52 protein-coding genes and 2 pseudogenes (2 of these 54 cut by a window edge) are annotated in these 55,876 nt (G+C 69.2%); 30 read left to right on the top strand and 24 right to left on the bottom strand.

Going from position 1 to position 55,876, the window contains the following annotated elements:
• From HWX58_RS02850 to HWX58_RS02875, 6 genes are all read left to right on the top strand, one after another.
• On the top strand, positions 1-940 hold the 3' portion of the coding sequence (locus tag HWX58_RS02850; protein ID WP_175985537.1) for an ABC transporter permease. 335 nt of this gene lie to the left of the window's left edge; the window shows 940 of its 1,275 coding nt (coding positions 336-1,275); its start codon lies beyond the left edge, outside the window; the stop codon is at positions 938-940.
• Positions 937-2,214, top strand: coding sequence for an ABC transporter permease (locus HWX58_RS02855; RefSeq protein WP_175985538.1), 1,278 nt, complete (start codon positions 937-939; stop codon positions 2,212-2,214). The genes HWX58_RS02850 and HWX58_RS02855 overlap by 4 nt, the downstream gene beginning before the upstream one ends.
• Before the next feature lie 14 nt (positions 2,215-2,228).
• Complete coding sequence (locus HWX58_RS02860; protein ID WP_175985539.1) at positions 2,229-2,627, top strand: cytidine deaminase; 399 nt, start codon at positions 2,229-2,231, stop codon at positions 2,625-2,627.
• Positions 2,624-3,919, top strand: coding sequence for a thymidine phosphorylase (locus HWX58_RS02865; protein WP_175985540.1), 1,296 nt, complete (start codon positions 2,624-2,626; stop codon positions 3,917-3,919). The genes HWX58_RS02860 and HWX58_RS02865 overlap by 4 nt, the downstream gene beginning before the upstream one ends.
• 117 nt (positions 3,920-4,036) lie before the next feature.
• Positions 4,037-5,173 (top strand): adenosine deaminase, encoded by a 1,137-nt coding sequence (locus HWX58_RS02870; protein ID WP_175985541.1) that lies wholly within the window; start codon positions 4,037-4,039, stop codon positions 5,171-5,173.
• A gap of 10 nt (positions 5,174-5,183) precedes the next feature.
• On the top strand, positions 5,184-6,038 hold the full coding sequence (locus HWX58_RS02875) for a carbohydrate kinase family protein (RefSeq protein ID WP_175985542.1): 855 nt from the start codon (positions 5,184-5,186) through the stop codon (positions 6,036-6,038).
• A 40-nt stretch (positions 6,039-6,078) separates the two neighbouring features.
• Here HWX58_RS02875 and HWX58_RS02880 read toward each other — a convergent pair whose 3' ends face one another.
• From HWX58_RS02880 to HWX58_RS02905, 6 genes and pseudogenes are all read right to left on the bottom strand, one after another.
• The gene (locus tag HWX58_RS02880; protein WP_175985543.1) at positions 6,079-7,224 is read right to left on the bottom strand and encodes a mannitol-1-phosphate 5-dehydrogenase; all 1,146 of its coding nucleotides are present in this window, start codon (positions 7,222-7,224) and stop codon (positions 6,079-6,081) included.
• Positions 7,221-7,655 (bottom strand): PTS mannitol transporter subunit IIA, encoded by a 435-nt coding sequence (locus HWX58_RS02885; RefSeq protein WP_175985544.1) that lies wholly within the window; start codon positions 7,653-7,655, stop codon positions 7,221-7,223. Before HWX58_RS02885 ends, HWX58_RS02880 begins: the two co-directional genes overlap by 4 nt.
• Positions 7,652-9,229, bottom strand: a complete 1,578-nt coding sequence (locus HWX58_RS02890; protein ID WP_175985545.1) for a PTS mannitol transporter subunit IIBC — start codon at positions 9,227-9,229, stop codon at positions 7,652-7,654. The genes HWX58_RS02885 and HWX58_RS02890 overlap by 4 nt, the downstream gene beginning before the upstream one ends.
• Positions 9,226-10,909: pseudogene (gene ptsP, locus HWX58_RS02895) on the bottom strand (phosphoenolpyruvate--protein phosphotransferase). Before ptsP ends, HWX58_RS02890 begins: the two are co-directional and overlap by 4 nt.
• Positions 10,909-11,190, bottom strand: a complete 282-nt coding sequence (locus HWX58_RS02900) for an HPr family phosphocarrier protein (protein ID WP_175985546.1) — start codon at positions 11,188-11,190, stop codon at positions 10,909-10,911. Before HWX58_RS02900 ends, ptsP begins: the two are co-directional and overlap by 1 nt.
• Positions 11,187-11,507 (bottom strand): PTS sugar transporter subunit IIB, encoded by a 321-nt coding sequence (locus HWX58_RS02905; RefSeq protein ID WP_175985547.1) that lies wholly within the window; start codon positions 11,505-11,507, stop codon positions 11,187-11,189. The genes HWX58_RS02900 and HWX58_RS02905 overlap by 4 nt, the downstream gene beginning before the upstream one ends.
• 144 nt (positions 11,508-11,651) lie before the next feature.
• On the opposite strand from HWX58_RS02905, the gene HWX58_RS02910 reads away from it, so the two are divergent.
• The gene (locus HWX58_RS02910; RefSeq protein WP_175985548.1) at positions 11,652-13,574 is read left to right on the top strand and encodes a BglG family transcription antiterminator; all 1,923 of its coding nucleotides are present in this window, start codon (positions 11,652-11,654) and stop codon (positions 13,572-13,574) included.
• A gap of 24 nt (positions 13,575-13,598) precedes the next feature.
• On the opposite strand, the gene HWX58_RS02915 is transcribed toward HWX58_RS02910, so the two are convergent.
• The 3 genes from HWX58_RS02915 to HWX58_RS02925 are packed head-to-tail and all read right to left on the bottom strand — an operon-like array spanning position 13,599 to position 16,387.
• The gene (locus HWX58_RS02915) at positions 13,599-13,862 is read right to left on the bottom strand and encodes an HPr family phosphocarrier protein (RefSeq protein ID WP_217702932.1); all 264 of its coding nucleotides are present in this window, start codon (positions 13,860-13,862) and stop codon (positions 13,599-13,601) included.
• A 12-nt stretch (positions 13,863-13,874) separates the two neighbouring features.
• Positions 13,875-15,557 carry a phospho-sugar mutase gene (locus HWX58_RS02920; RefSeq protein WP_175985550.1) on the bottom strand — a complete coding sequence of 561 codons (1,683 nt, stop codon included), beginning with the start codon at positions 15,555-15,557 and terminating at the stop codon, positions 13,875-13,877.
• Positions 15,554-16,387, bottom strand: a complete 834-nt coding sequence (locus tag HWX58_RS02925) for a purine-nucleoside phosphorylase (RefSeq protein WP_175985551.1) — start codon at positions 16,385-16,387, stop codon at positions 15,554-15,556. The genes HWX58_RS02920 and HWX58_RS02925 overlap by 4 nt, the downstream gene beginning before the upstream one ends.
• A gap of 49 nt (positions 16,388-16,436) precedes the next feature.
• Here HWX58_RS02925 and HWX58_RS02930 point away from each other — a divergent pair, with 49 nt between their 5' ends.
• The gene (locus HWX58_RS02930) at positions 16,437-17,885 is read left to right on the top strand and encodes an NAD(P)H-quinone dehydrogenase (protein WP_175985552.1); all 1,449 of its coding nucleotides are present in this window, start codon (positions 16,437-16,439) and stop codon (positions 17,883-17,885) included.
• A gap of 109 nt (positions 17,886-17,994) precedes the next feature.
• On the opposite strand, the pseudogene HWX58_RS02935 reads toward HWX58_RS02930, so the two are convergent.
• A pseudogene (locus HWX58_RS02935) lies at positions 17,995-19,756 on the bottom strand (acetyl/propionyl/methylcrotonyl-CoA carboxylase subunit alpha).
• Positions 19,757-19,834: 78 nt separating this feature from the next.
• Positions 19,835-20,476 carry a Maf family protein gene (locus HWX58_RS02940; protein WP_175985553.1) on the bottom strand — a complete coding sequence of 214 codons (642 nt, stop codon included), beginning with the start codon at positions 20,474-20,476 and terminating at the stop codon, positions 19,835-19,837.
• 23 nt (positions 20,477-20,499) lie between these two features.
• Between HWX58_RS02940 and HWX58_RS02945 the strand changes: the two genes are divergently transcribed.
• From HWX58_RS02945 to HWX58_RS02960, 4 genes are read left to right on the top strand one after another with little or no spacing between them, the layout of a single operon-like run.
• Positions 20,500-21,699, top strand: a complete 1,200-nt coding sequence (locus HWX58_RS02945) for a class I SAM-dependent RNA methyltransferase (RefSeq protein ID WP_175985554.1) — start codon at positions 20,500-20,502, stop codon at positions 21,697-21,699.
• Between the two features lie 28 nt (positions 21,700-21,727).
• On the top strand, positions 21,728-22,390 hold the full coding sequence (locus tag HWX58_RS02950; RefSeq protein ID WP_175985555.1) for a response regulator transcription factor: 663 nt from the start codon (positions 21,728-21,730) through the stop codon (positions 22,388-22,390).
• Entirely contained in the window at positions 22,380-23,612 is a 1,233-nt protein-coding gene (locus HWX58_RS02955; RefSeq protein ID WP_175985556.1) for a sensor histidine kinase, read from the top strand. Before HWX58_RS02950 ends, HWX58_RS02955 begins: the two co-directional genes overlap by 11 nt.
• Positions 23,609-24,628: a hypothetical protein gene (locus HWX58_RS02960; RefSeq protein ID WP_175985557.1), complete on the top strand. Its 1,020-nt coding sequence runs from the start codon at positions 23,609-23,611 to the stop codon at positions 24,626-24,628. Before HWX58_RS02955 ends, HWX58_RS02960 begins: the two co-directional genes overlap by 4 nt.
• A gap of 226 nt (positions 24,629-24,854) precedes the next feature.
• Here HWX58_RS02960 and HWX58_RS02965 read toward each other — a convergent pair whose 3' ends face one another.
• The 5 genes from HWX58_RS02965 to HWX58_RS02985 form a co-directional block, all read right to left on the bottom strand.
• Positions 24,855-25,073: an acyl-CoA carboxylase subunit epsilon gene (locus HWX58_RS02965; protein ID WP_175985558.1), complete on the bottom strand. Its 219-nt coding sequence runs from the start codon at positions 25,071-25,073 to the stop codon at positions 24,855-24,857.
• Positions 25,070-26,665: an acyl-CoA carboxylase subunit beta gene (locus tag HWX58_RS02970; protein ID WP_175985559.1), complete on the bottom strand. Its 1,596-nt coding sequence runs from the start codon at positions 26,663-26,665 to the stop codon at positions 25,070-25,072. The genes HWX58_RS02965 and HWX58_RS02970 overlap by 4 nt, the downstream gene beginning before the upstream one ends.
• Before the next feature lie 94 nt (positions 26,666-26,759).
• The gene (locus HWX58_RS02975) at positions 26,760-29,882 is read right to left on the bottom strand and encodes a type I restriction endonuclease subunit R (protein ID WP_175985560.1); all 3,123 of its coding nucleotides are present in this window, start codon (positions 29,880-29,882) and stop codon (positions 26,760-26,762) included.
• Positions 29,883-29,966: 84 nt separating this feature from the next.
• Positions 29,967-30,275, bottom strand: a complete 309-nt coding sequence (locus HWX58_RS02980) for a HigA family addiction module antitoxin (RefSeq protein ID WP_227531085.1) — start codon at positions 30,273-30,275, stop codon at positions 29,967-29,969.
• On the bottom strand, positions 30,275-30,553 hold the full coding sequence (locus HWX58_RS02985) for a type II toxin-antitoxin system RelE/ParE family toxin (RefSeq protein ID WP_175985561.1): 279 nt from the start codon (positions 30,551-30,553) through the stop codon (positions 30,275-30,277). Before HWX58_RS02985 ends, HWX58_RS02980 begins: the two co-directional genes overlap by 1 nt.
• A 112-nt stretch (positions 30,554-30,665) precedes the next feature.
• On the opposite strand from HWX58_RS02985, the gene HWX58_RS02990 reads away from it, so the two are divergent.
• A complete protein-coding gene (locus HWX58_RS02990) occupies positions 30,666-30,956 on the top strand; it encodes a type II toxin-antitoxin system Phd/YefM family antitoxin (RefSeq protein ID WP_175985562.1) in 291 nt (96 codons plus the stop codon).
• 2 nt (positions 30,957-30,958) lie between these two features.
• Positions 30,959-31,390: a type II toxin-antitoxin system VapC family toxin gene (locus HWX58_RS02995; protein ID WP_175985563.1), complete on the top strand. Its 432-nt coding sequence runs from the start codon at positions 30,959-30,961 to the stop codon at positions 31,388-31,390.
• Here HWX58_RS02995 and HWX58_RS03000 read toward each other — a convergent pair.
• Both HWX58_RS03000 and HWX58_RS03005 read right to left on the bottom strand, forming a co-directional pair.
• Entirely contained in the window at positions 31,359-32,618 is a 1,260-nt protein-coding gene (locus tag HWX58_RS03000) for a restriction endonuclease subunit S (RefSeq protein ID WP_175985564.1), read from the bottom strand. The genes HWX58_RS02995 and HWX58_RS03000 overlap by 32 nt on opposite strands.
• A complete protein-coding gene (locus tag HWX58_RS03005; RefSeq protein ID WP_175985565.1) occupies positions 32,615-34,354 on the bottom strand; it encodes a type I restriction-modification system subunit M in 1,740 nt (579 codons plus the stop codon). The genes HWX58_RS03000 and HWX58_RS03005 overlap by 4 nt, the downstream gene beginning before the upstream one ends.
• Before the next feature lie 112 nt (positions 34,355-34,466).
• Here HWX58_RS03005 and HWX58_RS03010 point away from each other — a divergent pair, with 112 nt between their 5' ends.
• Complete coding sequence (locus tag HWX58_RS03010) at positions 34,467-34,733, top strand: helix-turn-helix domain-containing protein (RefSeq protein WP_175985566.1); 267 nt, start codon at positions 34,467-34,469, stop codon at positions 34,731-34,733.
• A 66-nt stretch (positions 34,734-34,799) separates the two neighbouring features.
• Here HWX58_RS03010 and HWX58_RS03015 read toward each other — a convergent pair whose 3' ends face one another.
• From HWX58_RS03015 to HWX58_RS03025, 3 genes are all read right to left on the bottom strand, one after another.
• Entirely contained in the window at positions 34,800-35,102 is a 303-nt protein-coding gene (locus HWX58_RS03015; RefSeq protein WP_175985567.1) for a hypothetical protein, read from the bottom strand.
• Between the two features lie 74 nt (positions 35,103-35,176).
• Complete coding sequence (locus HWX58_RS03020; protein ID WP_250646056.1) at positions 35,177-36,160, bottom strand: hypothetical protein; 984 nt, start codon at positions 36,158-36,160, stop codon at positions 35,177-35,179.
• 77 nt (positions 36,161-36,237) lie between these two features.
• Positions 36,238-36,930, bottom strand: a complete 693-nt coding sequence (locus HWX58_RS03025) for a phosphocholine cytidylyltransferase family protein (RefSeq protein WP_175985568.1) — start codon at positions 36,928-36,930, stop codon at positions 36,238-36,240.
• A gap of 231 nt (positions 36,931-37,161) precedes the next feature.
• Between HWX58_RS03025 and HWX58_RS03030 the strand changes: the two genes are divergently transcribed.
• From HWX58_RS03030 to HWX58_RS03040, 3 genes are read left to right on the top strand one after another with little or no spacing between them, the layout of a single operon-like run.
• Positions 37,162-38,574, top strand: coding sequence for an ABC transporter ATP-binding protein (locus HWX58_RS03030; protein WP_250646057.1), 1,413 nt, complete (start codon positions 37,162-37,164; stop codon positions 38,572-38,574).
• The gene (locus tag HWX58_RS03035) at positions 38,550-40,115 is read left to right on the top strand and encodes a hypothetical protein (RefSeq protein ID WP_175985569.1); all 1,566 of its coding nucleotides are present in this window, start codon (positions 38,550-38,552) and stop codon (positions 40,113-40,115) included. The genes HWX58_RS03030 and HWX58_RS03035 overlap by 25 nt, the downstream gene beginning before the upstream one ends.
• Positions 40,116-40,154: 39 nt before the next feature.
• Positions 40,155-40,421 (top strand): DUF3039 domain-containing protein, encoded by a 267-nt coding sequence (locus HWX58_RS03040; protein ID WP_175985570.1) that lies wholly within the window; start codon positions 40,155-40,157, stop codon positions 40,419-40,421.
• A gap of 50 nt (positions 40,422-40,471) precedes the next feature.
• Here the strand turns inward: HWX58_RS03040 and HWX58_RS03045 are convergent, their stop codons facing one another.
• Positions 40,472-41,797, bottom strand: a complete 1,326-nt coding sequence (locus tag HWX58_RS03045; protein WP_175985571.1) for a nicotinate phosphoribosyltransferase — start codon at positions 41,795-41,797, stop codon at positions 40,472-40,474.
• 73 nt (positions 41,798-41,870) lie between these two features.
• On the opposite strand from HWX58_RS03045, the gene murI reads away from it, so the two are divergent.
• The 4 genes from murI to HWX58_RS03065 all read left to right on the top strand — a co-directional run bounded on the left by murI (position 41,871) and on the right by HWX58_RS03065 (position 45,084).
• The gene (gene murI, locus HWX58_RS03050; RefSeq protein ID WP_175985572.1) at positions 41,871-42,740 is read left to right on the top strand and encodes a glutamate racemase; all 870 of its coding nucleotides are present in this window, start codon (positions 41,871-41,873) and stop codon (positions 42,738-42,740) included.
• Entirely contained in the window at positions 42,733-43,470 is a 738-nt protein-coding gene (rph, locus tag HWX58_RS03055; RefSeq protein WP_175985573.1) for a ribonuclease PH, read from the top strand. The genes murI and rph overlap by 8 nt, the downstream gene beginning before the upstream one ends.
• Positions 43,471-43,472: 2 nt before the next feature.
• Positions 43,473-44,066, top strand: a complete 594-nt coding sequence (rdgB, locus tag HWX58_RS03060; RefSeq protein WP_250646058.1) for an RdgB/HAM1 family non-canonical purine NTP pyrophosphatase — start codon at positions 43,473-43,475, stop codon at positions 44,064-44,066.
• 106 nt (positions 44,067-44,172) lie between these two features.
• The gene (locus tag HWX58_RS03065) at positions 44,173-45,084 is read left to right on the top strand and encodes a cation diffusion facilitator family transporter (RefSeq protein WP_175985575.1); all 912 of its coding nucleotides are present in this window, start codon (positions 44,173-44,175) and stop codon (positions 45,082-45,084) included.
• Between the two features lie 13 nt (positions 45,085-45,097).
• On the opposite strand, the gene HWX58_RS03070 is transcribed toward HWX58_RS03065, so the two are convergent.
• Positions 45,098-47,443: an ATP-dependent DNA ligase gene (locus HWX58_RS03070; protein WP_175985576.1), complete on the bottom strand. Its 2,346-nt coding sequence runs from the start codon at positions 47,441-47,443 to the stop codon at positions 45,098-45,100.
• Between the two features lie 54 nt (positions 47,444-47,497).
• Between HWX58_RS03070 and ku the strand changes: the two genes are divergently transcribed.
• Entirely contained in the window at positions 47,498-48,307 is an 810-nt protein-coding gene (gene ku / locus HWX58_RS03075) for a non-homologous end joining protein Ku (protein WP_175985577.1), read from the top strand.
• Here ku and HWX58_RS03080 read toward each other — a convergent pair.
• A complete protein-coding gene (locus tag HWX58_RS03080; RefSeq protein WP_175985578.1) occupies positions 48,304-49,062 on the bottom strand; it encodes a DedA family protein in 759 nt (252 codons plus the stop codon). The two genes, ku and HWX58_RS03080, sit on opposite strands and share 4 nt — an antisense overlap.
• Positions 49,063-49,367: 305 nt before the next feature.
• Here HWX58_RS03080 and HWX58_RS03085 point away from each other — a divergent pair, with 305 nt between their 5' ends.
• The 7 genes from HWX58_RS03085 to HWX58_RS03115 all read left to right on the top strand — a co-directional run.
• Positions 49,368-50,186: an IclR family transcriptional regulator gene (locus HWX58_RS03085; RefSeq protein WP_175985579.1), complete on the top strand. Its 819-nt coding sequence runs from the start codon at positions 49,368-49,370 to the stop codon at positions 50,184-50,186.
• Complete coding sequence (locus HWX58_RS03090; RefSeq protein ID WP_175985580.1) at positions 50,183-51,037, top strand: amidohydrolase family protein; 855 nt, start codon at positions 50,183-50,185, stop codon at positions 51,035-51,037. Before HWX58_RS03085 ends, HWX58_RS03090 begins: the two co-directional genes overlap by 4 nt.
• 137 nt (positions 51,038-51,174) lie before the next feature.
• The gene (locus HWX58_RS03095) at positions 51,175-52,482 is read left to right on the top strand and encodes an aspartate aminotransferase family protein (protein ID WP_217702934.1); all 1,308 of its coding nucleotides are present in this window, start codon (positions 51,175-51,177) and stop codon (positions 52,480-52,482) included.
• Positions 52,479-53,417, top strand: coding sequence for a Gfo/Idh/MocA family protein (locus HWX58_RS03100; protein ID WP_175985582.1), 939 nt, complete (start codon positions 52,479-52,481; stop codon positions 53,415-53,417). The genes HWX58_RS03095 and HWX58_RS03100 overlap by 4 nt, the downstream gene beginning before the upstream one ends.
• Positions 53,410-54,630: a hypothetical protein gene (locus HWX58_RS03105; RefSeq protein WP_175985583.1), complete on the top strand. Its 1,221-nt coding sequence runs from the start codon at positions 53,410-53,412 to the stop codon at positions 54,628-54,630. Before HWX58_RS03100 ends, HWX58_RS03105 begins: the two co-directional genes overlap by 8 nt.
• Positions 54,627-55,718 carry an alanine racemase gene (locus HWX58_RS03110; RefSeq protein ID WP_175985584.1) on the top strand — a complete coding sequence of 364 codons (1,092 nt, stop codon included), beginning with the start codon at positions 54,627-54,629 and terminating at the stop codon, positions 55,716-55,718. The genes HWX58_RS03105 and HWX58_RS03110 overlap by 4 nt, the downstream gene beginning before the upstream one ends.
• Before the next feature lie 53 nt (positions 55,719-55,771).
• On the top strand, positions 55,772-55,876 hold the beginning of the coding sequence (locus HWX58_RS03115) for an ABC transporter substrate-binding protein (protein ID WP_175985585.1). 1,404 nt of this gene lie beyond the right edge of the window; 105 of the gene's 1,509 nt are visible here — the first part of the coding sequence; its start codon is at positions 55,772-55,774; its stop codon lies beyond the right edge, outside the window.

Below are 55,876 nucleotides of genomic sequence, written 5' to 3' on the forward strand. Positions count from 1 at the left end.
GAAGTTCGCCACGCCCCTGATCGCGGCCGGCCTCGGCGTCGGTCTGGCCTTCCGCGCCGGCTTGTTCAACATCGGTGGTCAGGGGCAGATGCTCATGGCCGCCGCGGCCGGCGGCTACGTCGCCACCCAGTGGGACCTGCCCATGGGGCTGCACCTGATCGCCGCGATCGTCGCCGGTATGATCGCCGGTGCGATCTGGGCCGGCATCGCCGGTCTCCTCAAGGCGCGCACCGGAGCCCACGAGGTGATCACGACGATCATGCTCAATCACATCGCGTTCTACCTCCTGGCGTGGATGCTGGCGACGCAGGGCATCCTGCAGGCGCCGGGCTCCAGCAACCCGAAGACAGCCCCGATGCCCGACACCGCGGTGCTGCCGCAGCTGCTCGGGCCGCAGTACAAGCTGCACGCCGGCTTCCTGCTCGCCCTCGTCGCTGTCGCGTTCACGTGGTGGCTGCTGGAGCGCTCGTCGCTCGGCTTCCGGTTCCGCGCCGTCGGTGAGAACCCGGCCGCGGCGCGCGTCGCCGGCATCGACGTCGGACGCATGTACCTGGTGGTCATGCTCATCGCCGGCGCCCTGGTCGGCATCGCCGGCATCAGCCAGATCCTCGGCACCGAGACGAGCGGCTTCGGCGGCGCGATCGACGCCGGCATCGGCTTCGACGCGATCACCGTGGCACTGCTCGGCCGTTCCTCTCCGCTGGGCATCCTCGCCGCCGGCCTCCTGTTCGGTGCGTTCAAGACCGGCGGGTTCACGATGCAGTCGTCGCAGGGCATCCCGATCGAGATCGTGCTGGTCGTCCAGTCGCTCATCGTGCTGTTCATCGCCGCCCCGCCGCTGGTGCGGGCGATGTTCGGCCTGCCGCAGCCCGGAGCCCGCAAGAAGCCCAAGAAGCCGAAGAAGAATGCGGCGCAGATCGCCGAGGAGGTGTCCGCATGACCGTCACGGCCGAACCCGTCGTCAGCGACGAGCAGCGTCGAGTGACCGTCGTCTCCTGGAAGGCACCGGTGATCTTCGCGATCTTCACCGTGCTGTTCGCCCTGCTGCCGCTGCTGGCCCCGCGCGAAGGCGCGACGACCTTCCGACTGTCCGCAGGTGAGGCGTTCTTCACCGTCCCCGACGTCGTGCTGCCGGCCACGGCGACCGCCTGGATCGCCGTGGTCCTGCTCGCCGCAGCCACGGTGTTCGCGTTCCTCCTCGTATCCGGGAGGCGCAAGATCCCGCTGTGGCTGGTCATCGTCTACGTCGCGGTGCTCATGATCGGGTTCCTCGCGTGGGCTGCCGCCGGCAGCACGTTGCCGATGATCGGACTGCTCGGTGGCGCTCTGGCGCTTGCGACACCGCTCATCTTCGGCGCGCTCGGCGGCGTGATCGGCGAGCGCGCCGGTGTTGTGAACATCGCCATCGAGGCGCAGCTGCTCGCCGGCGCCTTCTCGGCCGCCGTCGCGGCCTCGCTCGCGGGTTCGCCGTGGGCGGGCCTGGTGGCCGCCATGGTCGCCGGCATGCTCGTGGCCCTCGTGCTCGGTGTGTTCACGATCACGTACTTCGTCGACCAGGTCATCGTCGGCGTCGTCCTGAACGTGCTCGTCATCGGCCTCACGACGTTCCTGTTCCGGCAGGTGCTGGCGCCGAACACCGAGACGCTGAACAGCCCCGAGACGTTCAACGCGGTCGCGATCCCCGTCCTCAGCGAGATCCCGGTGATCGGGCCGATCCTGTTCCGCCAGTCGTTCATCGTCTACCTGATGTACGTGGTGGTCGCCCTCGTGTGGTTCGGCCTGTACCGCACCCGCTGGGGACTGCGGCTGCGCTCGGTCGGCGAGCACCCGCAGGCGGCCGACACCGTGGGCATCAAGGTGCTCGCGACCCGCTACCGAGCCGTGCTGCTCGCCGGTGCTGTGGCCGGTCTCGGCGGGGCGTTCTACACGCTCGTGTCGGTTCCGCGCTTCAACCAGGAGATGACCGCCGGTGCCGGCTTCATCGCCCTGGCCGCGGTGATCTTCGGAAAGTGGGACCCGATCCGGGCGACGTTCGCGGCGCTGCTGTTCGGGTTCGCGACGAACCTGCAGGGCGTTCTGTCGGTGATCGGATCGCCCGTGCCGAGCCAGTTCATGCTCATGCTGCCGTACATCGTCACGATCTTCGCGGTCGCCGGACTCGTCGGCCGCTCCCGGGCACCCGCCGCAGACGGCGAACCGTACATCAAGAGCTGAGTCGAGAAGGAGCCATGACAGACATCGATTGGGACGAGCTTCGTCACGTCGCCACCGAGGCCATGCAGAAGGCGTACGCCCCGTATTCGCGGTACAAGGTGGGTGCGGCGGCTCTCGTCTCCGACGGCCGCATCGTCGCCGGATGCAACGTCGAGAACGCGTCGTACGGCGTCGGACTGTGCGCGGAGTGCGCCCTGGTCGGCGATCTGCACATGTCCGGCGGCGGTCAGCTCGTCGCGTTCGTGTGCGTGAACGGCGAGGGACAGACCATCATGCCGTGCGGGCGCTGCCGCCAGCTGCTGTTCGAGCACGCCATGCCCGAGATGCTGCTGGAGACCGTGTCCGGCATCCGGACGATCGATGAAGTCCTGCCCGACGCGTTCGGGCCGCGCGACCTGGAGGACGTGCGATGACGACTCCGGAGCCGTTCGACGCGATCGATGTCATCAGGGCCAAGCGCGACGGCGGCGCCGTCCCCGAGCCGGCCCTGCGCTGGATGGTTGACGCCTATACCCGCGGCTACGTCTCGGACGCGCAGATGGCGTCGTTCGCGATGGCGGTCTTCCAGCGGGGGATGGAGCGCGACGAGATCCGCGTGCTCACCGACGCGATGATCGCGTCGGGGGAGCGGATGAGCTTCGGCGAGCTCGGCAAGCGCACCGTCGACAAGCACTCCACGGGCGGTGTCGGAGACAAGATCACGCTTCCACTGGCTCCGCTGGTGGCATCCTTCGGCGTCGCCGTCCCGCAGCTGAGCGGTCGGGGTCTCGGCCACACCGGCGGGACGCTCGACAAGCTCGAGTCCATCCCCGGGTGGCGCGCGGCGCTGTCGAACGAGGAGATGTTCGCGCAGATGCAGGGCGACGTCGGCGCGGTGATCTGCGCTGCGGGTTCCGGTCTCGCCCCCGCAGACAAGAAGCTGTACGCGCTGCGCGACGTGACAGGAACGGTCGAGGCCATCCCGCTCATCGCATCGAGCATCATGTCGAAGAAGATCGCCGAGGGCACCGACGCGCTCGTGCTCGACGTGAAGTTCGGCTCCGGGGCGTTCATGCAGGACATCGACCGTGCCCGCGAGCTCGCACAGACCATGGTGGCACTCGGAACCGATTCCGGTGTGGCCACGACGGCGCTTCTGACCGACATGAACGTGCCGCTCGGCCTCGCGATCGGTAACGCCAACGAGGTCCGCGAGTCCGTCGAGATCCTCGCCGGCGGTGGGCCCGCAGACGTTCGCGAGCTGACGATCGCCCTGGCTCGCGAGATGCTCGCTCTCGCGGGTCTCCCGGATGCCGACGTCGAGCGCGCGCTGGACGGCGGAGCCGCGATGGACGTATGGAAGGCCATGATCCGGGCGCAGGACGGCGACCCGGATGCCGCGTTGCCGACGGCTCGCGAGACGCACGTCGTCACGGCAGAAGCCGACGGTGTCGTCGCCCGCATGGATGCCCTGCCGTTCGGCATCGCGGCCTGGCGCCTGGGAGCGGGTCGCGCTCGTGCCGAGGATCAGGTCGTCCACGCCGCCGGCATCGACCTGCACGCCAAGCCCGGAGACCGGGTGAGCGCAGGGCAGCCCCTGTTCACGCTGTCCGCCGAGGACGAGGCGCGATTCGCCAGGGCGCTGGAGGCCGTCGAGGGAGCCTGGGAGATCGGCGACGCCGCACCCGAGATCGGCCCCCTCGTCCGCGAGCGCATCACCGCGTAGGCTGGGGCGGCTGGCGGTCGGGGCGCACGTTTCGACTCCCTCGCTCAGCACACCGCTGTCTTCGCTCGCTCAACGACCCGCTCGCTCAACGACCCGCAATCGGGAGGACACCCCATCATGTCGATCGCATCCGACGGTGACGTCAAGGTCCAGGGCGCGTCGCTGCGCTCCCTGCCGAAGATCTCGCTGCACGACCACCTCGACGGCGCCGTACGCCCGGCGACCGTCGTCGAGCTCGCACAGGAGATCGGGCTCGAGCTGCCGCACACTTCGACGGGCTCAGTGAGCGACGGGCGCGCGCTCGGCGACTGGTTCGGTTCTCAGGCCGACTCCGGGTCGCTGGTGAACTACCTCAAGACGTTCGACCTGACCGTGGGCGTCATGCAGTCGGCCGAGGCGCTCACGCGCGTCGCGCGTGAGTTCGTCGAAGACCTCGCCGAGGACGGCGTCATCTACGGCGAGGTGCGCTGGGCGCCCGAACAGCACTTGTCGGGCGGACTCTCGCTGGATGACGCCGTCGACGCCGTGCAGCAGGGGATCGAAGAGGGGGAGGATGCGGCGGACCGCGATGGTCGGAGCATCCGCGTCGGCCAGATCCTCAGCGCGATGCGTCAGAACGACCGGGCTCTCGAGATCGCCGAGCTCGCCCTCGACCACCGCGAGGACGGCGTGGTCGGCTTCGACATCGCGGGCCCCGAGGACGGGTTCCCGGCATCCGATCATCGCGAGGCGTTCGACCTGCTCGCGGCGAACTTCATGCCCGTGACCGTGCACGCCGGAGAGGCGGCGGGTCTCGCGTCGATCCGCAGCGCGCTGCTCGACGGCCGGGCACTGCGTCTGGGGCACGGTGTGCGCATCGTGTCGGATCTCGAGGTCATGGGCCGCGACGGAGAAGAGGTGCAGGTCCGCTTCGGCGACCTCGCCCGCTGGGTACGCGACCGCGAGATCCCGCTCGAGCTCTCGCCGTCCTCGAACGTGCACACAGGCGCGATCGAGGCGTGGGGCGCCGAACTCGCCGACCACCCGTTCGACCTGCTCTACCAGCTCGGGTTCGCCGTCACGGTGAACGTCGACAACCGCACGATGAGCCGCACCTCGCTCACGCGCGAGCTCGCCCTGCTCGTCGACGCGTTCGGGTACGACCTCGACGACCTGGAGACCTTCCAGTTCAACGCCGCGGCGGCGACGTTCCTGCCCGTCGAGGAGCGCGAGGAGCTCGTCGAGATGATCGCCGAGGGTTTCCGGCGGGCGTGAGGCGTCTGTCATGAGTTCGGCCGTCTTCATCGCGGGCCCCGCGTCGTGGAACTCGATCATCGTGCTGGATCGGCTGCCGGAGCCCGAGCCGCACATGCAGTTCGCCCAGGCGAGCTGGGACACGCTCGGGGGAACCAGCGCCGGGAAGGCCCTGAGCCTCACCGCTCTCGGCGTGCCCGCGACGCTGTACGCCCTCGCGGCCGACGATGACCACGGTTCGCGGGTGCGCTCGGCGCTCGCTTCTGCGGGTGTCGAGACGGTCTGGGGGCAGACCGAGGCGACCGAGCGCCACGTGAACCTCATGACGGCGGCCGGTGGCCGGGTGTCGCTGTACCTCTCGGCGCCGTCGGCATCGGCCCTTCCGCCTCCGCGCGAGGTGCGCTCCGCCATGGCGCAAGCCGAGATCGTGGTGCTCGACCTGGCGGAGGAGCCCCGCCGCCTCCTGCCGCTCGCGGAGGCGGCCGGCCGGCCGGTCTGGGTGGACGTGCACGACTACGACGGCGCCGCCGCGTACCACCGACCGTTCCTCGCCGCCGCGGACGCGGTGTTCTGCAACGCCGACCGCCTCGCCGACCCCGTGGAGTTCCTGCGCTCGCGCGTCGCCGCCGGCGCATCGCTGGCCGTGTGCACGCTGGGCGCAGAGGGAGCCGTGGCCGTCGACGAGGCAGAGGAGGTGCACCGCGTGGATGCCGTCCCCGCCGATGTCGTCGACACGAACGGCGCCGGAGACGGGTTCTTCGCCGGCGTGCTCGCCGCCCGGCTCGCGGGTGCGCCACTCGATCGCGCGCTGCGGGCCGGTGCCGAAGCCGCAGCGGTCGTGCTCGGCAGCAGGCACCTGCATCCGCTGCTCGACGCCGTCCTCTGAGCGGCGGGCCGGCCGGCCCACCCCCTCCGCACGGGGCGGATCAGAGCGCGCGCAACTCCCGCTGACGTGCGGCGAACACCGCGTGCACGGCGGAGAAGAGCGGATGCCCCGGCTCGAGGCCGGTCACGTCCGCGGTGAGCGCGACGGGGTCGTCCGCACCCAGCCTCCGCTGCAGCTCGACGGACTGCTCGTCGGCGGGGTCGTCGAAGGCCGTCGTCGCCGCGATCGCGGCGACGACGGCCGATGTCGGCAGGCCGCGCTCCGCCGCCTGCGCCGCCGGCCCGATGAAGCGCTCGTGCCGCGACAGCTTGCGCAGCGGCTGGCGGCCGACGCGCTGCACGGTGTCGACGAGCTCGGGATTGCGGAACCGGTCGAGGATCTTCGCCCGATAGGCGGCGAGCTCCTCGGGATCAAGCCCGTGGACGGCCGAGAGCATCGCGCTGGTCTCTTCGAGGGCGGCGCTGACACGCGCGGCGATCGACGGGTCGGCGAGAGCGTCGGAGATCCGCTCGATGCCCGCCTGCGCGCCGAAGTACGCCGTCGCGGCGTGACCGGTGTTGACCGTGAACAGCTTGCGCTCGATGTACGGGCCGAGGTCGTCGACGAAGTGCGCGCCGGGGATGCTCGGCAGGTCGCCCTCGAACGGCCCGGACTCGATCGCCCACTCGTAGTACGGCTCGACGGTGACGTCGATGCCGGCCCCCGCCGGCTGCGCGGGCACGATCCGGTCGACGGCCGTGTTGGCGTAGACGGCGCGTCCCGCCGCCGCGGGGTCGATCTTCTCGATCTCGGCGCGCAGCTGATCGGTGGCCCCGATCGCGTTCTCGCACGCCATGACCTTCAGAGGCGGCAGATCGGGGGAGCGGCGGGCGAGGCCCGCTACGATCGCCGGGGCGATGAAGCGCAGGACCGTCGGCCCCACGGCGCACGTGACGACATCGGCTGTCGCGACCTCGTCGGCCACGGCATCCGGGTTCTCGGCGCTGTTGACGGCACGGTACCCGGTGACCACGCGGTCGACCCCGCCGGGCCCCGCCTCGTGGACCGTATACGAGTCCGTGGCGTTGATGGCGTCCACCAGCGGGCCGGCGACGTCGGAGAAGACGAGCTCGTACCCGCCCTCGTGGAGCAGGAGCCCCACGAAGCCGCGCCCGATGTTGCCGGCGCCGAAGTGGACGGCCTTCATGCCTCGTTCACCGCCGACAGGAGGGCGAACAGTTCGTCCGGCGTCTGCGCGGCGTTGAGCTTCGCGACGTCGTCCTCGTCCGAGAACAGGATCGCGATCTGCGAGAGGATCTCGAGATGCTCGTCTCCGCGACCGGCGATGCCGATCACGAACGTGGCCTGCTCACCCGCCCAGTCCACGCCGCCGTCGTAGCGGACGACCGAGAGCCCGGAGGCGAGGATCGCCTCCTTCGTCTCGTTCGTGCCGTGCGGGATGGCGAGGCCGTTGCCCATGAACGTCGACACGGTCTCCTCGCGCTGACGCATGGCGTCGACGTACGCGGGGGTCACGGCGCCGGCGGCGACGAGGATGTCGGTCGCCTCCTGCAGCGCTTCCTCCTGCGTCGCAGACCCTGAGTGGATGCGGACCTGTCCGATCTCGAGAACGCTCATTCCGTCTGCTCCTTCTGGGACTTGACCATTTCGACGACCTCTTCATACTGCGGTGCATTCATGAAGTTGTCGACCGAGACATGGATCGAGTTCGGGGACTTGCCCTTCGCCCGGTCGGTGAGCTGCTGCTGCGTGATCACCAGGTCGGCCGCGCCGTCGAGGTTCGCGATGGCGGCATTGGTGACCGTGACGTCCTCGATGCCGGCCTTCTTGAGCTTGTTGCGCAGCACGCTCGCGCCCATCGCGGACGACCCCATGCCGGCATCGCAGGCGAACACGATGTTCTGGATCGGTGTGGTGGCGACAGCCGTCGCGGCCGGCGCCGACGCACCCGCAGTGGAGCCCGTGCGTGCGGCGAGGTTCGACAGGTGCTCGGACTTCTTGCCCTTGTTCGCCTCGGTCTGCGCGATCGCGGCAGCGAGCTTGTCGCCGCCGGCTGCCTCGGCCTCGAGGTCGCGTCGACGCGTGGCGAGCAGGAACGGCATGCAGACCACGAACGTGACGGCAGCGGCCAGGATGACCGACAGGATGACGCCCAGGTGGCTTCCCGGTGCGGTCTGGAACAGCACGGCGAAGATCGACCCCGGAGCCGCAGGAGCGACGAGACCGGACTGGAAGATCACGTTGGTGAGCACTCCGGTGGCACCGCCGGCGATGAGGCCGAGGATCAGTACGGGCTTGGCGAGGACGTACGGGAAGTACACCTCGTGGATGCCGCCGAGGAACTGGATGACCGCAGCGCCGGGAGCCGTGGCGCGCGCCGCGCCGACACCGAACACGGTGATCGCCATGAGCAGGCCCAGGCCCGGGCCGGGGTTGGCCTCGATGAGGAACAGCAGGCTCTTGCCCGTCTGTGCCGACTGATCCGTTCCGAGCGGAGTGAACACACCGTGGTTGATGGCGTTGTTCAGGAACAGCACCTTCGCCGGCTCGACGATGATGCTCGCCAGGGGGATGAGTCCGGTCTCGACCAGCCATCCCACGGCGCCGCCGAGGATGTCGGTGAGCCACTTCATCACAGGAGCGAGCCAGAAGAACGCGGCCAGCGATGCGAAGAACGCCACGAAGCCGGCCGAGAAGTTGTCGACGAGCATCTCGAAGCCGGGCTTGATCTTGCCCTGCCAAGGCTTTTCGACGTACTTCAGGATGAGTGCGGTGAGCGGACCGGCGATCATCGCGCCGAGGAACATGACCGTGCCCTCCGCGCCGATGATGACGCCGAACGCGGCGACGGCGCCGACCACGCCGCCGCGGTGACCGTGCACCATCCGGCCGCCGGTGAAGGCGATCAGAAGCGGGAGCAGGTAGTTGATGATCGGGCCGACCAGACCCGTGTACTGCGTGTCGCCGATCACGCCGCCGCCGAGGATCGCGGAGTCGGCCCACCGCCATGCCTCGATCGGGCCGTCGTTGCCGACCCAGCCTTTGTCGATGAACAGGGCGGTGATGATGCCCCAGGCGATGAACGCTGCGATGTTCGGCATGATCATGCCGGACAGGAACGTGCCGAATCTCTGCACGCGAACGCGGATACCGCCACCGCTGGCGGGGGCGGTCGTTGACGTCGTCGTCATGATGTCGTCTCTTTCTGGTGTGAGGGTAGGTCCGTGACGGCTTCTGCCACGGCATTGCGTGCACCGGCTGCATCATCTGCACCCAGGGCGATCTCGGCGAGGCGACGCGCCTCGTCGAGCGTGCGCTCGGAGAGCGCGAGTCTGACGTCCGCCAGGGCGGCGGGGGCCATCGAGAGGCTCGTGACGCCGAGCCCCACGAGCACCAGCGCGAGCAGCGGGTCGGCAGCGGCCTCGCCGCAGACGCCGACCGGTTTGCTCGTGCGTGCACCGGCTGCACCCACCTCGCCGACCAGCCGCAGCACCGCAGGGTGCCACGGGTTCTGGAACGAGGCGACGGAGCCGAGCATGCGGTCGGCGGCCATCGTGTACTGGGTGAGGTCGTTCGTGCCGATCGACGCGAAGTCCGCGTGGGCGAGGACGCGGTCGGCCAGCAGGGCGCTCGCCGGAACCTCGACCATGACACCGGCGGTCTTCAGGCCGTACTCGCGGGCGAGGCCGGTGAAGTACTTCGTCTCCTCGACCGTCGTCACCATCGGAGCCATGACCCACAGGTCCGCCTCGGTCTCGGCATCCGCCTCGGCGAGCGCGGTGAGCTGCTCGCGGAGGATGTCCTCGCTGGCGCGCAGGGATCGGAGCCCCCGAAGGCCGAGCGCGGGGTTCTCCTCGTGCGCGTCGTTGAGGAACGCCAGGGGCTTGTCGGCGCCGGCGTCCAGCATCCGGACGACCACCTTCTTGCCGGGGAACGCGCTGAGCAGGTCGCGGTAGGACGTACGCTGCTCGGCGACGGTCGGGGCCTGCGATGCGGAGAGGAACAGGAACTCCGTGCGGAACAGGCCGACGCCCTCCGCGCCGCGCGCGACAGCCTCCGCGGCATCCGCGGGCTTGCCGAGGTTCGCCAGCAGCGCGATCTTTGTGCCGTCCGCGAGCGCGCCGGGGGAAGGCGGAGCGTCGACGGCCGCGGCTCTGGCGTCGGCACGCGCCTGCGCGCGCTCGAGCTCCTCGGCCGAGGGATCGGTCGTGACGGTGCCGGCGGCGGCATCGACGATGACCTGCTGTCCGTTCTCCAGCGAGGCCGCGTCCGCAGCGCCGACGACCGCGACGATGCCCTTCTCGCGGGCGAGGATCGCCGTGTGCGAGGTGGGGCCGCCGTCGGTCGTGATGAGCGCGAGGACCTGGTCGAGCTTCAGCAGGGCCGTGTCGGCCGGCGCGAGGTCGCGGGCGACGAGGACGAACGGATGCCCGGGATCGGGGACGCCCGGTGCGTCGACGCCGCGCAGGTGGGCGAGCACGCGCTGGGCGATGTCATCGAGGTCGGCCGCGCGCTCGCCGAGGTAGCCCCCGACCGCCTCGAGGGTCGCCTTGAACCCGGCGAAGGCGTCGTGCACGGCCCATTCGGCGGTGCCGCCGTCGTTGATGCGCGCGTCGACCTCGTCCTGCAGGGTCGGGTCCTCGGCGATCATCGCCTGCGCCTCGAGGACCTCCTGCGCCGCGCCGCCGGCGGTCTCGGCGCGGCTGCAGTTCGGCGGCGACCGCCGCGACGGCCTCGCGTGCCCTGGTGCGCTCGGCGTCGGCGCCCGCCGTACTCGCGGTATTCTCCGGCGCTGGCAGCGCCTCGGCCATGCGGACCACCGGGCCCTGGGCGACGCCCTGGCCGATGCCGACGCCGCGGATCTCGGTCATCAGGCGGGCTCCTGGTCGTGGTCGGTCGTCAGGAGCTCCGTCAGCGTGTCGATGACGCCCTCGGCGCCGTCGCCGTCAGCCGTGAGCGTGACGTAGTCGCCGTGCTCGACGGCCAGCGCGATCACGCCGAGGATGCTGGCGGCATTGACCGGCTTGCCGTCGCCCTTGGCGATCGTGACGGGGATGCCGGAATCCTTCGCAGCCTGCGCGAACAGCTTCGCGGGGCGGGCGTGCAGCCCGTGGGAGGAGCCGATGCGAACGGTGCGGGAGATCTCGGTCATGATTTTCCTTTCGCGGTGGACGGTGGGGAATCAGCGAGTGCGGCTTCGACGATCGCGAGCGTTCGGGTGCCGTCGCGGTCGGCGAAGACGTCGTCGGGGAGCACGATCACGGGGCCACGGGTCGCGGCGCGGATGCGGTCGACGCGGTCGGCGAGGTGGGGGCCGATGAGCACGAGATCGGCGAATGCCGTGGCGATCGTGCTCTCTGTTCCGGCGGCGGTGTCCCAGTCGCGACCGGCCGCGGAGGCGGCCTGCCGCAGCCGCTGGGCGACGAAGGTGCTCGACGCGCCCGCGCCGCACACCACCAGGATCCTCATCGATGCCACCTCACCCTTCGCACTTCACCGAGGCTTCTCCCATTCTGGGAACGCGCTGAGAGCGCCGCCACCACGTTCCTTTCCGCCCCTGCGGAACGATCGCTTCCGCCCGGAGCCCGGCGCGGTGCTGGCATCATGGGAGGCATGTCGCGACAGCGCCAGGACCGGCTCCTGCAGACCCTGCTCCGGCAGGACCAATGGGCGACCGCCGCGAGCCTGGCCGACCTGCTCGGGGTGACTCCGCGCAGCGTCCGCTCCTACGTGTCGGCGCTGAACGCCCGGACTCCGCAGGGCGACGCCGTCGAGTCCGGACCGGCGGGATACCGCGCCGGCCAGGGCGCGCACGAGGCGCTGCGGGTGCGTGGGGACGGCGAGACGGCACCGCGCGATCGCCTGCACGCCCTGGTGCGGCTTCTGCTGGATGCCTCGGACGGCATCGACGTCTACGAGACGGCCGAGCGCGTGCACGTGAGCGAGGCGACCCTCGAGTCCGACCTCAGCCGCGTCCGCGGGCTGCTGGACGGCATGGACCTGCGCCTCGAGCGCGACCGAGAGATCGTGCGCCTGCGCGGCGCCGAGGTCGCGCAGCGCCGGCTGCTGAGCCGGCTCGCGCACGACGAGATGGATGCCGGATCGTTCCACCCCGAGAGCATCAGGCGCGCTCTGACCGGCACGGCCGTCGCGGCGCATGGAGCCCGGCCGTTCAAAACCGCGCTGGTGCGCGAGCTGGGGGCGCTCGGCTACTACGTGAACGAACTGGCGATCTCGGACGTCCTGCTGCACATCGCGATCGCAGCCGACCGGGTGGCCGCAGGCCGCGCGCTGGAGACGCCGGCCAGCGGAGCATGGCAGGAGATCCCGAAGCTGGGTGCCGTCATCCGCGATCTCGCAGCAGAGCACTTCGACGTCGCCCTGGGCGACGGCGACAGCGCGCACCTGGCGACGCTCGTGCTCACACGGGCGATCGCGCCGGGTCAGGACGCCGCGTCGGATGCCGTGCGCAGCGGCGTGGACCCCACGATCGAGGCGGCGGTGCGCGCCGAGATCGTCCAGGCCGCCGCGGACTACCAGGTCGACCTCGTCGATGAGAAGTTCATCCTGCGGCTCGCGCTGCACGTGCAGAACCTGCTGCGCAGAGCGCAGGAGCAGGCATGGACGCGCAACCCGCTCACCCGTTCGCTGAAGTCGTCGTACCCGATGATCTTCGAGGTCGCCGTCTCGATCGCGAGCGGCCTGCACGACCGGCTGGGCGCCCCGATCCACGACGACGAGATCGCGTACATCGCCATGCACATCGGCGGTCGCCTCGAGCGCAGCCGCAAGGCCGAGTCGATCCTCACCGCCACGATCGTCTGCCCCGGCTACTACGAGCTGCACGAGCTGCTGCGCTCGAGCGTCGACCGGTCGCTGGGGACATCCGTCGAGGTCACCGGCGTCGTCACGACGGTCGACCCGGACTGGGCGAGCATCGACACCGACCTCGTGCTCACGACGATCGACCCGGGGGAGAGCGGAGACCGCTACGTTCGGATCCAGCCGTTCCTCACCGATGCCGACGTGGACCGCGTGACGCAGACCGCCGCCCGCATCCGCCGTGGGCGCCGGCTGAACCGGCTGCGCGAAGAGCTGTCGCGGTACTTCTCGCCCGAGGCGTATCTGCATCCGCTCCCCGATGAGGGCGAGGAAGCGGTGATCCGGCACCTCGGCGGGATGCTCGTGGCATCCGGCCTCATCGGCGACGACTACGTCGAGAACACGATCCTCCGGGAGCGCATGTCGTCGACGGCCTTCACCGACGCGCTCGCCGTGCCCCATGCGCTGCAGATGACCGCCGAGCGCACCGCGATCGCCATCGGCGTCGCCGACGGCTCCGTGGCCTGGGGCGACGGCCGTGTGCAGGTGGTGGCGCTCGCCGCGTTCAGCGAGACAGATCGCGCGGCGTTCCAGACCGTGTTCGAGCAGCTGGTCGAGGTGTTCAGCGAGCGCGACAGCGTGCAGCGGATCGTCCGCCGGGGCACGACGTTCGAGGCGTTCCTCGACGAGCTCGTCGCCGTCATCGACGGCTGAGGCCGTCGTTTTCCCCGCGACGGCTCAACCGCGCGGGGCGAGCACGCCCGCCATGGCATCGAGGACGCTTTCGGCATCGGGCGAGGAGGCCGTGCCGAGGACGACCTCGTCGCCCTCGGCGAGCCCGAGCTCCATCACGGACAGGACGCTGGACAGATCGACGACCGATCCATCCGGCGTGGTCAGGTACACAGGAGCCGGATGCTCCAGCGCGAGCCGCACGAGCTCAGCGACGGGCCGCGCGTGCGCCCCGTGCGCGGCGGTGATCGTCACGCGTCTGGTGGGCATCCGGCACCAGCGCTAGGAGCGCTCCTCCAGCAGCGTCCGAACACCGGCCTCGAGTGCGCTGACGACATCCCGCGCCTCCGCGGCGGAGTCGGCCTGAGCGTCGAGGTAGACCTTGAGCTTGGGCTCGGTGCCGCTCGGGCGCACGATGACGCGCGAGCCGTCCGCGAGCCGGTAGCGGAGCACATCGCCGGAGGGCTGCCCCGGTGCGGCCTCGAGCAGGTCCTCCGTCGACGCGATCGCCGTGTCGCCGATCCTGGTCGGGGGGAGCGTGCGCAGCGCCAGCATGACCTTCCCGATGATCGACAGGTCGTCGACGCGGATCGAGACCTGACCGCTCGCGAAGTGCCCGTACGTCTCGCCGAGGTCGGCGAGGAGGTCCGCGATGGTCTTGCCGCGCTCGTTCGCCTCGGCGGCGAGGCCCAGCACGGCGACGGCCGCCGAGATGCCGTCCTTGTCGCGCACGGTCTCGGGGTTGACGAGGTACCCCAGCGCCTCTTCGAACCCGAAGACGATGCCGGGTGCCCGCGAGATCCACTTGAAGCCGGTCAGCGTCTCGTGGAAGTCGAGGCCGTGGTGCGCGGCGATCGCCGCGAGACCGGGGGAGGACACGAGCGAGCAGGCCAGGGATGCTCCGGGCGTGCCCGCGTGGGCGCGCGCAGCGCGGGCGCCCAGCAGCAGTCCGATCTCGTTGCCGCTCAGCCGGCGCCAGCCGCCATCCGCGGACTCGTCGGGGATGGCGACCGCGAGGCGGTCGGCATCCGGGTCGTTGGCGAGGATGAAGTCCGCCCGCGTGCGGCGTGCGGCCGCGAACGCGAGATCCATGGCGCCGGGCTCCTCCGGATTGGGGAACGCGACGGTGCGGAACGTCGCATCCGGGCTCAGCTGCTCGCCGACCGTCTTCGGGCGGGGGTAGCCGGCGGCATCCAGGATGCGTGCGAATGTCTCCCATCCCACGCCGTGCATGGCGGTGTAGACCCAGGTGAGGCCCTTCGCCGACGCGGGAGCCGGGGCGACCGCCGCGGTCGCGGCGATGTAGGCGTTCACGACGTCCTCGCCCGCGGTCTCGTACTCCGTCGAGCGGGGGAGCGCAGAGATGTCCCCGGCGTCGGCGACCTGCTGGATGTGCGCGGCGATCTCGGCATCCGCGGGGGAGACGATCTGCGATCCGGCATCCGCCCCGCCGAGGTACACCTTGTAGCCGTTGTCGTTCGGCGGGTTGTGGCTCGCCGTCACCATGACCCCGGCATCCGCGGCGAGGTGGCGCACGGCGAACGCCAGCACCGGCGTCGGAAGCAGACGGGGCAGCAGGATGGCATGGAGCCCTGCGCCGGCGAAGAGCTCGGCCGAGTCGAGCGCGAACCGGCGCGAGTTGCGCCGCCCGTCGTAGCCGACGACGACCGTGGGGGTCGCGCCGCCCGCGCGCTCGCGCAGGTACGCGGCGAAACCGGCGGCGGCCTGCGACACGAGCACGCGGTTCATCCGGTTGCTGCCGGCGCCGAGCTCTCCGCGCAGTCCCGCGGTGCCGAACGCCAGGCGAGCGCCGAAGCGGTCGTCGAGGTCGGCTGCGGCCGCGGCGTCGCCTGCGGCCGCACGCGTGATGACGCCGGCGAGCTCGTCGCGGGTCTCGGCGTCCGGGTCCTGGCGCAACCAGGCGCGGGCCTGCGCGAGACGCGCCTCGAGCGCCTCGGCGTTCACAGCGCCTCCACGACGCGGGCCAGCAGCGCCGAGATCACCGGTTCGGCGGCCTTGCCCGCCTCGATGACTTCGCCGTGGCTGAGGGGGGTCTGCTGGATGCCGGCGGCGAGGTTCGTGATGAGCGAGAAGCCCAGGATCTCCATGCCGGCCTCGCGCGCGGCGATCGCCTCGAGCGCGGTGGACATGCCGACGATGTGTCCGCCGATGGCCTTCGCCATCTGTACCTCGGCGGGCGTCTCGTAATGCGGACCGCGGAACTGCGTGTACACGCCTTCGTCGAGCGACGGGTCGATGCTCCGGGCGATCTCGCGCAGGCGCTTCGAGTACAGGTCGGTGAGGTCGACGAACGTCGCGCCCTCGAGCGGGGAGTCGGCGGTGAGGTTGAGGTGATCGCTGATGAGCACGGGCTGACCGGGCTTCCACGTCTCGCGGATGCCGCCGGCGCCGTTGGTCAGGACCATGACCTTCGCGCCGGTCGCTGCGGCGGTGCGCACGCTGTGCACGACGCGGCGGACCCCATGGCCCTCGTAGTAGTGGGTGCGGGCGCCGATGACGAGAACGTTCTTCCCGCCGGGGGTGCGGATGCTGCGGAGAGTCCCGACGTGGCCCTCGAGAGCGGGCTTGGAGAATCCGGTGACCTCGGTGGCCGGGATCGTGGCTACGGTCTCGCCGATGAGTTCGGCAGCCTTCCCCCATCCGCTGCCGAGCGTGAGAGCGATGTCGTGCTTCTCGACGCCGGTGAGCCGGGCGATGTCCGCGGCGGCCTCGGCTGCGATCGCGGACGGGTCTGCGTCCGGAGCGTCGAGCGGGTTGTCGTGAATGTCGGTCATGGATCCACTCTAAGGAAGGCGACGGCAAGTCGGTGAGGATTGCGGAAGAATGGAGGTCATGTCTTCGACTCCTTTTGAGCGCACTCAGCGCGTCGCCGTACTCGGCGGCGGCCCCGGCGGATACGAGGCGGCGCTGGCCGCCGCCCAGCTCGGTGCCGAGGTGACGCTCGTCGAGAGGGTCGGTGTGGGCGGATCGGCGGTTCTCACGGATGTCGTGCCGTCCAAGAGCCTCATCGCGACGGCGGATGCCGCGGTCGCCATCTCGGAGGCCAGTGACCTGGGCGTGCAGTTCTTTGCCAAGGGTGCGCACGGAAAGCCGCTCAAGCCCGAGATCGCGATCAACCTCGCTGCGGTCAACAAGCGCCTGCTGGCGCTCGCGGGGCAGCAGTCCGAGGACATGCGCTCGACCCTGCTGGAGTCCGGCGTCCGCATCCTCTCAGGCCACGGCAGACTCGAGGGCCCGAACGCGATCATCGTCTCCACCGGTCCAGGCGGCACCGACTTCGACCGCGTCGAGGCCGACACCATCGTCGTCTCGGTCGGCGCCTCGCCGCGCGAGCTCGACTCCGCCAAGCCCGACGGGGAGCGCATCCTCACCTGGACCCAGCTGTACGACATGAAGGCGCTGCCCGAGCACCTCATCGTGGTCGGCTCCGGTGTCACCGGCGCGGAGTTCGCCTCGGCGTACATGAACCTCGGCGCGAAGGTGACGCTCGTCTCCAGTCGCGACCAGGTGCTCCCGGGGGAGGACCCGGATGCCGCGCACGTGCTCGAGAAGGTCTTCAAGCGCGGGGGCATGACCGTGCTCTCGAAGGCCCGTGCCGACAGTGTGGTGCGCACCGAGAACGGCGTGCTGGTCACGCTCGCCGACGGACGCACGGTCGAGGGCAGTCACTGCCTGATGGCGGTCGGCTCGATCCCGAACACCGCAGGCATCGGCCTCGAGGACGCCGGCGTCGAGCTCACCGAGTCCGGCCACGTCCGGGTCAACAAGGTCGCTCGCGCCTCGGTGCCGAACATCTACGCGGTCGGCGACTGCACGAACTTCTTCCCGCTGGCATCCGTCGCCTCCATGCAGGGGCGCACGGCCGTGTTCCACGCGCTCGGCGACATCGTCATCCCGCTGGAGAAGGTCAAGGTCACCTCGAACATCTTCACTGCGCCCGAGATCGCCACGGTGGGCCTGGGCGAGAAGGACATCGAGAACGGTGCGGCCGAGGGCCTCGTCTACAAGCTGCCGCTCGCCGCGAACCCCCGCGCGAAGATGATGGGCATCAAGGACGGCTTCGTGAAGATCATCGCGCGCAAGGGCTCGGGCACCGTCATCGGCGGCGTGATCGTGGCTCCGAAGGCGTCCGAGCTCATCTATCCCATCGCGGTCGCGGTGGAGCGCCGGCTCACGGTCGACCAGGTCTCGCGCGTGTTCGCCGCGTACCCGTCGCTGTCATCGAGCATCACGGATGCCTCCCGCGCGATGCACCTCGTGAACATCTCGTAGCGCCCCAGCGGCCTACAGAACGGGGGCCGAAACGACAGATGTCGGACCGAATCTGCAGAACGGTCCGACATCCGTCGTTTCGGCCCCCGAGCCGTTACGACAGGTCTCGTCAGGAGATCGTGAGCAGCTGATGCCCGGCGGCCACCGTGGTGCCGGCATCCGCGTTGATGTTGCCGATCACGCCGTCTTTGTGCGCCTGCATGGGCTGTTCCATCTTCATCGCCTCGAGCACGACCACGAGGTCGCCCTTGACGACCTGCTGGCCCTCTTCCACGGCGATCTTCACGACGGTCGCCTGCATGGGCGACTTCACGGCGTCGCCGGATGCGCCGGCGGACGCGGTCTTGGCGTGGCGCGGCGGGACGGGGGACGGCGGCAGGGCGGCCGGCGGTACCTGCGGCGACCGTCACACGGTCGGGAAGGCTCACCTCGAGGCGCTTGCCGGCGACCTCGACGACGACGGTGTGACGGCTCTCGGCAGCGGCCGGCGATTCGAGCTCGCCGTCCCACGCCGGGATGTCGTTGTCGAACTCCGTCTCGATCCAGCGCGTGAAGACACCGAACTCGCCGTCCTCCGCCGTGAATGCGGGGTCGCGGACGACCTTGCGGTGGAAGGGCAGGACGGTGGGCAGGCCCGCGACCTCGAACTCGTCGAGCGCGCGGCGGGCGCGCTCGAGGGCCTCTGCGCGGTCGCGGCCGGTGACGATGATCTTCGCCAGCAGCGAGTCGAACGCGCCGGAGACCGAGTCGCCTGCGGTCACGCCCGAGTCGAGGCGGATGCCGGGGCCGCCGAACGTCTTGAAGACGTGGATCGGGCCGGGCTGCGGCAGGAAGCCGCGACCCGGGTCCTCGCCGTTGATCCGGAACTCGAACGAGTGGCCGGTCGGCGTCGGGTCGTCGTAGTCGATGGTGCCGCCGGCAGCGATGCGGAACTGCTCGCGCACGAGGTCGATGCCGGTGACCTCCTCGGAGACCGGATGCTCGACCTGCAGACGCGTGTTCACCTCGAGGAACGACACGGTGCCGTCCGCGCCGATGAGGAACTCGCAGGTGCCCGCACCGACGTAGCCGACCTCCTTGAGGATCGCTTTGGATGCGGCGTACAGCTGGCGGTTCTGCTCGTCCGTCAGGAACGGCGCGGGGGCCTCCTCGACGAGCTTCTGGTGACGGCGCTGCAGCGAGCAGTCGCGCGTGGAGATCACGACGACGTTGCCTGCGGCATCCGCCAGGCACTGGGTCTCGACGTGACGCGGCTTGTCCAGGTACTTCTCGACGAAGCACTCGCCGCGGCCGAACGCCGCGACTGCCTCGCGGGTGGCGGACTCGAACAGCTCGGCGACCTCGTCGAGTTCGCGGGCGACCTTGAGACCGCGTCCGCCGCCGCCGTAGGCGGCCTTGATCGCGATCGGCAGGCCGTATTCCTTCGCGAATGCGACGACCTCGTCGGCGGTCTCGACGGGGCCGGGGGTGCCGGGCGCGAGAGGCGCGCCCACCTTCTCGGCGACGTGACGCGCGGTGACCTTGTCGCCGAGCGATTCGATGGCTTCGGGGGAGGGGCCGATCCAGGTGAGGCCGGCGCCGATCACCGCGCGCGCGAAGTCGGCGTTCTCGGCGAGGAAGCCGTAGCCGGGGTGAACGGCGTCGGCGCCCGAGCGGCGGGCGATCGAGAGGAGCTTCTCGATCTGCAGATAGGTCGTGGCGCTCGTGTCGCCGTCGAGGGCGTAGGCCTCGTCGGCCAGGCGCGTGTGCAGTGCGTCCCTGTCCTGATCGGCATAGACGGCGACGGAGGAGATTCCCGAATCGCGAGCAGCGCGGATGATGCGTACGGCGATCTCACCGCGGTTGGCGATGAGCACCTTCTCGATTGGCATGAGTGCCAGCCTAGCGAGGTCGAGGGCGATATTTTTGAGCACTCTCCACAAGAAACGCGGAAGAACGTGGCGGGATGTCTACGACCACAGCTCCGGCCACGAGACGTCGAGCTGGTTCACCAGGCGCCGGATCGTCGACAGCGACATGCCGACGACGGTCGACGGATCCCCCTCGACGCGGGTGATGAACGCGCCGCCGAGGCTGTCGACCGTGAAGGCTCCGGCGACGTGCAGGGGCTCTCCGGATGCGACGTACGCGGCGATCTCGGCATCCGTGATGTCCGCGGCGAACGTCACGGACGCCTCGGCGACGGCGGTCGCCTCGCGCGGCTCCTGGCCGGGCCGGATGCGGAAGACCGAGTGCCCGGAGTGCAGGACACCGGTGGCACCGCGCATCTCCCGCCAGCGCCGGGTGGCCTCGTCCGGCGTGTACGGCTTGCCGTACACCCGGCCTCCGAGGGCGAACATCGAGTCGCCGCCGATGACGATGCCGTCGAACTCCGGCGTCTCCGCCGCGAGCCGCCGTGCGACGTCTGCCGCCTTGGCGCGCGCGAGCAGCAGCACCAGTTCGTCGGGCGGCAGGTCGGCCCCGCGGTCGGCCGCGGCCTGCGCGGTCACGGCATCCTCATCGGTCTCGGGCGCTCGCGTGAGCGGCTCGATCCCGGCCTGCCGCAGCAGCATGAGGCGAGCGGGGGACGTGGACGCGAGGCAGACCTGCATGGACTCCACCGTATCCTCGAAGGATGGCCCCCTCAGCATCCGACCTGCTCGATCTGGACATCACCGGCATCGCCCACGGCGGCACCTTCATCGCCCGTCACGAGGGGCGTGTGGTGTTCGTCGCCGACGCGATCCCAGGGGAGCAGGTGCGCGCCCGGATCACGGACGCGTCGAAGCCGTCGTTCTGGCGGGCGGAAGCCGTGGAGGTTCTGGATGCCTCGCCACATCGCCGGGCGCACGTCTGGGCTGAGGCCGACATCTCCCGGGACCCGGACGACCGCGCCGGCGGTGCCGACCTCGGCCACATCGCGCTCGACCACCAGCGCGTCCTCAAGCGGCAGGTGCTCGCCGAGGCGCTGGACAAGTTCGCCGGCGGCGGTCTCGAGGCGCCCGAGGTCTCGGCCGTCGACGACGGTGACGGCACCCGCTGGCGCACGCGCGTCTCGCTCCACGTCGATGACGACGGCATCGTCGGGCCCTACGCGGCCCGCAGCCACCGGGTGATCCCGGTGACGTCGTTCCCGCTTGCGCGTGCCGGCGTCGAGGCCGAGGCGCTCGCTCTGAAGAACCTCAAGCCCGGACGCGTCGACCTCGTCGAATCGGCCGACGGCGCGGTCCACGTGCTGCGCAGACCCGAGCGGGGCAAGCGCCATGCTGCTCCGGCGATCATCGAGCGGGTCGGCGACCGCGCCTTCCGCCTGGATGCCGACGGCTTCTGGCAGGTGCATCCCGCCGCAGCGGCCACGCTCGATGCGGCCGTCCGCCGTGCGCTCGACGGGCGCGTCGATCCCTCGGCCACGCACCTCGACCTCTACGGCGGCGTCGGCCTGCTCGCCCCGTCGCTCGCCGCGGCCGGTGCGACCGACATCGTGACGGTCGAGTCGAGCAGGCAGGCGACCGGGCACGCCGCGGACAACCTCGCCGACCTCGGTGCGACGGCCGTCACCGCGCGGGTCGACCGGTATCTCGCATCCCTCCCCGAGGGATCCGCCGCCGGCGCCGTCGTGCTCGACCCGCCGCGCGCCGGAGCGGGCAAGACCGTCGTCGAGGGCGTTCACGCGCTGCGCCCGGACGCGATCGTCTACGTCGCCTGCGACCCCGTCGCGCTCGCGCGCGACCTCGGCACGTTCCGAGGGCTGGGGTGGGAGGTGCAGTCGCTGGACGCCTTCGACCTGTTCCCGCACTCGCACCACTTCGAGGCGATCGCCCTCATGACCCGCTGACGCGCGGGGCGGTCGATAGGCTGACTGCATGAGCAGGGTCGCGCTGATCGACGATCACGAGTCCGTCCGTCTGGGACTGGAGCTCGCGTGCGAGCGCGCCGACGAGGGCACTGTGGTCTTCTCGGGCAGCACCGTCGGGTCGTATCTGGACTGGCGGACGGGGACCGGCGCGACGCCGGCGGACGTCGTCGTGCTCGACCTGACCCTCGGCGACGGCACGACGGTCACCGAGAACGTGACCGCGCTCGTCGCGGACGGTGCGAGCGTCGTCATCCACAGCGTCGCCGACCGGCCGGCAGCCGTGCGCGAGGCGCTCGCCGCCGGTGCGGCCGGTGTCGTGAGCAAGTCCTCGTCGCTCGACGACGTTCTCCACGCGATCCGCACGGTCGCGTCGGGCGAGGCGCTGAACAACGTCGAATGGGCCAGCGCCGTGGAGGGCGACCGGGAGTTCGCCGACGCGCAGCTCTCCGTGCGCGAGCGCGACGTGCTGCGCCTCTACGCGACGGGCCTGCCGCTCAAGGCCGTCGCCGAGCGCCTGGGTGTCGCCTATTCGACCGCCAAGGAGAACATCACCCGGGTGCGTGTGAAGTACGTCGAGGTCGGGCGCCCTGCGCCGACCAAGGTCGATCTGCTTCGACGCGCCATGGAAGACGGCATCGTCGCCTCCGACGGAGCCGTGAGTGCAGGCTGACGCCGCTCTGCGGGCGGCGTGGGGACAGATCCCGTCGCCGGGCACCGCGGGCACGGAGTTCGAACGCTTCACGGGCAAGCGCATGGAGCGCATCCTCGCGACCGTCGTCGCGATCGGCTCGGGGATCCTCGGCGTGCAGGCGCTGTTCGCGGCTTTCGCGGGGCAGGGCGAGAAGACCTCGTTCGTCCAGTACATGCTGCTGCTCATCGTCTACGTGCCGCTCGTCGCGATGCTCGTGGCCTGCGTTGTCGGTCGTGCCGTGCGCGTGGTCGCCGGATGCTTCGCGGTGATCTACGTCGCGGCGCTCGCCGCCTGGCCGTACGTCGTCGAGTCGCACGGCCTCAGGGCGGGCCAGCCGTGGATCTTCTTCCTCGTGAACGTCGGCGTCGTGGCCGCCATGCTCGCCTTCCCCATGTGGACGCAGGTGCTCTGGGCCTTCGGGGTGCCGCTCGTGTACGGGTACGTCCGGCTTGTGGAGGGGGAGTTCACCGGGGCGTACTGGACGCGCACGGCATTCGACGTGTCGTTCACGATCATCCTCGGCGTCGTGATCGTGTCGCTGGGCTGGATGTTCCGCTCGGTCGCCGCGGGAGTCGACGAAGCCCGCAGCAAGGCGGTGGCCTCGTACGCTTCGGCGGCGGCGGGAGCGGCGGCCGAGGAGGAGCGCGTCGCGATGGCCGCACTCATGCACGACAGCGTTCTCGCGGCGCTGATCGCGGCCGAACGCGCCGACTCGGACCGTGCGCGCGATCTCGCCGTCGCGATGGCGAGGGAGGCGCTCACCAGGCTCGCCAACACCGAGGCTGCGGTCGCGCAGGAGGGCAGCGACGATCCGGTCGGCGCCGCGCAGATCGTGGCGGAGTTGCGGCGCGCGCTGTCGGAGCTCGGTGCCGACGCGATCGTCGAGGAGCGCGGAACCGGCGGTCTGATCCCGGGGAGAGCCGCGCGAGCGCTCGTGCTCGCGGCACGGCAGGCGATCGGCAACGCCATCGCGCATGCAAACGGACGCGGCCTGCACGTGATCGCTGAAGGCCACGGCGACGACGGGCTGACGGTGACGGTCGTCGACACCGGTCCCGGATTCGATCTCGACGAGATCGGCGAGGATCGTCTGGGCATCCGCGCCTCGATCATCGCGCGGATGGCCGGGGTCGCCGGATCGGCGAGCATCGATTCGGACGCTACGGGCACGCAGGTCACTCTCGGCTGGCGGCGATCGTGAACCGGTCGGTGCGCAGCGTCGCCACGGCGATCGCCGTCGGCTTCGCGGTCTACTTCGCTGCTCGTGCGGTGTGGTGGACGGTTCAGCCGTCGGCGCCGTTGCTGATGGTCGCTGCGATCCTGCTCTACCTCATCGTGATCATCGCATCCGTGCTCGTCGACGGCCCGATCGGGGTCCGACTGCCGGCATGGTGGGGCGGGATCGCGATCGCAACCGGCATCGTCGTCCCCGTCCTCGTGAGCACCTCGCTCCTGCCCGCGCATCGCACCGAGCCGTTCGCCACCTGGTACATCGGGGGATTGGGCCTGTTGGCCGTCGTGTGCATCGTGCGGCGCCGGCCGGTGGTCGGCTGGCTCGTCATGGCCGTGCTGATCGTGACCTCGAGCATCTATCTCGGTCCGCTGATCGCGCTCGAGCTGGGCCTGGTCGGCTCGATCATGTGGGCGGTCGTGGCTCACCTGCTCGTGCTGTTCTGGGACCGGGCCGTGAAGGACACCGAGCATCTCGCCGACATCCAGCGGGCCGTCTCGGCCTGGCACGCGACGCAGCTCGTGCGTCAACGGGAGCGCCGGGTCCGCGTCCAGTACGCGCTGGGCGCCGCAGGGCCCGTGCTCACCAAGACCATCGCGTCCAGGGGGCAGCTGACCGACGATGATCGTCTGCAGGCGCGGCTTGCCGAGGGGCGCCTGCGGGACGAGCTGCGCGGTGCGAGCCTGCTCAACGATGCGGTCCGCGGCGCCATCCATGACGTGCGCCTCCGCGGGACGGCCGTGACCGTCTTCGACGAGGGCGGGCTGGACGAGCTGGACGAGTCGCGTCGCGATGAGATCCGAAACGAGCTGGCCGATGTGATCTCCCGGGCGCAGGCGGAACGGGTCATCATCCGTGCGGCCCGTGACGCGCGAACGGCGGTCACGGTGGTCGGGCGCACGGGAGCGGGAGATTCGTCCGATGACGACGCCGTGGGGCTCTGGCACGAGATCCCGCGGGAGCGCCGGGCCGACGCCGCGAGCTGAGCGGTGCGCTGGAGCGCACCGAAGAGAAGGGCGAGGGGCGGCGAAGCCGCCCGCCCCTCGCCAGATGCGGTGTGGTTACCCGAAAACCCACCGCAGGAGATCGATCACCGTCTGCCTACCCTGGGGCAGAGAGACCGATCGAACGCGAAGCGTCGATATCAGTCTGACGACGCGCAAGAGGTTTGTCTGTAGGTATTTCGGGGGACAACGATGCGACTGAATACGTTCAGCCGGAGAAGCGTCCCCAAGGGATGTCACGGCGCAACGGCGCGCGCATCGGACGCTGCGTGCGCTGCCACGCCGAGATCCGCGGCGTCTCTGCGACGGCTGCGGCCGCTTCGCGCTCGTAGGTGTCGGAGACGACCGCGATGAGCGCGGCCAGTTCCTCCTCGTTCGCGCTGCCGCGGACGATGCGCAGGTCGGGGGATGCGTGCTCGCCGGTCACAGCGGGATGTTCCCGTGCTTCTTCGGGGGGAGCTCCGCGCGCTTGCCGCGCAGGGCACGCAGCGCCTTGGCGATCGAGACGCGGGTGTTCGCCGGTTCGATGACGCCGTCGATCTCTCCGCGCTCGGCGGCGAGGAACGGGCTCGTCACGCTGTACGTGTACTCGTTGGCGAGCCGCGTGCGGACGGCGGCGACGTCCTCGCCCGCCTCTTCGGCGCGCTTGATCTCGTTGCGGTACAGGATGTTCACGGCGCCCTGCCCGCCCATGACGGCGATCTCGGCGGTCGGCCAGGCGAGGTTGACGTCCGCCCCGAGCTGCTTGGAGCCCATGACGATGTACGCGCCGCCGTACGCCTTGCGGAGGATCACGGTGACCAGCGGGACGGTGGCCTCGGCGTAGGCGTAGATGAGCTTGGCGCCGCGGCGGATGACGCCCGTCCACTCCTGGTCGGTGCCGGGCAGGTAGCCGGGGACGTCGACGAGGGTGACGATCGGGATCGAGAACGCGTCGCAGAAGCGCACGAAGCGGCTGGCCTTCTCGCCGGCCTCGATGTTCAAGGTCCCGGCCATCTGCGAGGGCTGATTGGCGATGATGCCGACCGAGCGCCCCTCCACGCGTCCGAAGCCGATGACGATGTTCGGGGCGAACAGCGGCTGCACCTCGAGGAAGTCGTCGTCGATCACGTGGTCGATGACGGTGTGGATGTCGTAGGGCTGGTTCGCGGAGTCGGGGATGAGGGCGTTGAGGGTGCGGTCGGCATCCGTCGTCTCCCACTCGAAGCCGGACTCGTAGCCGGGGATCTCGGCCATGTTGTTGTCGGGCAGGAACCCGAGGAGCGTGCGCGCGTAGTCGATCGCGTCGTCCTCGTCCTCTGCGAGGTAGTGCGCGACACCCGAGCGGGTGTTGTGCGTCAGCGCGCCGCCGAGCTCCTCCATGCCGACGTCCTCGCCGGTCACGGTCTTGATGACATCCGGTCCGGTGACGAACATCTGGCTGGTCTTGTCGACCATGATGACGAAGTCGGTGAGGGCGGGGCCGTAGACCGCACCGCCGGCAGCCGGGCCCATGATGATCGAGATCTGCGGGATGACGCCCGAGGAGCGGGTGTTCAGGCGGAAGATCTCGCCGTACTTGCTGAGCGCCAGTACGCCCTCTTGGATGCGGGCTCCGCCGGAGTCGAGGATGCCGATGATCGGCATGCCGCTGGTGAGGGCGAACTCCATGATCTTGATGATCTTGTCACCGGCCACCTCGCCGAGCGAACCGCCGAAGGTGGTGAAGTCCTGCGAGTAGACGGCGACGGTGCGGCCGTGGATGGTGCCGATGCCGGTGACGACCGAGTCGCCATACGGGCGGTTGCGGTCCATGCCGAACGCGGTCGTGCGATGACGGACGTACTCGTCGAACTCGACGAAGCTGCCGGGGTCCACGAGCAGCTCGATGCGCTCGCGGGCGGTCATCTTGCCCTTGGCGTGCTGCTTCTCCTGCGCGATCTTCTCGGGCTCGGTGACCGCCTCGTTCAGGCGGGAGCGGAGGTCGGCGATCTTGCCGGCGGTCGTGGAGAGGTCAGGGGTGTCCGTCACGGATTCCACCCTAGCGCCGGGATGCCGCGCCACGTTGGATGCCTCGCACAACGGGGCGCCCGTTCCTTTGGCGGGTCGAGCAAAGCCCCGGCGCAGGTGAGAATCAGACGGTGCCCGACGACAGCTCCTCGTAGGCCAGTCTGCCGAGCAGTCGGATGAACTCCGCGCGCCGGTCCTCGCGCGCGAAGAGGTGATCGACGAGCCTGTTGTTGGTGTCCTGATTGCTGAGCACGGCGCCAGTGACGGCATCCGAGAGGTCGGGCGACTCGAGGAACTGCGTCTGCGAGTTCGCCGCTGCCTGCGCGCGGATGCGGTCGTCGTCGACGAGGACGGTCACGACGCCCTGCGCCCATGACTCGACGCCCGAGGACGTGAAGTCCTCATCGGCGAACAGCTCGTTGATGCGACCGAGGATCTCGGCGAGCCGCGCGAGCTTCGGATCGCGCGCCTGACCCGTTCCGCCGGAACCGGGAGGGTCCATGGGCGATGCCGTGCCGGCATCCAGGTCGAGGGTGTGGTCCCCGCTGCGCGTCTGCTTGATGTGCGTGAGCTCGACGGTCGAGAAGTCGATGGGGTCCTTGGTGACCCGCCCGGTGAGGCGGGGGAGCAGCAGGCGCAGGTACAGCGACCGCTTCTCGAGCCCGGTGTCGCCGTAGTCGAAGATCTGCGACAGGAAGTCGTACATGCGCACGAACGTGCCGACATCCTTGCGGAACAGATCCAGAGCATCCTGCTCGATCTTGTCCTCTGCGGCCACCGCGGCCGCATAGCGCTGATTGAAGCGGTCGGATGCCGCCTTCAGGGGCGCCGTGTGCGGACCGTGTTTGGGCAGCGTCGCGGCTGCGAGGAACGCCTCGGTGAACGCGTCGATCTCGGCTTCGGTGTAGACGCCCGCACTATCCAGTTTGACCTGCAGGTCATGGATCTGGTCGGGGTCGCTGGTCTCGCTGAGTTCGGCCGTGCGGTGATACTGCCGGAACGTCTCGAGGATCTTCTCAGGGTCGTTGACGAAGTCGAGGATGAAGGTGGTGTCTTTGCCTCGCGCAGGGTAGGTGCGATTGAGGCGCGACAGCGTCTGCACGGCCGTGACGCCGTCGAGGCGCTTGTCGACGTACATCGCGCACAGCAGCGGCTGATCGAAACCGGTCTGATACTTGTTCGCGACGATGAGGATCTGGAAGTCGTTCGAGGCGAACGCGGCCGGGAGAGTTCGCCCCCGCAGACCTGTGTTGAGGTTCGCCTCGGAATACGGCGGCTCGACCCCGGCGAACGCGACACCGGGAACCTGTGCGGCGGTCATCGTGCCCGAGAACGCCACGAGTGTGGCGAGCCGGTACTTCTTCGAGGCGATATAGGCATCGATCGCCTCCTTGTAACGGATGGCATGCTCGCGGGACGACGTCACGACCATCGCCTTGGCGTGGCCGTCGAGCAGGTGCCGCACGTTCGCGCGGTAGTGCTCGACGATGATCTGCACCTTCTGGGCGATGTTCGTCGGGTGAAGTGAGACCCAGCGCATCAGGCCCTTCGTGGCCTCGGCCTCGTCGACCTCGTCCACGAGCTGCAGGTGACGCTTGGTGCGCTCTGCGAGTCGGAAGGCTGTGTCGTAGGTGGTGTAGTTGCGCAGCACGTCGAGGATGTAGTCCTCTTCGATCGCCTGGCGCATCGAGTAGACGTGGAACGCCTGCGGGATGCCGTCGGCATCGGGCCGTCCGAACAGCTCGAGGGTCTTCGGCTTGGGAGTGGCGGTGAACGCGAAGAACGAGAGGTTGGGGGATGCCGCGCGGGCGGTCATCTGCGCGGCGAGAACGGCTTCGGCATCCAGCTCTCCGCCGTCGTCGAGCGCCTCCTGCTCGCCGGTGGTGAGCACTTCCCGGAGCTTCTGCGATGCGCTGCCCGTCTGGGAGGAGTGCGCCTCGTCGGCGATGATCGCGAACCGGCGGTCGGCGAGCCCCTTGTTTTCCTGGATCGCGGTGAGCGCGAACGGGAACGTCTGCAGCGTGACGATGATGATGAGCTTGCCCGACAGCAGCGTCTGGGCGAGCAGGCCCGACTTCGAACCCTCGCCGGCCTTGCGCACCTCGTCGGCGTTGATCGTCGCGACCGTGCCGTCGACGCCTTCGATCTGCTTGATCGCCTTCTGCAGCTGGTCGTCGAGCACCGTGCGATCGGTGATGACGATGACGGAGTCGAACACCTTGCGATCGTCATCGTCGTGCAGATTCGCCAGGCCGTGGGCGAGCCACGCGATCGAGTTCGTCTTGCCGGATCCCGCGGAGTGCTGCACGAGGTAGCGCTGGCCAGGGCCCTCGTCGCGGGCCGCCTGGACGAGCGAGGTCACGAGCTCCCACTGGTGGAAGCGCGGGAACAGGAGCGTCGTGCTCTTGGTGACCTCGCCGGTGATCGGGTCGGTGGACGTGGACTTCTCGATATGCAGCAGGCGACCGATGATGTGCAGCCATGCGTCGCGCTGCAGAACCCGTTCCCACAGGTAGCTCGTGGCGGCGGCGCCCGGGTTTACCGGGTTGCCGGCGCCCTGATCTCGCCCGAGGTTGAACGGCAGGAAGCGCGTGCCGGGGCCCGCAAGGCGAGTGGTCATGGCGACTTCGTCGGTGGAAACGGCGAAGTGGACGAGGGCACGGTTGGCGAAGCCCAGGAGAGGCTCGCCCTTGGGATCGCGGGCGCCGCGGTACTGTGCGATCGCGTCGTCGACGGACTGCGTGTTGTCGGTCTTGAGCTCGAGGGTGGCCACCGGGATGCCGTTGACGAACAGCACCAGGTCGATCGACGCGTTGCGCTTCGTGGAGTAGAAGACCTGGCGAACGACGCGCAGGCGCACCGCCTCGTAGTCTCTGATCGACTGGGCGTTGCGGGTCGTCGCAGGCTTGAACGCGCACATGCGGAACGATGCCGGGGTCTTCTTGAATCCGCGCCGGAGGACGTTGAGCGTGCCACCACCGGCATCCAGCGGGACATCGAGCGACTTCACCAGTCGGTCGAGGAGCTGTTCCTTCGCTTTGGCCTGCTCGGCCTCGGATGCCTCAGGCTTCACGATCTTGGCCCACTCATCGGGCTGCGTCTGCTGCAGCCAGGCGAAGACGTCTTCGGGGAAGAGAGCGCGGACCTTGTCGTAGCCGTGGGTGTTCTCGGGCTCGTAGATCCAGCCGTTCGCGGCCAGGTGATGGCAGATCTCGTCTTCGAACGCCTTCTCGTGTTCAATCCCCATGCATGTAAGCATGTCGCATTTATGCGTGCGGCGTCGGCAGTGTGCACGGGGAGTGCGGCGCCTCGTGATCGAGGCGCCGCGTGGTCAGGCTGCCGGGCGTTCGATGCGTCGCACGCCTGCGAGGTCGACAGTCTGACGTGCGTGCCACAGGTCGTATGCCTGCTGCATCGTGAGCCAGCTCTCGGCGGAAGCGCCGAGAGCCTTCGACAGTCGGAGAGCCATCTCCGGTGTGACCCGCGCGGTGCGATTCAGGATGCGGTTCAGCGTAGACGGCGCCACGCCGAGTTCGATGGCCAGCTCCCGCGCGCTCATCTCCCATTCCGCGAGGTACACGTCAGCGATGATTTCGCCGGGATGCGGCGGATCGTACATGGGGCCGATGTCGTCGTTCATCAGTGATAGTCCTCGTAATCCAGAATGTAGGCGTCGCCGCCATCGAATTCGAAGGTGACTCTCCAGTTTCCGTTGACCCAGATCGCCCAACGGCCTGCGCTCTGCCCCTTCAGTGGATGGAGCCGGAACCCGGGCCGGTCGACATCGTCGATGGAAGCCGCAGAGTCGATCACGGCCAGTTGCAGTTTCAGCCTCCGTGCATGCTGGGGTTGCACGCCGGTGGCCTTGCCGGATTCGAACAGTACTCTCAAGCCCTTGTGTCGGAAGGACTTGATCATCGCTCAAGCATAGCGTGTTGCGCAACGCGAATCAATGGAAGGGGCGCAATCAGTGCCCCGTGCCGTTCGTCAGACAGTTCGATGAATCATTCAGCGTGCTACGGTGTGCTACATGTCGACCGCGAGCACGATCAGTCACCGAGAGATGCGTAACAACAGCGCCGAGGTGCTGCGACGTGTCGAGGCCGGCGAGACGATCATCGTCACGAATCACGGGCGCCCGGTCGCGCAGCTCGGTCCCGTCGAGCGCTCGGCGATCGACGACCTGATTGCACGGGGAGACGTGCGACCTGCACTCCACGGGCCGGAGGTGCTGCGCGGACTCCGACGAGCGAAGCTCGCCGACGGCGTGACGAGCGCGGATGTCATCGCCGACATCCGCGGATACGACCGCGGATACTGACCGTGCTCGCGTATCTGGATACCTCGGCGGCGCTGAAGCTCGTCATCGACGAGCCCGAGTCCGACGCGATGGAGGAGCTCATCTGGGATGAAGAACGGGTTGTCGTCTCTTCGTGGCTTCTGCACACCGAGCTCCACTGCGCGCATGCACGGCGAGAGGGAGTCGGATCGGCGCTCATCGACGCGGTGCTGGGAATGACCCGACTGGCCGAGGTGCACAGGGCCGACCTGATCGCGGCTGCGGGTCTCGAGCGGTTGCGCACGAACGACGCGATCCACCTCGCGACCGCAGTACGGCTCGAAGCGCAGGAGATGATCACCTACGACGCCGAGCTCGCCGCGGCCGCGTCGCGCCTCGGGATGCGTGTGCTCTCACCGGGCCTCGCCCGCCGAACCCCGGACTCTAGCCTGCAGGAACCTCGATCTGCCCGGTGACCGCCGCCGTGATCAGCGCAGCGCGCCGCTCCTTCGAGAGCTCAATGAACCGCTCGGCCTTCGCGATGAGGGTGTCGATCTGGTCGAGCTCAGATCGAAGAGCCGCCACAATCGTGTGTTGCTCATCGATCGGAGGAAGTGGGATGCGGAGCGCTGCAGCGATTGGTTGATAGATCGTCTTGTGCGTCGAACCGATCATGAGAGACAGCAGGTGGTCGCGCATCGCTCGGAACGTGTACATGAGGTACTCGGGAATGATCCGCGGTCCGCACACCCAATTCCAGAAGTCCTGACTAGTTGCCATCGGCACGGGCATGATCCCGGAGAATCCGACTGAGGCGGTGCGTGACAGGATCACCGTCCCTGCCGGCAACAGATCGGCCGCCGAATTTGCCAGGCCGAGTTCACTGATATTGCTCGCAGTCTCGCCGAGGAACGTCCGCCGAGCGTCGCGCAGTTGCCACACATCGGCCAGGGTGAACCACGGAATCGTCGTGTTCTCCCAGAACTCGGGATTGCTCTTGCTTGGGGTGTGTCCTGTCCGCATGTCAGCAACCCGACGGATGTTCAGCTCCGTCCAGTGCGAAGGAGTCCGACGTGCCCAATCCAGTGAGCTCTCGGTGAGAACCACGCCACTTTCGACCCCTTGCGTCACTGCCTCGAGAATCCGGGCAGCCCGCCGCTCCCGGAGGCCGGCAATGAGCTGCTCCTGCTTCGCGATGAGCGTGTCGATCTGGGCGGTCTCGCGGTCGAGGTAGTCGGCGATCGCTGTCTGCTGACGTCTCTCGAAAGCAGTCACGGGAAAACTCTGGACGAAGTTGGTCGTTACGCGTCGGAGGTTTCCCACACCTTGCAATGAGGCTGCACCGAGCTGAAGGAAGGGAAGAGAGCGTGCGATGTACGCGAGGAATCGCGGGTCAGAGTGGCTCTTCGCGCGCAGCACGTGGACTTCCGTGGTCGCGGCGCCAAAGCCTGTTTGGATGTTCGCCGGGAAAACTCTCCCCGCTTCGAACGTCGGCGTGATCTTGGGTAACAGCACATCTCCGGATCGGAAACGGGTGTACCCGCTCGCGACTGTGGACTTCGTTGCGCGCCGTGAGAGGTCGGCTCGACCGTCAGCCCAGCAAGCTTCCAGCGGCATGAACGTAATCGACGCGTCGGAGGGAGCCTCGTCGAACTCCGGCACGGGCGGATTGACCTCCGCGAGGCGTCGAAGCGCGACGCTCACCGCTCCACTTCCCGAAGCAACTCCATGATCTCGCCGACGAGCTGGTTGAGTTCGGCGTCGATCTCTTCGAGGGGTCTCGGCGGCACGTACTCGTAGAAGTGCCGTGTGAAGGGGATCTCGTAGCCGATCTTGGTCTTCGCGGCATCCACCCAGGCATCCTCGACGTGGGGGAGGACCTCTGCTTCGAAGTACGCCTGGATCACAGCATCCCGGGCGGATTCGCCCTGCTCGTTGCCACCCCAGGTGAACGGCACGTTCTCGGTGTCGCGCAGCTTCGGATCGGGCTTTGCATTGCCCTTGCGATCGCGGACGATCTCGTCATCTTCATTGCGGAGCGGACGCTCGACAGTGATCGTCCAGTATCCGAACTCGTCGTTGCGGAAGATCTTCGAGTGCTTCTGCTCGACGTGCTCGTCGTACAGCCGCACGATCTCGGCTCTGTTCGCGGCAGAGACCTCGCGGTTCTTCTGCCCGAGGTTCTTGCGCAGCTTCGACCAGAATCCGGTGCCGTCGATCAGCTGCACGGTTCCGATGCGCTCCGCCGGCTTGGCGTTGTCGAGCAGCCACACATACGTGGCAATGCCGGTGTTGTAGAACATGTTCGTCGGCAGCGCGACGATGGCATCCACCAGATCATTCTCGAGCAGCCACCGACGGATCTGGCTCGGACCCGACTCGGCCGCACCTGTGAACAGCGGTGAGCCGTTCAGGACGATCCCCGCGCGCCCGCCACCCTCGTGCACAGGCCGCATCTTCGTCGCCAGGTGCTGCAGGAACAGCATCTGCCCGTCGCTGATCGGCGGCAGTCCACCGGGAAAGCGACTGAGCTCGCCGGCATCCTGAATGTGGGCCTTCACCGCTGCCTGCGACGCCTTCCAGTCCACCCCGTACGGCGGATTCGAGAGCGCGTAGTCGAAGTGCTGCCCGGCGAACAGGTCGTCCGACAGGGTGTTCCCGAGCCGGATGTTCGTGGCATCCTGCCCCTTCGCGATCATGTCGCTCTTGCAGATGGCGTACGACTGCGGGTTGATCTCCTGGCCGTACAGACGCAGCCTCGCGTCGGGGTTCATCTCGAGCAGATGCTCTTCGGCGACCGACAGCATCCCACCCGTCCCTGCGGTCGGATCGTAGATCGACCGCACGACGCCTTCGTTCGCGAGCGCCTTGTCGTCGCCGGCGAACAGCAGATCCACGATCAGCCGGATCGCGTCGCGCGGAGTGAAGTGCTCTCCGGCGGTCTCGTTCGACGCCTCGGCGAACTTGCGGATCAGTTCTTCGAACAGGTCGCCCATCGCGGCGTTCGGCAGCGCATCGGGGCTGAGGTCGACGTCGGCGAAGCGCTGGACGACGAGCAGCAGCCGGTTGCTCTCGGCCATCGCCTCGATCTGGTCCTCGAACTTGAACCGGTCGAACACATCGATGCTCTTCGAGAAGCCCGAGATGTAGTCGACGAGATTCGCCTGGAGCCCCTCCGGGTCGCCGAGCAGGCGCGGGAATGTCCACGAGGTCGTGTTGTAGAAGCCGAGTCCAGTCTGCTGACGGATGCGCACCTCGCGCAGATCATCGTTGTCGGTGCCGGCGAGCACCTCGGCGATCGCCTCGCGATGGGCGGTCATGATGCCGTCGAGCCGGCGCAGGATCGTCATCGGCAGGATGACGTCGCCGTACTGATGCGGTTTGAACGGGCCTCGGAGCTGATCCGCAATCTGCCACACGAAAGTTCCAAGGCTGCTCACCGCTTAACCATGGCATAAATGCCCACTCCTGAATGCGCGTGGCTGGACTGGGTGGCGCTTGGATGCTGGAGGGATGAAAGCGCCCCGGTCTCGAGCCTCCGAGCATGTCGGAATGCTCATCCGAGACCTCCGCGCCAAAGCCGGCATCCCGCGCGCCCGGCTGGCCGACCGCGCCGACATGGACGTCTCGCACCTCGCCCGGATCGAATCCGGCGACGGCAACCCGACGCTGTTCGTGCTGATCCAGCTCGCCACCGCACTCGACGTCAAGCCCGAGGTCTTCATCACAGGCCTCACGGCCGCAGACCTGCCCGAAAATCTCAAGCCCTACTCCGAAGCCGACTTCCGCCGCGAGCTGCGCCGCCGCGAGGGCGCCTGACGCTTCGACGGGCTGAGCGGCCGGGTGCAGCGGCCGCCGGCTCAGTGGCCGGCGGCGGGCGGCGCATCACACAACGAACCGCCACACGTACTCCAGACCGTCGGCCGGCCGGAACCAGGCGAGCGTGACGACCACCTCGTCGGGGTCTGCTGCGCACAGGCACAGTTCGATGTCCTCCGACGGCAGCACCTGGCCCCACAGTTGCGTGCCGTCGGCGCGCTGGTCGTCGCGGAAAACCCGGACGAAGTCCGCGCTCTCAGCGCTGCCGTTCGTGACGACGGGATGCTGGGGGTCGGCGCGATCGATCAGCCACGGAACGCGATAGGCGGGCGGAGGAGGGGCATCAGACGGATGGATGGCTCGCAACATGCCGCCACGCTAGGAACGACCGCCGACGCCGAGTGCGGCATCGGAGTGCCCAGGCAACGACCGGGGGAGAAGCCCTATGAAGCCGAGTCTGTGGAGAGCGAGTCGATCTCGTGTCCGCCGAGGGCGTCCTGCGATGCGATCGCATCCGTCGAGCCGGCGCCGTTCTTCCTGCCCGCACGGCCCACGGTCCGCGCGACCGTGCCTGCACCGCGCGAGACCACGCCGGCGACGCCGGTGATGGCCGAGCCGGCGTAGCGGACTCCGCGCAGCATCCGCCGTTCCAGCTTCTCGGCGCCGGCATCGGGCTCGAGCTCCGCAGGGAGCACGGCGGGTGCGAGGCCGAACGCCTTCCGCGACGTGGTCAGCACGCGTCGGCCGAGCAGATGGTTGCCCGCGCCGCCGACGGCGGCGCCGATCCCGAACGGCATCGCCTTGCCGACCAAGGATGCTCCGCCTGCGGCGGCGAAGTGCTTCACGAACCGGGTCTTGAGCTGGTCGACGACGGGACCGATCGCAGCCCGGGGCAGCGACTTCGTCACGAGCTCGCCCCAGTAGGACGACCGGTTCGCGCCCTTCCCCGTGGCCTGCCGGGCCAACTGGCCGACGAGATCCACGCCCTCCTTGCCCAGCATCAACGTCATCACCAGGGCGCGAGCCCGGTCGGGATTCTCGATCGCGATGCCGTGCACTTCGGCGAGGGACTGGGCGAACAAGGCCGTCGACTCCAGGAACCCGAGCGTCTCCACTCCGGACAGCGCCAGCGTCACACCGGTGCCGATCCCCGGCACGACCGCGGTCGCACCCACCGCTGCGCCACCCGTCGTGACAGCAGCGAGGTAGCGGCGCTCGAGGATGCGGACGATGCGGTCCGGCGTGGCAGTCGGATTGCGCAGACGGATGCTGCGGATGTGCGCCAGCACGAGCGGCCGCTGAATCGAGAGCACCTTGTCGAGCCCCCGCACGGTCAGCGGATGCTCGTCGGATCCCACTGGCGGCACGCCCTTGTCCCAGGCGGAATCATCCGGCAGCGAGTGGATCTTGTGCACCTTCTTGGCCATGGGCAGATCCTATGCACGTCGTCCGCGAGAATGCCGAAAGCCCGGCCCCACGCGGGACCGGGCTTTCGGAACGAGGCTCAGACGAAGAGGTTCGCGCGCTCGAGGTCTTCGGCGAAGTCGACCTCGACGGCGTAGAAGTCCGAGACGTCCATCGGCTCGAGCAGCAGGCCGTCCTCGGCGATGGCCAGCTCCAGGCCGCCCTCGAAGTACTCCTGGTCGTCGACGCGCGCGAGCTGGCGCATGAAGGCCTTCTTGTACGTCGACGAGATGTAGTTGATGCCGATGGCCTCGCCCAGGCCGCCCTTGACCGACTTGGAGAGCTCCTTGATGAACCCCTCGGCGGTGACGGTGTACTTGACCTCTTCGTCGCTCACCTTGGAGGTGTTCACGGAGACGAATGACTGGTCGCGCTCGATGTACTCGATCGCGCGTCCGAGGATGCGGGGGTCGAAGACGACGTCGCCGTTCATCCACAGCACGCCCGCCTTGCCCGTCGCGCCCAGTGCGCGCAGCAGGCTCTTGGAGGTGTTCGTCTGGTCGTAGCGCTCGTTGTGCATGTAGTTGGCGTTCGGGAACGCCTCGATGACGGTCTCGGCGCGGTATCCGACGACGGTGGTGATGCGAGCCTCGCCGCCGAAGACGGCGCGGATGTTCTCGTGCTGCTGCTGCATGATGGTTCGGCCGTCGCTGAGCTGGGTCAGCGGCTTCGGCAGTGCGCGCCCGAGGCGCGATCCCATGCCTGCGGCAAGAATGACGGTCTGAAGAGTCACGAATACTCCTAAAAAGAATCTGTGTTCACGGCCGGTTCACCGGCCAGACACTTCTTCGTGCCGTGGATCATGCTAGCGATGCCCGCTGGGAAGCCCCGGGGTGAGGCCTGCCCGTTGCCGTTTCGTGATCAGGTACACACCGAATCCACAGGTGCGCGATCCGGAACATCTCCTGTGCCGATTGTTTCGTCGGACCCCGAGAAAGTCCAGGGCCGTTGATACGTTAGGACGGTGACTGCTCCAGTGGATGACCACGACGAACAGCCGGATGTCGCCTCCGCCGCACCGGCCGAGGAGAAGGCGGCCACCACGCGGACCTCGGCGGTCAGGATCGTCGCCGCGCGCCCGACCAAGAAGCCCGCAGGACGCGCGTCCGCACCGCGCACGACCGCGGCCAAGGCTGCAGCCGTGAAGTCCGCCTCGGCGCGCAACGCCGCGGCGAAGGCCGATTCCGCGGATGCTGAGAACAAGGTCAAGGAAGCCAAGTCCGCCGCCGCGAAGCGAGCCGCAGCCAAGGCTGCCGCCACGCGGGCCGCGAAGGCCGCCGCGGCGCGGGAGGCGAAGGAGAAGGCGCAGGCCGAGCGCGAGAAGCAGGAAGCGCAGGCCGAACGCGAGAGGCACGAAGCGCAGGCCCTCGCCGAGGCAGAGGCGGCGGCGCTCGTCGCGCAGGAACCCGACGAGGCGACGGAGGAGCCGATCCTGCGACCTTCCGCTCCGGCCGCTTCTCCGGAACCTGAACTCGAGCCGGCACCCGCTTCGGGCTCGGAGTCCGAGTCCGAGCCCGAACCGGTGCCCGAACCGGAACCGGTGCCCGAACCGGAGCCCGAGCCCGATGCGGCGGCCGCCGCCGAGGCGGTGGTCGTCGACGTGCATGCGCCGGTGGCATCCGACGCGATCGTCGTCCGTGGCCTGGTCAAGGACTTCGGCGATCAGCGCGCCGTCAACGCGATCGACCTCACCGTGCCCGCCGGGACGTTCTACGGAATCGTCGGACCCAACGGCGCGGGCAAGACCACGACCCTGTCGATCCTCGCAGGCCTCCTGCGCGCTGATGCGGGCGAGATCGAGATCTGCGGCATCGACCAGGCGAAGAATCCGCTCGACGCGAAGCGCGTGATGGGCGTGCTGCCCGACCGGCTGCGCACGTTCGACCGCCTCACCGGCCGCCAGCTGCTGCACTACTACGGGCTGCTGCGAGGGCTCTCCGCCGACGTCATCGAGAAGCGCTCCGCCGATCTGGTGCGCGCCTTCGACCTCGCAGGTTCCGTCGGACGCGTCGTCTCGGACTACTCGGCCGGCATGACGAAGAAGATCATGCTCGCGGGAGCCATGATCCACTCGCCGCGCGTGCTCGTTCTCGACGAGCCGTTCGAGTCCGTCGATCCGGTCTCATCCGCCGTGATCCTCGACATCCTCCGCGCCTACGTCGATCATGGCGGCACGGTCATCCTCTCCAGCCACGGCATGGACCTCGTCGAACGGGTGTGCTCCCGCGTCGCGATCATCGTCGGCGGTGAGGTCCTCGCCGAGGGCACGGTGGACGAGGTGCGGGCGGGGCAGACGCTCGAGTCCCGCTTCGTCGAGCTCTCAGGAGGCGCGAGCGAGGTGGAGGGGCTCGAGTGGCTGCACACGTTCTCCGACTGAGGCTCGCCCTCATGTTCGGCGCCCTCCGGGGCGACCGGGTCGTGCGCACCATCGCCGGGGTTGTCGTCCTGGCCGCGGTCACTGTCGCCGTCTGCGTCGCGCTGCTGAGCCTCGCCGATGCGCCGCTGCCGGTGGCGAGGACTGTGATCGTCCTCGGCGGGGCAGCCGCGGTCCTGGGCTTCCTCGTCGGGCCGATCCTCACCGGCACCGCGGATCAGCTCGATCCGCGACGCTTCCGCGTCTTCGGCGTCGATGTGCGCGCGATGCCGTGGATCCTCGCGCTCGGCGCCCTCGTCAGCGTGCCGTCGATCGCCCTTGCGGCCGTGGCCGTGTGCTTCGTCATCACCCTCATCGCGCTGGGAACTCCGCCGGTCTTCGCGATCCTCGCCGCGGTGTTCGGAGTGCTGTCCCTCGCGATCGCCGCGCGCATCGGCATGGCCGTCAGCGCGCTGCTGCTCCCCGAGCGGCGCTCGCGCGAGCTCACGGCACTGTTCGTGCTCGCCGTGATCGTCGTCGCGTTCCCCGCGGCCGTCTTCTTCGCCTCGCTGGAATGGGACGGTCTCGTGCCGGATGCCGTGGCATCCCTCGCCTCCGTGATCGCCTCGACCCCGTTCGGGGCGGTGCCGGGCTTCGCCCTCGCGGTCGCCGCCGGCGACGTGCCCGGAGCGTGGCTCAGCGGACTCGTCGCCCTCGTCACCGTGATCGCATTGGGCGCGTTCTGGGCATGGCTCGTCGCACGCCTGCTCACGCACACCGATCGGCCGGCGACGGCGCGCGAGCGGTCGGGTCTCGGATGGTTCGGGCTGCTGCCGTCGAACGCCTTCGGCGCGATCGCGGCCCGCAGCCTCGTCTACTGGTCGCGCGACCGCCGGTACATCGTCAACGTCGTGATCGTGCCGATCGCCGGGGTGCTGACCGTGTTCCCGCTGCTGGTCGCGGGCGTTCCGCTGTACATCGCCGCCCTCGTGCCGGTGCCGGTGATGGCTCTGTTCTTCGGCTGGCTCCCGCACAACGACGCCGCGTACGACTCCACGGCCCTGTGGATCCACGTCGCCAGCGGCGTCCGCGGCGCGGCAGACCGCTTCGGGCGTCTGGTGCCGATCGCACTCGTCGCGCTCCCCGTGCTCGCCATCGCGATCCCCGTCAGCCTCGCCCTCGTGGAGAGCTGGTACCTGCTCATGCCGATGATCGGCCTTGCGGCCAGCCTGTTCCTCGGCGGACTCGGCGTCTCGAGCATCCTGTCGGTCACCTCGCCGTACGCCGTCTCGAGGCCGGGCGACAGCCCGTTCCAGCAGCCTCAGCGTTCGGCATCCCGTGCCGGATACGCCCCCGCGATCGGCTTCATCGCGACCCTCGTGCTCAGCGCACCGACGATCTGGCTGTTCGTCATGACCATCCTCGAGAACGACGCCTACAACCCGGCGACGTTCTGGGTCGGACTCGCCACCGGCGTCGTCGTGCTCGCCGCCGGTGCGATGATCGGCGGGCGCGTGTGGGATCGCGGCGGTGAGCGCCTCATGGAGTTCGTCGAGACCGCGTGAGACCGCCCGCGCGGGGCTTCCGACGATTAGACTCAGCGCATGAGTACTCCGCTGGACAGCCCCGATCAGGGCGGCGTGGCAACGCTTGATCGCGAACTGGAAGAACTTCTCAAAGAAGAGAATCTCGAGCCCGGCGACCACGAGCGCTTCTCGCACTACGTGAAGAAGGACAAGATCCTCGAGTCCGCCATCACCGGCAAGCCCGTACGCGCGCTGTGCGGCAAGAAGTGGACGCCAGGGCGTGACCCGGAGAAGTTCCCGATCTGCCCGACCTGCAAGGAGATCTACGAGTCGATGGTCGGCTGAGACCGTTCGACAGGCGCACGGGTCGGCTCGACGGGCTCAGGGCTCGGCGATTACTCCTGATCGACGAAGACCGTCGGGATGGCCGGGTCGGACTTGCTGAGCGCGAGCGCGCGCACCGGCAGCTCCTCCCGCACGCGCAGGTGGTGCTCCCGCGCGGATGCCGTACCCGCCGTGCCCTCGTACGACTCATCGATCTCGCCGGCGTCGACGAGCACGACCTGGAGCGGGCGCGAATCGGGGTGCTCCGCCGCCGTGCCGAGCGCCTCGAAGCCGTCGGAGACGACGATCGTCTCGGATGTCGCGACGCCGCTTGAGAGCGTGCGGAACGCCGCCTTGCGGCCGCCCTTGGAGCCCTTGTCCGCCGAGGCCTTCGCCACCGGAACCCAGGAGCCGGTCGCATCCTGCCTGGCGACGAGCTTGTAGACCATGCCGGCCGTCGGGTAGCCCGAGCCGGTGACCACCGACGTGCCCACGCCGTAGAAGTCGACGGGGGATGCCGCGAGGGCCGCGATCGCGTACTCGTCGAGATCGCTCGTGACGGTGATCTTCGTGCCCGTCGCGCCGAGCTCGTCGAGCTGGGTGCGCACGGCGGCGGCCACGGTCGGCAGGTCTCCGGAATCGAGTCGGACTCCGCCGAGGCCGGTTCCGGCGACGCGGATCGCGGTGTTCACACCCTCGCGGATGTCGTAGGTGTCCACGAGCAGCGTCGTCCCGGTGCCCAGGCTGTCGATCTGCGCGCGGAAGGCGTCCTCCTCGGTGTCGTGCAAGAGCGTCCACGAGTGCGCGGCGGTGCCCATGGTGGGGATGCCCCATCGGCGTCCCGCCTCGAGGTTGCTGGTCGCGCCGAACCCGGCGATGTACGCGGCGCGTGCGGCAGCGACCGCGGAGTGCTCTGCGGCGCGGCGCGAGCCCATTTCGGCCAGGGGGCGCTCGCCGGCGGCGATGCTCATCCGTGATGCGGCGGTGGCGACCGCGGAGTCGTGGTTGAGCACGCTCAGCGCCAGGGTCTCGAGCACGACGGCATCCGCGAACGATCCCTCGACGGTGAGGATGGGGGAGCCGGGGAAGTACAGCTCGCCCTCGCGGTAGCCGTGGATGGACCCTGCGAACCGGTAGTTCTCCAGGTACGTGAGCGTCTCGGCATCCACCACGTCGTTGTCGCGCAGGAACCGCAGCTCGTCGTCGCCGAAGCGGAAGTCGCGCAGCAGCGAGAGCAGTCGCCCCGTTCCCGCCACGACGCCGAAGCGCCGTCCGCCGGAGAGGCGCCGGGCGAAGAGCTCGAAGACGCTGGGTCGCGCGGCGGTTCCGTCGCGCAGGGCCGCGCCCAGCATGGTGAGTTCGTAGCGGTCGGTGAGCAGCGCCGTCGACGAGGTCATCCGCTCAGCTTAGTGTCGAGCGCCTCCGGCGTTTCGGCGGGCTCGATGACCGGGAAGGGTAGGCTGGGGACTCATGAACGCGGCACCGATCGGCATCTTCGACTCCGGTGTCGGCGGACTGACCGTGGCCCGCGCGATCCGCGCCCAGCTGCCGCGCGAATCCTTCGTCTACATCGGCGACACGCTGCACTCGCCGTACGGTCCCAAGCCCATCGCCGACGTCCGCCGCTACTCGCTGGAGGTGCTCGACACGCTCGTCGACCAGGGCGTGAAGATGCTCGTGATCGCCTGCAACACGGCATCCGCCGCGATGCTGCGCGACGCCCGCGAGCGCTACGACGTGCCCGTCATCGAGGTGATCGGCCCCGCCGTGCGCCGGGCCATCTCGACGACGCGCAACGGGCGCATCGGCGTCATCGGCACGGTCGGAACGATCGGATCGCGCGCGTACCAGGACATGCTCGAGGTCAACGAGCAGCTCGAGGTGTTCACCGCTGCCTGCCCACGGTTCGTCGAGTTCGTCGAGGCGGGCGTGACCGGTACGCCAGAGGTGATCGCGACGGCCGAGCAGTACCTCGCGCCCCTGCGGGATGCCGGCGTCGACACGCTCGTGCTCGGATGCACGCACTACCCGTTCCTGCGCGGCGCGATCAGCTACGTCATGGGCGAGGGCGTCTCCCTCGTCTCCAGCGACGACGAGACGGCCGGCGACGTGTACCGGCAGCTCATGCGGAGCGATCTGCTGGCCCCGCCGGATGCGCGGGCGACCTACGTGTACGAGGCCACCGGGGAGTCCACCGAGGAGTTCACCGCCCTCGCGAACCGCCTGATGGGCACCGAGGTCCGCGATGTGCAGCACGTGCAGACCGGTGTCATCACGCTTCCCGACCTCTCAGAACTCGCCGACGATTCGGCATCCGACCCGAAGGAGACCCATGTCTGACATCGTCCGCGCGGACGGCCGCGCCACCGACGAGCTCCGCGAGATCACGATCGAACGCGGCTGGAGCGCGAACGCCGAGGGCTCGGCCCTCATCAGCTTCGGCGGCACGAAGGTGCTGTGCACGGCATCCTTCACGAACGGCGTCCCGCGCTGGCTGACCGGCAAGGGCAAGGGCTGGGTCACGGCCGAGTACGCGATGCTGCCGCGCGCCACGAACAGCCGGAACGATCGTGAGAGCGTCAAGGGCCGCATCGGCGGACGCACGCACGAGATCTCGCGTCTGATCGGCCGTGCGCTGCGCGCCGTCGTCGACACCAAGGCGCTGGGCGAGAACACCATCGTCATCGACTGCGACGTGCTGCAGGCCGACGGCGGCACCCGCACCGCCGCGATCACGGGCGCGTACGTCGCGCTCGCGGACGCGATCGAATGGGGTCGGGAGAAGAAGTTCATCGGCAAGAGCGCCACGCCGCTCATCGACTCGGTCGCCGCGGTGTCGGTCGGCATCATCGACGGCGAGCCGATGCTCGACCTGCCGTACGTCGAGGACGTCCGCGCCGAGACCGACATGAACATCGTCGTCACCGGTCGCGGTCTGTTCGTCGAGGTGCAGGGCACCGCCGAGGGCGCCCCCTTCGACAAGCGGGAGCTCGACGCTCTGCTCGAGCTCGGCGTCGCCGGATGCGCGACGCTCAAGGAACACCAGCTCGCAGCGCTCGCGGGCGAGTGATCATGCAGGTCGTCCTCGCCACTCACAATCCGCACAAGGTCGCGGAGTTCGGGCAGATCGTCGCGCTGACCCGCCCGGACCTCGAGGTGATCGGATACGACGGTCCTGAGCCGGTCGAGGACGGCGTGACCTTCGCCGAGAACGCGCTCATCAAAGCGCGCGCCGCGGCCGCGCACACGGGGCTTCCCGCCATGGCCGATGACTCCGGCATCTGCGTCGACGTGCTGGGCGGATCGCCCGGCGTCTTCTCGGCGTATTGGGCGGGGCAGAAGAAGGACGCCGCGGCCAACCTCGAGCTGCTGCTCGATCAGCTCCGCGACATCGCCGACCCGCACCGGTCGGCGCACTTCACCTCGACCATTGCGCTCGTCGCACCGGACGGCGTCGAGCACGTGGTCGAGGGGATCTGGCCCGGTCGCCTGGCGCATGCTCCGGCGGGGGAGAACGGCTTCGGCTACGACCCGATCTTCATCCCCGACGGCCAGCAGGCAGGCGCCGAGCGCACCGCGGCCGAGCTGAGCGGCGACGAGAAGCAGTCCCAGTCGCACCGGGCCCGGGCGTTCGAGGCGCTCGTGCCCCTGCTGAAGACGCTCTGACTCCGCGCCGCGCGGCGACGTCGAGCGCGGCGCTACTGAGAATCGTTACCCTTCCCGACTAGCGGGAATGGCCTCTGACGGCCGATTCCGCTCGTAGCCTGGATGCATGCACGATCATGCGCACGGGATCCGAGGGGCCGGCAGTCGACGACTCCCGACGATCCCGCTGTGCCTGACGGCGACGGTGATGGCGGTCCAGATCGTCGGCGCGCTGATGACCGGATCCCTCGCGCTGCTCGCCGACGCGGCGCACATGTTCACCGACGCCTCGGCCCTCGTCATCGCGCTCATCGCCAGCACGGTGGCCGCGCGCCCGGCAGACGATCGGCGCACGTTCGGTTACCAGCGCGCCGAGGTGCTGGGCGCGCTCATCAACGCCATCATCCTCATCGTCCTGGCCACGAGCGTCGGCATCGAGGGCGTTCGCCGGCTCGTCGAGCCCGCAGAGGCCGAGGTCGCCGGCCCTCTCATGCTCGCGGTCGCCGTGATCGGACTCGTCGCCAACGCGGTCGCGATGTGGCTGCTCAGCTCGGCGCAGAAGACGAACATCAATGTCCGAGGCGCATACCTGGAAGTCATGGGCGACCTGATCGGCTCGGCGGCGGTCATCGTCGCCGCCGTCATCATCGTCACGACCGGATGGATGCCGGCAGATGCCATCGCCTCGCTGTTCATCGCCGTCATGATCATCCCGCGGGCCATCACGCTGCTGCGCGAGGTGTTCTCGGTCCTCGCCGAATCCGCGCCGAAGGACACCCACGTCAGCGAGATCCGCGACCACGTGCTCGGCTTCGACGGAGTCACCAGCGTCCACGACGTCCACGTGTGGCAGCTCACCCGTGGCGCGCCCGTGTTCACCGCGCACGTCGGCGTCGACCCCGCGGTGTTCGCACGGGGACAGGCAGGAGCACTGCTCGAGCAGCTCCAGGGATGCCTGGCCGAGCACTTCGACGTCGCGCACTCGACGTTCCAGCTCGAGCCGGACGGCCAGGCCGAGTGCACCGAAACGCACGCCTGAACCCGCACGCGGGTCACTCCACGCGGATGTCGGCGACCTCCTTGTCGGGCCGCAGGCCGCGCCAGCGCGCGTGACGCAGCGAGCCGTCACCGGTCCACCCGGCGAACTCCACTTCGCCGACGAGTTCGGGCCGCACCCACAGCGCGTCGCTCGCGTCGAGGTCGGGGACGCCCTCGAGATCGGTCTCCTCCGCGCGCAGCGGAGTGAGTCGCTCGAGCAGATCGCGCAGCATCCGATCGTCGAACCCGCTGCCGACGCGCCCGACGTAGCGCAGTGTTCCGTCGGCATCCGGAACGCCCAGCAGGAGTGACCCGAACGTCGCGGCGCGGTTGCCTTTTCCGGGGCGGATGCCGGCGATCACCACCTCCTGCGTTCTCGTGTGCTTGATCTTCAGCCAGTCGGCGGAACGGGTGCCCGGACGGTAGCGCGAGCCCGCGGCCTTCACCACGACCCCTTCCAGGTCGAGGTCCCGGCTGGTGCGCAGCGCGGCACCCAGATCGTCGAAGACCGGGGGCACGATGACAGGCCGGTCTGCGCTCTCGCCGAGCGTCTCCAGCAGGGCACGGCGGTCCCGCAGCGGGGTGCCGCTGAGATCGTGGCCGTCCAGTCGGACCAGGTCGAACAGGTGGTACGCGATCGGGGTGCGGACGACCTCGCGTTCGATCTCCCGCCCCTTCGTGAGGTGCATGCGGCGCTGCAGCAGCCCGAAGCTCGGTCGGCCGGACGCATCCAGCGCCACGATCTCGCCGTCGACGACGGCATCCGCGCACGCGAAGTGCGGGGCACCATCGGCGGTGAGTTCGGGGTAGCGCTCGGTGATGTCGGTGCCGCTGCGCGCGTGCAGGCGGAACCTGCCGTCCTGCCAGGTGCCGATGGCGCGGATGCCGTCCCACTTGATCTCGCTCCACGTGTCCTTCAGTGCAGCTGCGAGACCGGGCGTGCCCGTCTCGGCGAGCATCGGGCGGACGACACCCGCCGGGGAAGCCGGTTTCTGGTCCCTCATGCGATGCAGCAGCCAGGAGGACTTCTCGCCGGACCCGTCCGTGCGGATGAGGGCGAGCCGGGCGCGGCCCAGGGGGCCTTCGCCGCTGAACGTTCCGATGACCTCGTCGTCGCGCCACTTCTCGAGCTCGACGGTGCCCGAGTCCCAGATCGTCATGGTGCCCGCCCCGTACTCGCCGCGGGGGATCTCGCCGTGGAAGGTCAGATATTCGAGCGGATGCGGCTCGGTCATCACGGCGAGGCGGTTGCGCGCAGGGGCCTCCGGGACCCCCTTGGGCACAGCCCAGCTCACGAGCACGCCGTCGTGCTCGATGCGCAGATCGAAGTGCTTCGCGCGCGCATGGTGCTCCTGGATCACGAACCGGGGGAGCGGCCCCGCCGCGGTGACCGCTGTCCGCTCGGGAACGGGCTCGGGCGTGCGCGCGGCATCGCGCTTGGCGCGGTACGGGGCGAGCGCGGCATCCGCAGACGACGGTCCGAAGCCGGCGAACGGGTCGATGCCCTCCTCGGCCCGCTCGGCGACCTCGTCGAGGTCGAGATGGCGCAGCCCCGGGTCGTCGAGCTCGGCCCATGTGCGCGGCGCGGCGACGGTCGGCCGCGCTCTGCCGCGCAGTGAGTACGGCGAGATGGTCGTCTTGGAGCCGTTGTTCTGACTCCAGTCGATGAACACCCTGCCACCGCGGACGGCCTTCGTCATCGTGCTCGTCGCGAGGTCGGGGTGATCCGCCTCGATCGAACGGGCCAGCTCGTGCGCGATCGCTGACGCCTGGTCGCTCGTCTGACCACCATTCAGATGCGCGTACAGATGGATGCCCTTGCTGCCGCTCGTGACCGGCACCGGGTCGAGGCCGATGTCGGCGAGGATCTCGCGCGCGAGCCGGGCGATGTGGGCGCACTGGGCGAGATCGGCCCCCGGCCCGGGGTCGAGATCGAGGACCAGCCGGTCGGGGTTCCGGCGCTCGCCGCCTGACCCGAACCGCCATTGCGGAACGTGCAGCTCGACGCTGGCGATCTGCGCCATCCATACGAGGGTCGCCAGATCAGCGGCGATCGGGTACTCCTTCGCACCGCCGGAGTGCTCGATCGGCAGGCGCTGCACCCATTCGGGCGCCCCGCGCTCGATCTGCTTCGCGAAGAACGCCTCGCCCGGAGCATCCGCCGTGCCCACGCCCTCGACCCAGCGCTTGCGCGTGACGGGCCGGCGGGCCAGCAGCGGCAGCATCCGCGGGGCGACGCGCGTGTAGTAGGCGATCATCTCGCCCTTGGTCGTTCCCGTCTCGGGGTAAAGCACCTTGTCGAGGTTCGTCAGGCGCAGACGCCTGCCGTCGACCTCGACGACCTGCGCAGCGCTCGGCATGTTCGAAAGACTAGCCTCTGGCACCCGGGGCCCTCGGCAGTGTCTACTGGTCTCATGAGGTCGATCTGGAAGGGCGCCCTGACGTTCGGGCTGGTGAACGTGCCGGTGAAGGTGTACTCCGCCACCGAGGACCACGACGTCTCGCTGCACCAGGTGCATGACGAGGACGGCGGGCGGATCCGGTACAAGCGCACCTGCGAGGTGTGCGGCGAGGTCGTGCCGTACCAGAACATCGACCGCGCCTACGAGGACGACGGGCAGCTGGTCGTGCTCACCAAGGAGGATCTCGACGCGCTCCCCGCCGAGCGCAGCCGCGAGATCGACGTGGTCGAGTTCGTGCCGAGCGATCAGGTCGATCTGCTCACTCTCGACAAGGCCTACTACCTCGAACCCGACTCGAAGTCGCCCAAGGCGTACGTGCTGCTGCGCAAGACGCTCGAGCAGACCGATCGTACGGCGATCGTGCGCTTCACGCTTCGGCAGAAGACGCGGCTCGCGGCCTTGCGCGTACGCGGGGACGTGCTCGTGCTGCAGACGCTGCTGTGGGCCGACGAGGTGCGCGAGGCGTCGTTCGAGTCGCTCGATGAGGACGTGAAGATCTCGAAGAAGGAGCTCGAGCTCTCGGCGAACCTCGTCGACAGCTACTCGGGCGACTTCGACCCGGAGGCCTTCGTAGACGAGTACCAGAAAGAGCTGCGCACCCTCATCGACGCCAAGATCGAGGCCGGAGACACGTTCGACGTCGCCGAGACGTTCGCGGGCGGCGAGGATGCCGCGGGATCCGGCGGCGAGGTCATCGACCTCATGGAGGCTCTCAAGGCCAGCGTGGAGAAGTCGCGGGCCAAGAAGAAGGACGCGAGCTAGTGCTTGCCGTCTCCGTCGAGATCGGGTGCGCGGTCGAACACCTCTGAGTCGAGCGTGAGCGCGCGGGCCTCCGCGGCATCCGTGTCGGGATCGCCGCCGGCGACGAGCTCCTTGCGCACCTTGCGGCGTTCCGAGAAGTAGTGCCACAGGGTGATGATCGCGGTGCCTCCGACGGCGGCGAGCAGGATGATGTCGATGTACTCGGTCACCAGGTGCGCCACGAAGGGGATGTACGCGATCAGGTAGCCGAGCATCGTCAGCCCGAATCCCCAGAGGATCGCCCCGATGAGGTTGTACAGGCTGTACTTCTTCCACGGCATGTGGCCGACGCCCGCGGCTACAGGCGCGAAGGTGCGCACGATCGGCACGAATCGGGCCAGGATCACGGTGAGCCCGCCGAAGCGCTCGAAGAACGCGTTCGTGCGCTCGACGTTCTTGCGGCTGAACAGGCCCGACTCCTTGCGCTCGAAGACCGCCGGTCCGCCCTTGTGGCCGATGAGATAGCCGACCTCGCCGCCGACGAAAGCGGCGAGGCCGATGAGCAGCGAGACGACCCAGATGTTCATGCCGAACACGTCGCTGGTGTGCGTCAGAAGGCCCGAGATCACCAGCAGCGTGTCGCCGGGCAGGAGGAAGCCGACCAGCAGCCCCGTCTCGGCGAACACGATGAAGCAGACCACGAGCAGCGCCCAGGGTCCGGCCGCTGCGATGATCACCTCGGGGTCGAGCCAGGGGATGAGTGCGATCTGGTGCATGAGGTCCCGTCGTAGAAGAAGTCGTGCGGCGCTCAAGGGCTCTGGCCGAGCGGCCGAAGGCCGCTCCGCCCCCGGCCGAGGGGGTGCGGGGAGCATCATTCGTGATCCTGAGTTCGTCGTTTCGCGTGTGTTCGTCCGACGGTCAGAGCCTCGCTGGATCGAGTGTAGCGGCGACCTCCTGGGAAACCCGTAGGGAGGCTGGTCCCCGAGGATGGCGCGATCCCGGTCGCGTTCCATGTCCCGTTACACGGAATTTACTTGGGATGTGGTGGTGTAGTCGCGGGTTCTGTCCTATGGTTGCCGACATGGAACAGCGTGCCACGTCGTATCACTCGCAGGGCCTCGTGCGTGCGATCCGCCTTCTCGGCGCCCTCGAAGAAGCCGATCGTCCCCTCAGCCTTGCGTCGCTGTCGACGAGCCTCGACCTGCCCAAGTCGACCTTGGTCCGCCTGCTCGCGATCCTGGAGGAGCACGACTACGTGTTCCGCGAGGGGACCCCGCCCACCTTCGGCATCGGCCACGCCGTCTTCGAGCTCTCCGAGTCCTATCGTCGTCAGGTCGACGCCGACGCCCTCGCCTCGCCGTACCTGCGACGCGTCGCGGACGACACGGGCCTGACGGCCAACGTGGGGGTCCTTCAGGGCAGGTCCGTCCTCCACGTCTGCGTCGAGGAGCCCAGCCGCCCGCTGCGCTTCCGCTCCGCGAGCGGTTCGCTGGACCACGCATACTGCACGGGCCTCGGGAAGATGCTGCTCTCCGCCCTCGACCGCGACGCCGCGACCGCCCATCTGCCGGAGGAGCCGTTCACGGGGTACACGGACCACACGCTGACCAGCCGCGAGGCGCTCGATGCCGAGCTGGAGGCAGTGCGCGGGCGCGGCTTCAGCATCGATGACGAGGAACGAGATCCCGGTGTCACCTGCATCGCGGTGCCGATCGTCGCCGGATCGGTGAACGCGGCCGTCAGCGTTGCGGGCCCCTCGGCCGAGCTCGCCCCTGCCCGCCGCGCCGAACTGCTCGACGTCCTCCGGCGCAGCGCCGCCGAGCTCGCCGCGGACACACGCTTCGTGTCCGCCCTGCGGCTGTCCCGTTCCGCGTCGACAAGAGAGGATGCGTCCCGATGATCGTCGATGTCCATACCCACAACCTGCAGCCCGAGCACTGGGGCGAAGAGCATAAGAACAACTGGGAGCCGGCGTACGGTGAACCGTACCCTCGGATCTCGCCGCAGCAGTACGACGACGCCATGATCGAGGCTGGCGTCGACGTCGCCGTCGTGTTCGGGCTGGCGGCCAGCCGGGCCGGCGTGCACACCCCGAATGCGTTCGTGGCCGACTACTGCGCGCAGGTCACGACACCCACGGTCGCCTTCACCGCGCTCGATCCGCTCGACGTCGACTGGCGCGACCAGGTCGAGGAGGCGGTGTCCCTCGGGTTCCGCGGCGTGAAGCTCTACCCGGTGCTGAGCCTCTTCGACCCGCTGTCGGAGGACTTCGACGACTTCTACCGGCTGTGCGTCTCCCACGGGCTCGTCGTGCTCTGGCACATGGGCGCCACACCGAGCCCTCAGGGCCGGCTGTCCGTGAGCCAGCCGCTCGTCGTTGAGGAGGTCGCGCGCCGGCATCCGGAGCTGACGCAGATCATGGCGCACATGGGCCATCCCTGGCAGCTCGAGACGATGGTCGTCCTGCGCAAGCACGCGCGGGTGTTCTCGGACGTCTCCGCATCGTGGACCCGTCCGATGGCGGGGTTCCAAGCCCTCGTCGCGGCGCAGGAGTGGTCGGTGGCCGGCAAGCTCCTCTTCGGCTCCGACTTCCCGCTCTGGCGCCCGAAGGACGCGATCGCCGGCCTGCGCAGGCTCGCGGAGCTCCGCGCCGGGAACCTCCCGTTCGTGCGGGAGGAGACGGTGGAGGGCATCATCAACCGCGACGCGCTGGAACTGCTCGGGATCCCGGACCCGCGCGGCCGCAGCTGACGTCCGGCCGTCGACGCGGCTATTCGGAGGACGTCGTCGACACCGGCGGTCGGGGAGAGGACATCGACCCGACCGGTGCTCGGAGACCCCGGGCACCCCAACGATCTCGTATGCGCGAGAAGAAGGAGAGCAGGACAGTGGCACAGACAGCCTCGGAGATCACCGCCGAAGCGAGGGCCGTCATCCCCGGCGGCGTGAACTCCGCGACGCGCAACATCGGACAGCCGACGGGCTTCCGAACCGCATCGGGATCCCGCATCGTCGACTTCGACGGCAAGGAGTACATCGACTATCACGCCGCATTCGGCGCCATCCTCCTCGGCCATCGGGACGAGCGTGTCTCTTCGGCGGTCGCGGCGGCGCTGGAGGACATCGACCTGGTCGGCCTCGGCGTCACCGAGCTGGAGCTCGAGGTGGCCCGGCTCACCGCGCGACTGATCCCGTCGGTGGAGATGTCGATCAGCACGATGAGCGGGACGGAGGCCACGATGCAGGCCGTGCGCCTCGCCCGTGCGGTCACGGGGCGGAAGTTCCTCCTGAAGTTCCAGGGCTGCTTCCACGGATGGCACGACGCCGTCGCCCGCAACGTCATCTCCAGCCCGGAGCGCGCCTACGCCGTCGACCCCCTCTCGTCCGGCATCCTCGACGACGCGCTCCAGTCGACGCTGGTGGCCGAGTTCAACGATCTAGCCAGCGTCGAGGAGCTTTTCGCCGCCCACCCCGACCAGATCGCCGCCGTCATCCTCGAGCCGGTCCCGCATAACGTCGGAGCGCTGCTCCCCGACCAGGCGTTCCTGCAGGGACTGCGCGAGCTCACGCGCAAGGAGGGGAGCCTACTGATCTTCGACGAGGTCATCACCGGCTTCCGCCACGCCCCGGGCGGCTACCAGGAGCTGTGCGGGATCACCCCCGATCTCACGAGCTACGGCAAGGCGATGGGCAACGGCCTAGCGGTCGCCGGCCTCGGCGGGAGCGCAGAGCTCATGTCCCGCTTCTCCTCCGCGGGGGGCGACGTGGTGCTCGCGGGGACGTTCAACGGGAACCCGGTTTCGATGGCAGCGGCGATCGCGACCATGACCGTGGCGAGCGACCCCGCGGTCGGACTGCACGCCCACACGTCCCGCCTGGGCGATCGGATGCGCGACGGCATGCGCGGGATCGTCAATCGACTCGGCATCCCGGCCGTGGTCACGGGCATCGGCTCCGTCTTCGTCACGTACTTCCTGGAGGGCGAGGTCAAGGGCTATCGCGACCTGCTACGCAACGACGACACCGCGTACGCGACGTTCCATCGGCGGATGACGGACGCGGGGCACATGATGTACCCGATGTCGCTGAAGCGGAACCACATCTCGCTAGCGCACACGGCCGAGGACATCGACAGCACGCTGGAGGCGGCGGAGAGCGTGCTCGCGGGGATGCAGAAGGACGGTCTGCTCTCGTGACGGGGCGGCGGGTGCTCATCGTCGGCGCCGGTGCGATGGGACGGATCCACGCCGCAGCCGTGCGCGCGGCGGGCGACGTCATCAACGCCGTCGTCGACGCCGACACCCGCCGCGCCCGGACGCTCGATCCCGGGGCGGAGCTCTTTCTCTCCGTGGCGGACGCCCTGTCCGCGGGGGGAGGGCTGGACGCCGCGGTGGTCGCGACCCCCTCCAGCGCCCATCTCGAGCAGGTGCGTGCGCTCGCGGAGGCGGGTGTGCCGGTGCTCGTCGAGAAGCCGCACCGCGTCCCCGGTGAGGACCCGTCGTCGCTCCTCGAGGCGGAGCGCAGGGGCGCACGCGTCTTCGTCGGCATGTCGACGCGGCACTGGCCTGGCATCGAGGCGGCTGCGGATGCCGTCCGGGCGGGAGAGCTCGGCGAGATCCTCGCCTACACCGACCGGATGGCCTTCCGGCTGGCCGAGGAGAGTTTGCCGGCCTGGTACTTCGACGCGGCGGTCAGCGGCGGCGGCATCCTCGTGACGAACGGCGTGCATGCCCTGGACCGCGTTCGCAGCATCCTGGGCGCTCCGACCATCGATGCGGCGGAGATGCGCCGCATCGTCGACAGGGGCGACGTCGAGGAGATGGCGGTCCTGCGCGGGACGGTCGATCGGAGCGCCGTGCTGATCGAGTTGCTGTGGACCGGTTACCCGCCGCTGGGCGAGGGGCTCGTCATCAGCGGGACGAGGGGAGCGGCCTCGGTGCGGATGGACGGGAGCTGGTGCATCACGACCCAGGGGGGGGAGCGCAACGGACCGGCGATCGACCTGGACGTCACCCCGTTCCGGAGACAGTGGACGGCGTTCACGAACGCCGCCCCGGGCTTTTCGGTCCGCGACCTCGAGCCCACTCTCACCCTTATCGAGTCCATCTACAGGGAGCACAGCGATGACTGACCTCACCCTGCTTCTCTACCCGTGGGACGTGCAGGCCGCGGGGCCAGAGCGGATCGTCGCCGACGCCGCGGCGCTCGGTGTGACGCGCCTGCAGATCGCGACGGCGTATCACTCCGCAGAGATCATCGCTCCGCGCCGACGGACGGGTGTCTCGACGGTGGCTGAGGCGAACACCGTCCATCTCCCGTTGCCGCAGGGGACCTTCGGCGACCTCGCCATCCCCGCGTCACGAATCGCGACGACGGACCCCGACCTCTACCCGCGCCTGCGCACGTCCGCTGACGCCTCCGGCATCACGCTCGACGGCTGGACGGTCGCGCTCCACAACACCTCCCTCGCCACCGCGCGTCCCGATGCCGCCATCGAGAACTGCTTTGGCGACCGGTTCGTCCACGGCCTCTGCCCCGCCTCGCCCGCCGCGCGGCGTTACGCGGTTGAGCTCGTGGCAGGGGCCGCCGGCACGGGTCTCTTCGACCGGGTGATGGTGGAGAGCCTGTCCTACCTCCTGGTGGGACACGGACACCCCCACGAGCTGTGGGGCGCGAGGCTCGACGCCACGACGAGGTTTCTCCTCTCCCTCTGCTTCTGCGGGCACTGCCGGTCCGCCGCGGCGACGGCAGACATCGATGCCGACGAGGTGCGCGCCGCCGTCTGCGACCTGCTCGACCGGCTCTGGAACGCGGAGCACCCCCAGGGCCGTGACCCCGACACCGGCAACGAGATCACGTCGCTCCTTCTGGTGTGGCCGGACCTGGCGGCATACACGAGGATGCGAATGGACGTCGTGACGCGACTCGTCGTGGACGTCGCCGCCGCCGCCCGTGCGCGCGGGGCGAGGCTCGACCTCAGCGCTGCCGTCTGGGGCCGCCCCGCGCCGACCAACTGGACGGAGGGCGTCGACATCGCCCAGTCGCTGAGGACGGCCGACGGCTTCGTGCTGGAGAGTTACTTCCCCACGGCCGGGGAGGTGGCGGCGGAGATCGATCACGTCGACACGATCCGTCGGATCACCCCCGGCGCGACGGCCGATCTCGCCGTGGCGATCACGCTGTGGCCGAGCCTCTCTCCCACACGCGACTCCTTCCGCGCGAAGGTCGATGCTGTCCGCGGTGCCGGCGTCGGGACGCTCACGCTCTACAACTACGGGACGGCTCCGGCTCCCAGCCTCGACTGGGTCAGGGACGCCGCCGAGATGATGGGAACGCTGCGATGACGACCCTCACCGACACGCCCGTGCTTGTCCTCGACGAACGGCGCATGCAGCGGAACATCGATGAGATGGCGGCGGCCGTCGCCGCCGCGGGCGTGAGCCTCCGTCCGCACTTCAAGACGTCCAAGATGATCGAGGTCGCCCGGCGGCAGCTCGCCGCCGGCGCGGTCGGGATGACCTGCGCGACCCTGGCCGAGGCGGGTGCGCTCCTCGACGCCGGCATCACCGACCTCTTCTGGGCGAATGCGCCGGCGACCGCGCACAAGGCGGCGGCTGTCGTCGCGGCGAACCGCCGTGGCCGCGTGATCGTCGGCGTCGATTCGCTGGCGCTCGGCGAGAACCTCAGCGCGGCGGCGCGCGCGGAAGGCGCGGTCGTCGAGGTCCGGCTCGAGGTCGACACGGGTCTGCATCGCACCGGCGTCGCGCCCGAGGCCGCGGTCGAGCTCGCGCTGAGCCTCGCCGCGTTTCCCGGGATCGCCCTCGAAGGCGTCTACATGCACGAGGGGCAACTCGCCTCGATCCGCGGAGACCGTGCCGAGGTCAAGGCGGCAGGACGATCCGCATCGCATATGCTCGTCGAGACCGCCGATGCGATCCGCGCCGCCGGTCTCCCCCTGTCGTCCGTGTCGGTCGGGTCGACGCCCGGGTGGGACTCCGCTCCATTCGTGCCGGGGGTGACGGAGGCCCGCGCCGGCACCTACGTGTTCTTCGACGCGAACCAGTGGCGGCTGGGCTCTGCGCCGCTCGAGCGCACGGCGCTCCAACTGCACAGTACGGTTGTGAGCGGCCCCAGGGACGGCGAGGTTGTGATCGACGCCGGCATCAAGGCACTGAGCTCCGATGGCTCGAACCGCGACGCCACGTTCGGCATCGTCGTCGACGAGTCGCGGACGCCGCAGCGGATCGTCTTCGACCGCGCCTACGAGGAGCACGGCATCCTGCGCGGACCCGACGCGACGACGCACGCGGTGGGGGACCGCGTGCGGATCGTCCCGAACCATGCCTGCGGGATCGTCAACATGTGGAGCCGGGTCGTCGTCGTCGACGGGGACCGCGTCGTCGAAGAATGGCATCCCGTCGGCCGCTATTGAAACAGTGACGACGTCATACCCGATCGTCGTCAGCCACCAGAGAGGAAAGCCCGTTGAACACCAGGACCCCCTTCCGTGCATCGGCGGTGAGCGCCGTCGTGCTCAGCGCCGTCGTGCTCGCCGGATGCTCCGGAGCCAGCGATTCCGCCCCGTCCGAC

Source organism: Microbacterium tenebrionis (assembly GCF_903645325.1).
Taxonomy (GTDB): Bacteria; Actinomycetota; Actinomycetes; order Actinomycetales; family Microbacteriaceae; genus Microbacterium; species Microbacterium tenebrionis.

Excerpts from the sequence above, each read along its gene's own strand:
- HWX58_RS03080 (WP_175985578.1), bottom strand. The coding sequence starts at position 49,062 with ATGCACCAGATCGCACTCATCCCCTGGCTCGACCCCGAGGTGATCATC.
- HWX58_RS02940 (WP_175985553.1), bottom strand. The coding sequence starts at position 20,476 with ATGCAGGTCTGCCTCGCGTCCACGTCCCCCGCTCGCCTCATGCTGCTG.
- HWX58_RS03105 (WP_175985583.1), top strand. The coding sequence starts at position 53,410 with ATGACTGACCTCACCCTGCTTCTCTACCCGTGGGACGTGCAGGCCGCG.
- rdgB (WP_250646058.1), top strand. The coding sequence starts at position 43,473 with ATGCAGGTCGTCCTCGCCACTCACAATCCGCACAAGGTCGCGGAGTTC.
- murI (WP_175985572.1), top strand. The coding sequence starts at position 41,871 with ATGAACGCGGCACCGATCGGCATCTTCGACTCCGGTGTCGGCGGACTG.
- HWX58_RS03065 (WP_175985575.1), top strand. The coding sequence starts at position 44,173 with ATGCACGATCATGCGCACGGGATCCGAGGGGCCGGCAGTCGACGACTC.
- HWX58_RS03020 (WP_250646056.1), bottom strand. The coding sequence starts at position 36,160 with ATGGCCAAGAAGGTGCACAAGATCCACTCGCTGCCGGATGATTCCGCC.
- HWX58_RS02915 (WP_217702932.1), bottom strand. The coding sequence starts at position 13,862 with ATGCCCACCAGACGCGTGACGATCACCGCCGCGCACGGGGCGCACGCG.
- HWX58_RS02890 (WP_175985545.1), bottom strand. The coding sequence starts at position 9,229 with ATGACGACGACGTCAACGACCGCCCCCGCCAGCGGTGGCGGTATCCGC.
- HWX58_RS02860 (WP_175985539.1), top strand. The coding sequence starts at position 2,229 with ATGACAGACATCGATTGGGACGAGCTTCGTCACGTCGCCACCGAGGCC.
- HWX58_RS02875 (WP_175985542.1), top strand. The coding sequence starts at position 5,184 with ATGAGTTCGGCCGTCTTCATCGCGGGCCCCGCGTCGTGGAACTCGATC.
- HWX58_RS02865 (WP_175985540.1), top strand. The coding sequence starts at position 2,624 with ATGACGACTCCGGAGCCGTTCGACGCGATCGATGTCATCAGGGCCAAG.
- HWX58_RS03045 (WP_175985571.1), bottom strand. The coding sequence starts at position 41,797 with ATGACCTCGTCGACGGCGCTGCTCACCGACCGCTACGAACTCACCATG.
- HWX58_RS02975 (WP_175985560.1), bottom strand. The coding sequence starts at position 29,882 with ATGGGGATTGAACACGAGAAGGCGTTCGAAGACGAGATCTGCCATCAC.
- HWX58_RS02950 (WP_175985555.1), top strand. The coding sequence starts at position 21,728 with ATGAGCAGGGTCGCGCTGATCGACGATCACGAGTCCGTCCGTCTGGGA.
- HWX58_RS03015 (WP_175985567.1), bottom strand. The coding sequence starts at position 35,102 with ATGTTGCGAGCCATCCATCCGTCTGATGCCCCTCCTCCGCCCGCCTAT.
- HWX58_RS02980 (WP_227531085.1), bottom strand. The coding sequence starts at position 30,275 with ATGAACGACGACATCGGCCCCATGTACGATCCGCCGCATCCCGGCGAA.
- HWX58_RS02855 (WP_175985538.1), top strand. The coding sequence starts at position 937 with ATGACCGTCACGGCCGAACCCGTCGTCAGCGACGAGCAGCGTCGAGTG.
- HWX58_RS03090 (WP_175985580.1), top strand. The coding sequence starts at position 50,183 with ATGATCGTCGATGTCCATACCCACAACCTGCAGCCCGAGCACTGGGGC.
- HWX58_RS03040 (WP_175985570.1), top strand. The coding sequence starts at position 40,155 with ATGAGTACTCCGCTGGACAGCCCCGATCAGGGCGGCGTGGCAACGCTT.
- HWX58_RS02945 (WP_175985554.1), top strand. The coding sequence starts at position 20,500 with ATGGCCCCCTCAGCATCCGACCTGCTCGATCTGGACATCACCGGCATC.
- HWX58_RS02910 (WP_175985548.1), top strand. The coding sequence starts at position 11,652 with ATGTCGCGACAGCGCCAGGACCGGCTCCTGCAGACCCTGCTCCGGCAG.
- HWX58_RS02900 (WP_175985546.1), bottom strand. The coding sequence starts at position 11,190 with ATGACCGAGATCTCCCGCACCGTTCGCATCGGCTCCTCCCACGGGCTG.
- HWX58_RS02905 (WP_175985547.1), bottom strand. The coding sequence starts at position 11,507 with ATGAGGATCCTGGTGGTGTGCGGCGCGGGCGCGTCGAGCACCTTCGTC.
- HWX58_RS03110 (WP_175985584.1), top strand. The coding sequence starts at position 54,627 with ATGACGACCCTCACCGACACGCCCGTGCTTGTCCTCGACGAACGGCGC.
- HWX58_RS02990 (WP_175985562.1), top strand. The coding sequence starts at position 30,666 with ATGTCGACCGCGAGCACGATCAGTCACCGAGAGATGCGTAACAACAGC.
- HWX58_RS02985 (WP_175985561.1), bottom strand. The coding sequence starts at position 30,553 with ATGATCAAGTCCTTCCGACACAAGGGCTTGAGAGTACTGTTCGAATCC.
- HWX58_RS02930 (WP_175985552.1), top strand. The coding sequence starts at position 16,437 with ATGGAGGTCATGTCTTCGACTCCTTTTGAGCGCACTCAGCGCGTCGCC.
- HWX58_RS02880 (WP_175985543.1), bottom strand. The coding sequence starts at position 7,224 with ATGAAGGCCGTCCACTTCGGCGCCGGCAACATCGGGCGCGGCTTCGTG.
- HWX58_RS03070 (WP_175985576.1), bottom strand. The coding sequence starts at position 47,443 with ATGCCGAGCGCTGCGCAGGTCGTCGAGGTCGACGGCAGGCGTCTGCGC.
- HWX58_RS02925 (WP_175985551.1), bottom strand. The coding sequence starts at position 16,387 with ATGACCGACATTCACGACAACCCGCTCGACGCTCCGGACGCAGACCCG.
- HWX58_RS03010 (WP_175985566.1), top strand. The coding sequence starts at position 34,467 with ATGCTCATCCGAGACCTCCGCGCCAAAGCCGGCATCCCGCGCGCCCGG.
- HWX58_RS02870 (WP_175985541.1), top strand. The coding sequence starts at position 4,037 with ATGTCGATCGCATCCGACGGTGACGTCAAGGTCCAGGGCGCGTCGCTG.
- ku (WP_175985577.1), top strand. The coding sequence starts at position 47,498 with ATGAGGTCGATCTGGAAGGGCGCCCTGACGTTCGGGCTGGTGAACGTG.
- HWX58_RS02885 (WP_175985544.1), bottom strand. The coding sequence starts at position 7,655 with ATGAGCGTTCTCGAGATCGGACAGGTCCGCATCCACTCAGGGTCTGCG.
- rph (WP_175985573.1), top strand. The coding sequence starts at position 42,733 with ATGTCTGACATCGTCCGCGCGGACGGCCGCGCCACCGACGAGCTCCGC.
- HWX58_RS03085 (WP_175985579.1), top strand. The coding sequence starts at position 49,368 with ATGGAACAGCGTGCCACGTCGTATCACTCGCAGGGCCTCGTGCGTGCG.